The organism is Pigmentiphaga kullae, assembly GCF_004216695.1.
GTDB classification, from domain to species: Bacteria; Pseudomonadota; Gammaproteobacteria; order Burkholderiales; family Burkholderiaceae_B; genus Pigmentiphaga; species Pigmentiphaga kullae.
In genome coordinates this window covers 2,692,526-2,750,196 of record NZ_SGXC01000001.1, presented here as the reverse complement: position 1 = coordinate 2,750,196, position 57,671 = coordinate 2,692,526, and the positions used below count along the sequence as shown (strand labels likewise).

Sequence of the window (57,671 nt, the reverse complement as noted above, 5' to 3'; positions counted from 1 at the left end):
CCTCGTAGCGCACCGTCGTCGCGGCAATTGATTCGACGAAGTCTAGAGAACCGGGTGATGCTCTTGAAGAACTAAGTGGAGAACTTCACACATGGGCAAGAAACTGGAGTTTGTTTGCGGAATTTCACATGTGTGCAAGCATCTCCACACCACGCTCGAGTACCTCGACGGTGGATGTTGAAATAGGCAAGAGGCCGCCTTATCAATGACGCTGGGACCGTAGTTGATCCATATGAGGAGTGAGCTTGAGACGCTTGCTCGGCGGCCTACTCAACAGTAGAGCGAACTTAATGATGGGTGCTGCCCCAACGGCAGCATACTTAACACAGGGACGCAACCTACTGACAACCAACATGTGATCCTCACTACTTGGATCCAAGTAGTGAGGATGAAATTGTTTTGGATCGCAGGAGGCTCGCTAGGCTCGTCACGGACGAGTTACAACCATCTTTCGCTTAGGAAAGTAATGAGAATCAAGTCTGTTGAGATCAAACCGCTCCTCGTGCCACGGGTCGAATCATTTGGTGTGCGTACCGGGGCATACGATAGTGTTCCAAACGAATTCAAACAACGCCTACTTTCGCAGGGTGCTGAGTCAATGATGGTCAACGGCTCAGAGGCCAAGAGGTTCATCGATGAAGAGGTGACCCGCTGGGCTGACGTAATCAAGACCACTGGCGTCAAGCTGCAGTAATGCACTGCTCTCGATGAGAGCAACGGACGCGCACTGGTGCCACGCATTCGGCAACTTTGCGCGCGCGATGACTTCCGCTAAGTGGCATCGCTTCCAGCTTAAGGCTTTCCCTCATTTGAATTGCATGATCGAGCCCACGTCAGCGCTGCCATATGGCAGCCTTCCGACAACGTTCTAGTCGAGCTTGACCCCTAAGCGCTGGATCAACTCGCCATAGAGCACCGTATCGCTGTCAATCCGTTGGGCCAACTCCTGTGGCTTCGCGCTGCCGACTTGCCAACCGAACTCGGATAATTTCTGCATCACGACCTCCGTGCCCAAAACTTTCGCAAGCGCCGCCGCCAACTGCTCTTGATGAGCGGGTGGCAGAGTTGCGGGAGCCATAATCGCGTTCCATACCTCGACGTTTACGAGAGGCGCACCCAGCTCTCGCATCGACAGGAGTTCCGGCGCCGATGGCGAGCGTTCAGCCGACGTCACGCCTATCGCGTACAACTTCCCCTGCCTGATGAGGGGAAGCACACTTGACCCCGGCAATAGCGCCATGTCCACCTGGGAACCGAGCAGCGCATTGACTACCGGGGGTCCGCCGTTATAAGGAATGTGTCTTGCCTTTAGACCGAGCGCGTCGTTGACGACTTCCATTCCGAGATGGCTGCCCGATCCTGAGCCAATGGAGCCGTATGTAGTACGATCTTGTCTTTCGCGAGCCCACTGGATAAATTCCCGAGGCGAAGCGCTTTGGGCAGAGGCCACCCACACAAGAGGAGCCAGACCAATTGTCCCTACCGGCGCGAGATCTCTACGTGGGTTGTACGGCAACCTGTCATACAAGAACTGCGAGCTGGTTAGCGGCCCGTTTCCTATCACGCCAATGGTGTGCCCATCCCGGGCTTTCGCAGTCATATCGGCGCCTATGTTGCCGCTGGCTCCCGGTTTATTCTCGATGACTACGGGTTGGCCAAGAATGCGCGCCAACGGATCTGCAATCAGACGGGCTTGCATGTCGGGCGCAGAGCCGGCGGGAAAGCCAACGATGATGCGCAGTGGCTTGGTGGGCCACACATTCTGTGCCGCACGCACCGAGGGGACCGCTGATAGTGCACAAAGGCCAGCCAAAAGCGCGGCGCGACGTTCTTTGGAGAAATTTGACATGGCAAATTACAGAGAGACAGTTGTTGTGTAAGTCGCGCGGCAGGTCATACGCCGCTACAGCGTTTGCGCCGGGGTTGATCGTCTATGCTGTCATCTGGCCTTTCACGACATGCGCCATCAGACCCTCAGAATCTGCGGCAACTCCCAAACCGACGAGACGACGCTCTGGATTAAAAGGCGCACTCAATCAACAGCAAGCGCCGCATCATATTCGTACAACCACTCGACGTTGTACGAAGTGGATGACGGGCGAAACGTGCGTCTCAAGCCGAGCCCGATGTCCCGCATCAGCCGCGCAACAGGCGACGTCATGTGATTCTGCTTCGCCCGAGCTCGAGCGCCCAACTGGGTTCTCGTCGTCCTGGGCAATCTGATCTTCTCGTAACGTTGGAGGGCTGGCACGATATCGACCTCGCGAGTGATCAGCTTGGCCAGAACGATGCCGTCCTCCATTGCCATCGCCGCGCCTTGAGCAAGATAAGGCAGCATGGGGTGCGCGGCATCGCCCAGCAGCGTTACGCGCCCCTCACTCCAGCGAGACATAGGATCACGGTCGAAGAGCGCCCATTTGGAACATGCTGTGGCACGCTCGAACATGGCGGCGAGCGCGGGATGCCAGTCCGCGTAACGCCGCGCCAGCTCCTCGCGATCGGCATCGAATGACCAAGACTCTGCGCTCCAATCGTCGGCTTGATGGATCGCGATGAAGTTCATCAGCTTCCCGCCGCGAATATAGTAGTTCACCACGTGACCGCCTGGCCCCACCCAGACGTGGATATCAGAAGAGAACACCCCTTGGGGTACGTCTTCACTCGGCACCGTGCCCCGCCAGCATACGTTGCCTGTGAAGCGAGGTGACTCCAATCCGAACAAGCTCGAGCGAACCGCGGACTTGATCCCGTCAGCGCCGACGAGCATGTCGAACTCCAGCTCCTTGCCATTCTCGAGCACTAAAGCCGCAGCGCTGCTGTCTTGGCGAACGGATGCCGCGCGCGAACTGAGACATACTCGATCGGCCGGAAGTTTGCGAACCAGGATCTCGATGAGGTCTGCCCTATGTACTTGGAGATAACCTGCTCCGAACCTCTCACGGAAGGATTCACCCATAGGTTGATCGAACATGATGCGACCAGTCTTCCAGTTTCGCAGTCTATGCTTGCCGGGCTCGACCGCGATGCGATCAAGTTCGCTACCTAGGTCTAGCGCCCGAAGGACTTTCACCGCATTCGGCCCGACGATGATGCCGGCGCCAATCTCCGACGGCTTCTTTGCCTGCTCGAAAACCGTTACGTCGTGCCCGAATTGGCGCAGGGCTATTGCCGCGGTCAGCCCACCAATTCCCGCACCCACTATTCCCACATTCTTGCTGCGACTCAACATCATCTCCCGACATGCCAACTTGCTACCTACAACCATTGCAATCATGTTCCCGACTGCCGCTCACTCGAGCCTGATATTTGCCCGACGCACGACATCGGCCCAAACGCGTGAGGCAGAGTCAAGTTCAACTCGCATGGCCTGCCGTCCTTCACCTGCGGGCGCCGCATACAGCTTTTCCAGATAGCTGGTGATTGCCGGGTCTCCCAGAACAGCTTTGAGCGCGGTCGCGACTCGTTCAGTGATCGCCTCCGGTGTTTTAGGCGGCGCAACGATACCTATCCAAGAGGTTGTCACGAATCCCGGCAAGGTCTCCGCGATGGTCTGAACGTTGGGGTAAGCGGTGAGTCTGGTCTCGCCGGCCACAGCCAGCATCTTGACCCTTCCGCTCTGGATGGCGGGCATACCGGCGATCAGATCAGAGAACATCAGGTCGACATGCCCTGCCATGAGGTCGCTCAAAGCCGGACCGTTCCCTTTGTAGGGAACATGAACGGCCTGGATCTTCGCATCGTGCTGGAACTTCTCGAACACGACGTGCCCAACGGCCCCATCGCCCTGAGAAGCATACGAAAGTTTGCCCGGGTTCTTTCGGGCGAAGTCGAGCAGTTCGCCGATATCCGACACGCCGAGCGACTGCCGGGCAAGAAGAACAATGGGATACCTGGTCACCACCGTAACGGGTTCGAACTTCAGCGGTTCGAATCTCAGCGACGAATACAAGTGAGGATTCACCGCCAATAGAGGCATCGGCGTGGCAAGGAACGTCGAGCCATCTGGCGGCGCGCGGTAAACGAGCTCCGCGCCAATATTACCGCCCGCCCCCGGTCTGTTCTCCACGATCACCGGTACACCAAGCAATGGCGACAGACGCTCTCCGATCAGACGAGGAATCGTGTCTATACTTCCTCCCGGCGCAAAAGGAACAACGATTCGAATGGGTTTGGTCGGTTCCACGGCAAGCACGCTGCCGCCCCACATATCTACACCTGCGAGCATCACAAATCCGAGTGCAAAAGCCTTGAACGAACCCACCTTGTTTTCCCCCGTTGTCATATCCGTCATTCGCCTATCGAGCTGCTGCTTCCGCCTCCATGCGGATCATCTCGTCAAGCCTGCGTCTCACCCGCACAGCCCCTTCATCGCTTCGCAACAGCGCCGGCTTGAGTGACCAGAACTCCTGCCCCTTCATGCGCGCTTGCTGTGCCTCGATCATGGGTAGATCTTCCAAAGAAAATATCTTTGCCCGGTTGGCCGCGATCTTTGAGTTCACCTCTGCATCGTCGCGAGCGAAATCACGTGTCGCCGCGAAGAAGTAATGCGTCGACGCCTCCGTTTCCGGCGTCATGATATGAGCCACTAGAAAGCTTTTTCCCTCATCGACGGGGGTCCCCGCAGGGACCGCGCCGTTCCGGATCGTCATAATGCTTGGCGCACTCCATTCGATCTCGGTCCACGAGTCGACACGCTCCGCGGTCAACCCATTCATCCGCTGAATCGGCTGGGGCACCTCGTTCCAGCAATGCCAGTGCAGCGACATACCCTTGTCATGCTCGGTGACTGTGGCTCGCGTGCGTGTGTAGGAGCCTCCGCCGAGCGTGTCCGGATGCAGGTAGTCGGTATGCGTCAGGTCGAGAACATTGTCGACAAACAACATGTAATGCGCTTCGCCTCGGAGATATCCATTGCTATATGCAGAGTCAACGATGTCCTCGAAGAAAGGCAGACAGGGAGGCTCGGTACCCTCGGCAAGCACGGGATCTCCCATCCAGATCCAGATACCTCTGTACTTCTCCTTGGTGGGATACGATGGCACGGACAAGTTGTTGCCGATGGGGCCATGTGGGTTGACGATGCACTTACCTGTACTGGCAAAGCCCAGCCCGTGATAGCCGCAATGCACTGCGCCTCCCTCCAGCTTGCCCTTGCTAAGAGGCGCGAAGCGATGGGGACAGCGATCGTGTAGTGCAACGACAGCCCCTGCCTCATCCCTGTAGAACGCGATCGGCTGATCAAGAATTTTCCGAGCCAGGATCGCTGACGCTTGTATTTCATGATCCCAGGCTGCCAGATACCAACAATTCTTCAGAAAGGCCATCATCTTCCTCTTGGACTGGGCGTCGACTTCAGTCGAGACGGACCGTCTCTACCTGGATATGCCCAACGCTATTTTGTTAAAATTTAATAAACCAAATCTAATTCAAGTTTAATAATTATTGACATCATGGTCACTCTATTTCAAAGTCCATACAGGAGAAATGAGGGGTATCCCGAGAGCGCGTCCAACTTGTGGCAAGTAACAGTAAGCGTCTCGGAAAGCTCAACTTCCGAAAAGCGTCCGCGCTCTCCCTGCTGCGACCCCGACAACCGCCTGTAGCACTGCCAACGCCGCGAGGGTCGCCAGCGGAACCGCCCAACCTCCGGTATGGTCGTAAGACACACCGAGCAAAAGCGGACCGACCGCCGCCAGCAAGTACCCCAGCGACTGGGTCATGACCGAGAGCGAAGCAGCTTCTCCATGACTCTCGCTGCGCAGGCCGATGAACGCGAGAGCAAGCACCATGGAGCAACCCACCCCAGCCCCAAATAGGATCATCCACAGAACCGCCATCTTCGGCATCGACATCATGCCGAGCAGCGCACTGACCATGGCTGCAGATGCGAGACATGCAATGCTCGACTGGTTCGCGAGACGCTTAAGTATCTGCGGAGCACCCACGCTGGAGACAAGCCCCGCAACCTGGAGAAGGGTGACCAGCGCCCCAGCCTCGATCGGCGCGTATCCTTCATGCAGTAAAAAGCTGGGAAACCATGCGATTGCGGCGTAGAAGCTCAGTGATTGCAGCCCCATAAACGCGGCCACGAACCAGGCCACGGGTGAATGCCAGACGGGTAGCCGCTGCGTATCTGATCCTGATCGAGCGTTGGCAGTTGCCACGTCCGGACCGGGAATCTGAAGGCCCCAAAAGTACGCGGCCACCAATGCTGGCGCACACCAGATCGCTAGCGCAGTCTGCCAACCTCCCGGCAGCGCGTGCGCAATCGGAGCAGACAATCCAGACGCGACGGCGGCGCTGACGCCAAGCGTAAAAGCGTAGACCGTCGTCATGCTTTGAATGCGGCTCGGGAAGTCCCGTTTGATCAAAGCAGGAACCACCACATTGCACACGGCAATGCCGGCAGCAAACACAATGGTTCCCGCGAACAGCCCTAACGCGGAGCCAAACGACCGCACGAGCAGTCCCACAATGAGCAGCAATAGCGCCGCGACGACTAGCCGTTCAGCGCCAATGCGCTTTTGTAGATGCGCCAATGGCGCAAAGACTCCAAAAACGACAAGAGGCAGGCTGCTGATCACGCCCGCCTCCGACACCGAGATTCCCGTAGAGGCTCGGATGTCTTCAATCAAAGGGCCGACGCTTGTGAGCGCGGGGCGCAGATTGATTGCCAGCAGAATGATCAGTGCAGGCGTGACGCCCGGCAGCCTGCTCGGCTCCGATTCAGACATACGGTCGGATCGTCACGACGTCGAGTGCTCCATGCCCATGGCAAGACTGCGATAGGCGCCGCTGAAAAAAATCAACGGATCCGCGCGGGAAGCGCCACGGGTCTCAAAGTGTTCTACACGTCCGACGATGATCTCGTGGTCGCCTCCGTCATAGCGCGCATAGACCCCACACTCGAAGCACGCGAGTGCGCCCGCTACCAAAGGCGATCCATTGATACCAGGAACGACTTCGACATCCTGCCATTTATCGCTTCCAGCCCTTGCGAACCGGCTCGATATCTCAGCCTGCTCACTTGACAGCACCATGACGGCGAACTTTTCGGCACGACGCCACATGTCGAAGCTGAGTGCCGATCTCGCCAGGCTGAACAGTACAAGGGGGGGACTCAGGGACACCGAGTTGAACGAGCTGACCGTGGCGGCCAGGCGAACGCCGTCGACCCTGGCAGTAACCAGAGCGACGCCCGTGGCGAAATGCCCCAGCGCATTACGCAAGGTACGGGTATCGAATTCTGTGCTTTCGCTCATTGCAATCACCTCTCGAAAACGTCTGGAACGCAGGAAGTGACCTATCGACCGCCCTGCCTGCCCCGGAGTCCAGACGAATAACCGCAGCAGGCAACGGCACACTCCGCCGCCCGCTGCTCCGCTCATGCAAGCTTCTGCTGCATCCAGTCCGCCGCGTAATGCAATGCCGGCCGATGGTTGTCGAACTGCGTGTGAGCGGCTCCTCCATTCTTTCCATCGAAGATCACCAGCTCTTTGTCTTCACTAGCCACGGACTCATACATAGACTGGGCGTCTGAAAGTGGTACCTGGAGGTCCTCTGCACCGTGCATGATCAGGAACGGCTGGGTTATCCGATCTGCAAAGCCGGCGATCTTGAACTGCGACACGTGCTCGATGGCGGCCTCCATGGTGCTCTTTCCCGTGATGAACATGAGCTGGAAAGTCGGAGCGGCTGACGCGCCGTTACCGGCCATGCGCTGTACCCACACACGGTGATAGTCGTAGATCGCACCCCAGGCGATGGTCGCTCTCAGACGGGGCTCGAAAGCCGCTGCTCTGGCCGCGTAATAGCCGCCGAGACTGCTTCCGACCAGTCCGATGCGGGCAGCGTCCACTTCGGGCCGGGTCAGCAGGTAATCGATGGCCGCGCCGACCGGGCGCTCGTAGTCATGCCGGGTGTAGAGCTTCTGCAAACGCAACGCCTCCCCCACCCCTGGGGTATCCAGGAAAAGGCAGTTCACGCCGCGCAGCGCGAACTGCTCACGTGCACGCAAGAACCACAATTCTTTCGTAGTATCCAGTCCACACACGAAGATTGACGTGGGACGGGGTCCCGTCCGACCGATGGCCGGCATGAAGTACGCCGGCAGCGTGGTGCCCTCGAAAGGGACCAGTACACGCTCCATCTTGAACGGTGCAGCGGCCCGCGCCTGCTCAAAGCACCGCAGCACCTCGTGGTAACCCTCGAGTCGCCGCGGATCATTCGGGTTGATGAAGTGCTCGGAGATCGTGTGATAGAGGCTGGCTAGGAACATGTCCTCGGAGCGGGTAATCCCGGTCTTGCCTTGCGCGCGTGCTTCGAGAACATGCGCGAGCGCAAGCCAGCCGTCTCGCCAGGCCTCGTCGTCGCCGACGTTCTTGCTCAGTTCCGGCAGGATGGTCCCGAAATCGCCGATTTCGGCTCCGGCGGAGAATGCCAGCAGCGTGTTGTACGACCAGCGATAGTTGTCTGGAAAAAAGAAATGCATGAGGAATCCTTGCTATGTAGATCAGGCGCCCAGGACCGGCCCTGCCGGACCGTCGTAGGACGACAGGAAGTTGTCAACCAACGTGGTGGCCTGGCCCCAGTCGTAAGCGGAGTAATTGCGGATACGGTTACCGAAGGCCGGTCCCGAATAGAAGATCTCGTACTGAGCATGGCGCGAGGCGAACTCGGAACCAATGGCATCCCAGCCAAGATTGAAGAGCTTGACCCGATCCACGGCGGAACGTTTCGCCGTTCCATGGGTACGTTCGACGTACTCGGCCGTTGCAGAACTGGTGAAATCCGCAACGGATGACGGCAGGCTCAACATCGACCCGCCGGCAAGCTCTCGCATCCGGGCGATGAAGGCTGGATAAAGAGACTGCGAATACACCATCGCGCTGTACTGAATGCTGGAGTTGGGAATGAAGTACTTCCCGTACTGAACGCCGTTCGTTTCCATGGCAGTGATCATGCCTTGAACGACATTCACCTCCGCGGCCATCTGTCCCAGTGTCTCCATAACCGGCGGTAAGGCCAACAAGCCGTTTTCCTGAGCCATCCGATACGCGAGCCCCAGCAAAAAGCGAAGCTTCACACTCAAGCGAATCTGCGCGGGGTAGTTCTGATAAGCCATGACCGGAATGTCGAACCACTGTGCCCTGGCCATCTGTATATCGTTGTGCACAAACACCCGATCCCAGGGAATCTTGACTTCATCGCAATAAACGACCGTGTCGTTCTCGTCGAACCGTGACGAGAGGGGATAGTCGAACGTCGACCCGGCGAGCTGCTCGTAAGACTTACGAGACATCAGCTTCACGCCCTTCGCATTGACAGGCACCATGGCGGTGAAGCTTGCCCGCTCGTCACCCGGCTTGAGCGGCTGGACAGCGCCCAACAGAAGCTCTTGCGCCATGGGCAGGCCCGTGGCCAACTGACGAGCCCCCTTGATCGTGATGCCCTCGCTATCTTCATCGCAGACAGAGGCATTAATAAAGTCGCCCTGCCTGGCCGGTGGCTGACGATCGGTCTGTGGAGGAACGATCGCATAGCCCGCCCAGATGTCGTTGTCACGCGCCCACGTGAAGTACTCTTGCAGAGCACTGGCCCGCTTCACGCCATGACGCTCAAACAGGTCAATACCCATCACCATCGCCGACAGCGTGGACGCCACGTGATCAGGCGTTCTACCCACCCATCCAGAGGTGTTGCAGGCGATCTGTTCAAGCGCTTGGCGACGCTCCACCAGTTCCTGGTAGGTGGTGGGAAGTTGCCAAGCCCTGCTCACTGCCCGTCCCGACGTCGGCGATCGAAACGTCATTTTCTCGAGGTTGGGCGACGCAGAACTGAAGTCATACAGGTCTGCGGCCGTCTTAACTGCCGCCCGGAACGCCGGGTGCTCGATATGATTGGAGACCACTTCACCGTTGATCGAGATCCAACGTCCATCTTGCAGCGCCTTCAAGTGATCGCTGCCTGTCTTTGCCGCCTGCGTCATTGTCTGAGTCCAAAATTTCTTGATTCATTACGGGCAAAAATCCCTCCCGTCCGCCTACTTCATCGAGCATTCTTTAACGAACGTATCCTCGTTGTTCTTCACGATTGTCCCGACCAGCTTGTTCCCGATTTGCCCGGCTTCGTCTTTCACCACTACCCGGGTGTAGATGTCTTGAATCGGAAACTGGTTCCGGTTGAAGCGGAAGCTGCCTCTGACCGACTTGAAGTCAGCCTTGTTCAACGCCGCCCGCAACGCAGCGCGATCCTCGATCTTCCCCCCCACTGCCCGCACAGCGCTGTCGATGAGACGAGCAGCGTCATATCCTTGCGAGGCGTACATGGTTGGAGCCCGGCCGTAGGTCTTGGTAAAGTCGGCAACGAATCGCTTGTTAGCCTCGTTGTCGAGGTCCGCTGCCCACTGCGATGCGTTGTGCAGTCCGACCATGCTGTCGCCAACGGCGCGAATGGTATCCATGTCTGCAGAAAATCCCGGAGCAAGCAGCGCGACCTCCTTGCTGAGGCCAGACGCATGGAATTGCTTGATGAAGTTGACTCCCATGCCACCAGGCAGGAAGAAGAACACGGCATCGGGCTTAAGCGAACGCAGTGTGGTCAATTCGGAGGCGAAGTCGAGCTGGTTGAGCTTGGTGTATATCTCTTCGACGATCTTGCCGCCGTATCCGTTCTTGAAGCCTGTCAGCGACTCGCGCCCGCCGGGATAGTTGGGGGCAATGATCGCAACGCGCTCGATTTTCTTGGACGTTGCATAGACACCCATCGCTCGCGGGATATCTTCGTTCTGCCAGGCCACGGCGAAGAAGTTCTTGTTGCACTTCGCGCCGGCATAGTCTGCGGGCCCGGTGTTCGTACTCAGATAAATGGTGTCGCTGGCGAGAATGCCTGGAAGTATCGGCAACAGGACGCTGGCAGCTACCACTCCGGTCATCACATCCACGCGATCCCGCTTGATGAAGCGCTCGGCGGCCTGACGACCGCTTTCCGGGTTCAACTGATCGTCCAAGATGCTCAAGTCGACAGGAAGATTTCCCAGCCGGTCGCCACTGTGCTTGATACCAAGGTTGAATCCATCTCGGACGTCTACGCCCAGCACGGCGTTGGATCCGGAGAGCGTCGTCAGCAGACCGACTTTGATCTTGTCCGCCGCTTGCACGGCAGAGCCACCGATCAGAAGAGCAGAACAGAGAACCGTCAGCGTGAGTTTCTTGATTTTCATTTCGGCCTACCTTATGTTTGATTGGTTTGACGTACCGACCTTGCGTAACTCAGAGCGCCAAATAGCGGGTCCAGAGGTCTCGATCGGCGGAGAGCTCTGTTGAGTTCCCTTGCCAGACAATTCTTCCCCGCTCCAAGATCAGGTGACGATCCGCGACGGTGAGAAGTCGATCTACGTACTTGTCCACAACGAGCGTGGTTTGCCCCTCCTTGCGGAGCAAATGAAGGCAATCCCATATCTGTTCTCGGATGAGCGGTGCCAGGCCCTCGGTGGCCTCGTCGAGAATCAAGAGCTTGGGGTGCGTGGACAACGCGCGACCGATCGCCAGCATCTGTTGTTCTCCACCGGAGAGCTGCCCGCCCAGATTTTTTTTGCGCTCTGCCAGACGGGGGAACAGGGCGTACAACCTGTCGGGAGACCAGACCGAACGCCTGCCCTTTTCCGCTCCAGCAGAGTGACGTGCAAACGCGATCAAATGTTCATGAACGGTAAGATTTGGGAAACACTGTCTTCCCTCCGGAACGATGGCGATGCCAAGACGGGCTATGACGTCCATGCTCAAGGTGTCGACGCGCTGGCCATCGAAGTAGATTTGTCCGTCGATGGTCCGCAGCAAGCCTAGAATGCTCTTGATCGCCGTGCTCTTGCCCATGCCATTGCGACCGAGCAACGCGACCACTTCGCCACGGCGAACGTTGAAATCGATTCCAAACAGTACTTGACTGGCCCCGTACCGTGCCTCCAATCGCTCGCACCGGAGAAGATCGTCGTGGCTCATGCTTCCTCCTCTGTCCCGAGATAGACCGCACGCACCTCGGCGTTATTGCGGATGGCATCCGTCTTCCCGCTGGCCAGGACGCGTCCGTTGACCAGGACCGTGATTCGATCGGCAAGGCGAAAGACCGCGGTCATGTCATGCTCGATCAAGAGAATTCCCATCTCGCCCCTGAGCCGATCGATCAGGTTCCCCATGCGTTCGGATTCATCCGGTCCCATGCCTGCCATTGGCTCATCAAGCAGTAAGACCTTCGGACGAGAGGCTAGCGCTAGCGCAACATCCAGTTGCCGCTGAGCGCCATGCGGCAGCGTGCCGGCGATCATATCCAGGCTGCCCTCAAGGCCGGTTTGTGCCGCGAGCTCTACAACCCGATCGGTGAGCTCAAGATAGCGGGTGTGCCGCGCGCCCCAGGGTCTCAATGGCATTGACGAGACAGCCTGCACCGCGGTCATCAAGTTCTCCCGCACCGTCGAGTTGCGGAAGACGCTGCTTACTTGGAAACACCGAGACAACCCTGCATGAACTCGGTGATGGGGCGCCATGCTATCGATGCGCACACCTTGCAGCTCGATTGTTCCGGAATCAGGCTTCAGCCCGCCGGCCAGGAGGTTCACCAATGTGCTCTTACCGGCGCCATTGGGACCGATCAATGCATGAATCTCACCGGGCATCACATCCAAAGAGACGTCGTCGGTTGCAAGTAGGGCCTGGAAGCGCTTATGCAGATGGGCGGCTTTGAGCAAGGGGTCAGCCATGCTGCTTCTCCACAAATGCCTTGGGCAACAAAGAGCACAGACCCCGAGGCGCGATCAGAACGATCCCGATCAGGATCAGCCCAAGCGGCCAATGCCAATGTGTCGTCATTTGCCGCAGCACTTCTTCGAGAACCAGCCACACCGTTGCGCCCACCACGCCCCCCCAGCGGTAGCCTATGCCACCGAGAACAAGCATCACTACCAGGTTTGCGGATTGGCTCCAGTTCAACAGAGAAGGCGTCACAAAGCCGTTGTGACCGATCAGGAGGGCACCCGCCAGACCTGCAAGGGTTCCTGCCACGATGAATGCCCAGAGCTGAATGGTTCTGACCGGGAAGCCCAGCGCAACCATCCGTTGTTCGTTCTCTCTCACAGCGCGCAGAGCGATGCCGAATCGGGAGTTCAGCAAATGCGACAGCCCTGCAAAGCTCACGGCCGCAATGCCCAGCACGATGAGGTAGTAGATGCTTTCATCGGCGGTCGTCCATCCGAAGCCGAACTGCAACGGCTCTGGCAAGGTATATCCGTCCTCGCTTCCATACACGCGCAACGCGATTGCAAGGTAATACAGCAACTGCGCGCAAGCCATGCTGACCATGATGAAGTAAACGCCTCGAGTACGTAGCGAGACCAGGCCGATCACTGCTGATAACACGGCGCTGACCACAACCACGATGGCGAGTATCAACCACCCCGACAGATGTCCGGCATGGGTCAGCGCCGCCACCGTATAGGCACCTGCCCCCATGAATCCTGCGTGCCCCAATGCCACCAGACCACCGTAGCCGATAAGCAGATTCAAGCTGACGACCGCCAGAGAAATAATCAGAACTCGCCTGGCGAACCCCAGGTAATAGTCGGCGTCCAGCGCCTGCAGTACCCACGGCAGTACAGCCAACACCACCAGCGCTACGACTGCGCCATAGGCACCGAGACTTTGCTCGCGCCGTTTCACAGCGATGCCCCGCCCTGTCCGAGCGGCTCTGCTTTCAAAACTGAGGTCCATCTTGCGATTGCTCCGCTTATCCACGGGCGGGGAACAACCCCCGAGGCTTGAACATGAGTACGCCTATCATCAACAGGAACATCAACATGCTCGTCAACGAAGGTAGAACGTCGGCCACGACCGCTGGCGACAACCAAAGCTTGAGCGTTGGAGGCCCCAAGATTTTTCCGAGCGCCTCCACAACGCCCACAAGAAGCGCAGCAATCAAGGCACCCCGCATCGACCCGATGCCGCCGATCACAATCACCGCAAATGCCGGGATCATGATTCCCTCTCCCATGCCCACCTGAACGGCACTGATGGGCGCCATCAAGGATCCAGCAAGGCCGGCCAGCGCTGCGCCCAACACGAACACGACCATGAACACCCGCTTGACACGTAGTCCCATGAGTTCCGCCATCTGACGGTTGGATGCGCCCGCCCTGACCAGCATTCCCAGTCTGGTATGGTTCACCAGTACATACAGCAGGCCGGCTACGCCGAGGCCAGCCGCCAGCACAACGAAGCGATATGACGGATACGGCCAATCTTCGGTGAGATAAAGCGGGCCGGACAAGGCATGGGGAGTCGATGCCATCAACGGCGCTTCACCCCAAATCATCATGACGAGGCTATCCGCCACGAATATCACTCCGACGGTTGCCACGACTTGCACCAGATGGTCGGCGGCATAGAGGCGACGGAACAATATCCGCTCGAGCACGGCGGCCAGCAGCATCGTTCCGATCACGGCAACTGCCACGGCGAGGACGAACGAGTGCATGTACTGGTGCACGGTTGATGAGATGTAGGCACCAACCATGAACAGCGAGCCGTGCGAAAGATTCAACGTGTCCATGATGCCGAACACCAGCGTGAGACCAGCCGCCATCAAAAACAGCATCAGCCCGTAGCCGACACCGTGCATCAACTGCTCGATGATGAATTGGGCAGACATCAGCAACTCCGCAAGACAGGGCCCGGGCTGGCCGGACGGTCCATCACGAAGACATTGCCGCATGTGCCGTAGTCGAGGTAACCCAACCGAGCAAGGGGCATGACGCCGAGCGTGTCTACCAACCCGTCCCTGATCAGGCTCTTATGGAGATGAACCCCCACCACTCGCCCGATAGTCATGGTATTGGGTAGCCCTGCTTCGCTTGTACGCGGAAGATCCACGATCTTTGCGACCTTGCACTCCAGCGACACCGGCGACTCGAGAATTCGTGGGGCACTGACATACCGGCACTCGGCTTCCGTCAAACCCGCATGCTCGAACTCGTTCACATGACGGCTGAGCGTCGCAGAACTCTCGTTCATCTGCTCTCGCAAGTCGAAGGTGGCAAGGTTATAGACAAACTCCCCCGTCTCCCGCGCGTTCTTCAGCGAATCCTTATCCCCGCCCTCCTCATGCACCGCGTTGGCACAGAACATGACCATCGGAGGATTCTGGGAAACCATGTTCGAGAACGAGAACGGAGCGATGTTGGGAACGCCATCAACACTGCGCGTGCTTATCCAGCCAATCGGTCGGGGCACGACAAGCGCAGTCATCGGGTTGTGGGCTAGCCCTAGCGCTTGAAGTCCCTCTCTCGTTGTGACGAGGCCAGGCTCGAAAAACAGTTGATCCATTGGAGACCCCATTGAAGTCAATTAAGGGACGTCAAGACGTCACGATCCGCACATCGCGATCAAGACGCCCCTCGCCCACTCACCTCACTCGTCGAACGGCTGGTCCAACGTCACAGGTGGCACCAACGGCTTGCCATCTTTGATGCGCATACGCTCGCGCGCGCGCTCTGGCTCGGTCGGGCACAAACGCACAAGTGGCTTTTTGGAGTAGATCGTGATCTCGATATTCGGTCCGTGTCCGACATTCTGGTGAGCGACACCGCGCGGGATGACCGTCATTTCACCTTCATTGATCGTCACGGGCCCAGTCTCCGAGCGGATCGTTCTGGACCCCTTGTACTGAAACGCCCATTCATCGGCACCCATATTCCGATGCCAGCCGCCTTGCTCGCAGTCGCAGTTCGCGACCTCGATGATGAGGTCTTCGTTGGCAAAGAGAACCAGCGGCAAAAATCCGTTCTGCATGTCAACGCCCGTCACCACATCTTCGGTGAAGATGTCATTCAACGAGATCTTCTCCATCTTGCGGCCGCCGTCGGTGCCGTTCTTCAGCAACTCCTCGTCACGCTCGATGACGAAGCGCTTATCGGGGCCGTTGCCCCAATCAGCGATGGACGGCCCCCAGTAGGTCACGAACTCTTTAGTTGTCTTTGCCATTGAAATCCCCAAGCTCGGCTGAGGTGCTAACAAGCCCACAACCCGTTAAGTCAAAAATTATTTGATCATCTATTTATTAAGATGAATTAATTTGAACAATTGGCGCAACTTTATTCGAGAGCTCCAGTGCTTTGTATAGGTGCTATCCCTAGGGCCAAGAGTGGCGCGAGATAAGCGTCCACAACTCGCTCGATCGCAGAAGACGCAGCCGCGACGCCTCACCGCCGGGATCAACTGAAGAAACGCTTTTCGACCGAACATTGGCTCGCGGTCGCGTACCGAAGCCGGTTTGGACTCGCCCGACACTCAGAGGCACCCGTATAATTCGGGCCACGCACCATTGCGTCAGTACCAGGTCCGCGGGAGAATGAATTGGAGTTACGGCAACTGGAAGCGTTACGCCTGATTGCGCGGGTTGGAAGCTTTCAAACCGCAGCTAAGCAGCTCAACCTCACCAAGTCCGCATTGAGTCATCAGATCGGAACTCTTGAAGATGAGCTTGGCGAGCCATTGTTGGTACGTGCAAGACCGAAGACCTATGCAACCCCAGCGGGTCTTCGACTGCTGACCTCAATCGAAAAAATCTTTGCCGAAATCGGCGAGATCAAAGATGAGTTCAACAAGTCGCCGGAAGCCAAGCTGACCGGCACATTGCGCATTGCCGGATCCAACATTTCCATTGCCTACGTCTACGGCGACCTCATTGAAGAGTTCGTGACAGAGCACCGGGGCGTGAACCTGATTTTTCACGCCACGGAGCAGACGGACGACTCGGTCACTCGAGTCCTTCAACGATCCGTCGATGTCGGCTTCGCCGTATTTCCCCAGACCAATCCCAATCTGATCTCGACCCCGATGGTCAGCGTCGAACAGGTTTTTGTCGTTGGCAGGGCGCATCCGCTTGCGCGCAGACGCATCGTAAGCATCGACCAGTTGCGTGAGTGGCCATTCATCCGCTTCGAGGAGAAAACGGGTCAGCGGCTGATGTCCGATCAGGTCTTCGGCAGCAACAATGACTATCCGCAGATCATGGCTGAATTGAATGACGTCGAGTATGCCAAGCGGCTACTGAGAATGAGTCTGGGTGCCGTCGCGCTGATGCCGATTTTCGCAGTCCGCCGCGAAATCGACGCTGGCATCCTCCATGGACTGCGGCTGAACAGCGGGCGTATTGTTCAAGAAGGAGGTCTGGTCCATCGTGCGGACGCGAACCTTCGTTCTCTCGATGTCTTTATCGATGAATGCGTCAAGATGCGGGGCAAAAAGATCAGGATGCTTGGACTCGAACACTACGACGAACCGATCTTCGGCGAGGACCTCACGCACGCTGGCTTGTAGTAGGCGATCACCACACAAGTTTCATTCCTTCATGTGTCGCCTCGAATCCCAATGACTCGTAGAAGCGCTTGGCGTCGGGGCGCCGTTTGTCCGTAGTCAGCTGCACCAAGCCGCAGCCGTGCTCTCTCGATATGGCCAGCGCGAATTGCATGAGAGATTTGCCGACAGATTGCCCTCGAGCCGACGTCTTCACCCTGACCCCCTCGATCTGGGCTCGTTTCGTCCCGCTGCGTGACAACCCTGGGATCAGCGTGAGTTGAAGTACCCCGATGACTTCGTCGCCCACGACCGTGACAAGGATCCAGTTCCACTGTTGGGATACCATCTCGTCCCACGCGTCCAACTTCCTGTCCAACCTGAGCCTGGTCGAGCAAGGCGGCCTGATCACGGCATCGCCGACGTCCGCCGCGCATCGCTACAAACAACTGCGCAGCATCAGCATCCTGCCGATTCAACTCGGAACGCCGCTGCCGCCCATTTCGCTCATAGTGTCCCGCAGCCGGGCCATCGAGGGCCCGTTGCAGGCGCTGCGAATCGAACTGACCCGGGAGGCCAGGCAACTGCGGCAGACGCTTGGCACCGCGTAAAGCGCGAGCAAGCAGTCTCAGAGCATGCACCAGGCAAATGCCTGGCAATTCTGGACGTCCGTCTGCTCGATCACATCATCGTCGGCTACGGAGAGTCGATATCCATGGTCGAAAGTAGATACCTATGGCCACCGAGCCTCCGCAGGTCACTTTCATCGACCATCTCCAGCACAGTCGTAACTCGCGGTGGGAACAAGACCAGATCCCGCAACGCCTAGACCAGAGCAGGTGCGCGCAAGTGTTCATAGAGAATCGTCGCACCGACACCAATGAGAACCACCCCACCCATCATCTCAGCGCGCTTCCCGACCAAGGCACTCAACGCCCGCCCCGCCAGGATCCCGATCGTCACCATCACACAGGTGCATAACCCGATCACCGCAGCGACAACGAAGATGTTGACGTCCACGAAGGCCAGTCCCACTCCGACCTCCATGGCATCGATGCTGGTGGCAAGCCCCGTAATCGCCAAGGAAACCAGCCCGCCCTTTCGCGCGCTCTCGGTATCGCCCTGGGCATCGCCCCGAGCCGCTTCGTAGATAATGTGCCCGCCCAGGCCGGCCAGCAATACGAACGAACAGGCCACATGCCCGACCGGGCCTTAGCAGTTACGAAAGAACGACCATCATGTTTTCCAGAGATCAGATGACATAAATGTAATGTTCCCGACAGTGGGCGGTTACGGTCGCTTTTCTATCATGGATCCGCGGTCAGACAAGGGGTACTCCTTTGCAAGAATCAAGAAGTCCACCATGAAGCTGAAGATTGACCACCGCTCTGAGTGGGTAACGCCTCTCTCCCAGAACGCGTGCCCGTCAGCCCATCGACCACAACTCGAACGTTGTGCGTATCAACCAACAAGTTCTCAAATGAAGCTACTCGTTGTCGAAGACGAATCCAAGCTAGCCGCCTATCTGGCCCGGGGCCTTCAGGAAGAGGGGTACCAGGTGGACGTTGCCAGCACCGGGCTCGACGGGCTCCACTTGGCCGTCGAGTTCGACTACGACTTGATCATTCTCGACTGGATGCTGCCGGGTCTGGACGGCTTTTCAATCCTTCAGGTTCTGCGCAAGACCCGAAAAACGCCGGTTCTGATGCTGACGGCCAAGAGCGATGTCGACGATCGCGTCAAGGGACTGCGGGCAGGCGCCGATGACTACCTGACCAAGCCTTTCTCGTTCTCCGAACTCATCGCCCGCGTCGAGGCATTATTGCGCCGTGGACAGGCAAGCTCGGCCACGGCATCGGAAACCATCCTGAAGCTGGCTGACCTCGAAGTTGACTTGGTGAAGCATCGGGCCCGTCGAAGTGCCGAGATCCTTGACCTGAGCCCGAAAGAATTCGCGCTCCTGAAGCTGTTCCTGGAACATCGCGGCCGAGCTCTCACCAGGACTTTCATCTCCGAACAGGTCTGGAACATCAACTTCGACACCGAAACGAATGTGGTCGAAGTCGCGATACGCCGCCTGAGACTCAAGCTGGATGCCCCCTTCTCCAAGCCCTTGCTGCATACCGTGCGCGGCGTCGGCTACATTCTCGAAGATCGACATGCCACGCCTGAGTAAGGGTCACTCGCTGGGGAAGCGACTTTCCTATCGCCTAGCTCTGTTGACATTTTGTGGCTTGGCAATAGTCAGCATCGTTGTCTACGTTGCAACAGCGATCCAACTTGACGATCGTCAGAAGAGTCAGCTTTTTCAGTATGAACGACTCGTCAGACACCTGTCCTCAGAACATAGCCAGCCAGAGCAAGCCCCGCTTTTTAATCACAAGTTGGATGACCTTTTTGGCGACCGAACAGACATCTCGCTAGCGCTCACGGACACTCGCGGCAACATGATCTACGCGAGTCGCTCGGCAGTGGCAGGGGCCAAACGTTCCCATCGCTTCTCGCTGAATACTGCTGCTTCCGAGAATGTCCTAACTACGGCCGTTCTCTCAGTCGCCACCCAACGAGACGATCAACTGCTGCAGCAGCTTGCCGCCACACTTCTTGTCGTTGCCTTGGGCAGCGCCTCAGTCGTATCTGCGTTCAGTTTCTTCCTGGTCAAACGCGGCTTGGCACCGGTCAGCCACCTTGTCTCGCAAATGCAGTCGATTCCCGGTCGGCGACTTCATTCGCAATTAGATGGCTCTTCGCAACCGGTTGAACTTCAGCCATTGATCGAACAGTTCAATGCACTGCTATTGCGTCTTGATCAAGCTTACGAGCAGCAAAAAGGATTCAGCGCGGACGTCGCTCACGAATTGCGCACCCCCCTTGCCAACATGACAGCGAGCAGTGAACTCGCCCTCCTTGGTGGCGCTACGGATCCGTCTTTGCGCGATACGTTGGAGTCCAATCTCGAAGAATTGGATCGAATGACAACCATAGTGGGAGATATGCTCTTCCTCGCTCAGGCAGACCGGGGAGAGGAAGCCCGGCGAGTCCACTCCGACAGCTTGTTGAATGAGCTGCGTGATGTGCTGGTCTATTACGAGGCGACACTGGAAGAGGCAGGCCTCACAGTCTCCGCGGTAGGCGACGTCGCCGGCGAGTATGACGTGTCGCTGCTGAAACGCGCGATCTCCAATCTGATCGAGAACGCGATGCGGCATGCCGCCGCGGGAACTGTCGTGCTGCTCAGGCTGTCGGGGAACGACACTTCCTCGACTATCGAAGTCGAGAACACCGGCAACGCAATCAGTGCCGCCAAGCTGGAGCGCATTTTTCAGCGTTTTTACCGTGGCGATGCCCCGAATGGTGCGACAGGACAACGCAACCACGGCCTCGGCCTGTCCATCGTTGCCGCCATTGCACGCATGCACGGCGGCACCCCCATTGCTCGATCCTCCGGCACGGTTACCGCTATTGGGCTGCGCGTTCCAAACCAGCGACACGATGCCGAGAACTCAGAAAATTCGTCGCGTCCGGGCCACGCTTCTACTCGTTGAAGCTGACGCCCTCCACCGGGATAACTGGCTCCACCCACTTATAGGTGGTTGAGAGAACGCTCCGGGAGTACTCCTTGCCGGCCCAACTCAGGTGCAACAGGTCCGCGACAGTCCATCCTGTCCAATCTGCGCGAAAGGGACGCAGCGCCGTCTCCGTAGCCGGCGCACTCGCCAAAGCATTGCGCCAGACGATTGCCGGAATACGATAGCCTGCCGGCGTACCGGGGCTATGCCCAACCAGGTTCCCGCCGTGTCCGACCTCCTGACCGTGATCAGACAGATACATCCACGCCAGGTACTCGTTGGACCGGTCCTCACCCGCTGCCCGTGTCTGGTCCAACAACCGTGAAACGATCGTATCGTGATACAGCAGTGCGGCATCGTACGCATGCCTGGAACGCCGTACCCAGCTCGCCCGCTTCTGTTGCATCATGCCCGCCTCCACGGCGTCCACCTCGTCGTCGAACGGGTTGTCTCCCAGGGGGAATCGCTTCTCGTAATGCGGATGCGCACCGAGAAGATGCACGACGATGAATTTGGTGTCGGCGGGATCGTCGAGCGCCTCCTGGACGCAGTCCAGTATCTCCTCATCCAGCGATCGGGTGATTCGGCCAGGCTCACGATTGACGAAATCAACCACATCAGCCAGTCGACCATGCTGATGCTCGATCGCAACATCGTCGTGATTACTGATCCACCAGGTCTTGTAGCCGGCCTGTCGGGCCAGTGCCAGCAAGTGCTGCGACTCGTCGCCGGCGGCGCGTCCAAACGAAAACATGTTAGTCAGCGACGGTAATGTACTGGCGTCGACCGACCAAGCGTGGCGCATCACTACCATGCTGTCGCCCAACTCACGTTGCTGAACCATCAGTCGCGGTGTGGTGGCCCGTGCATAGCCGTAAAGCGAAAGATTGTCGCGATTGACGCTATCAGAGATCACCAGAACAACCGTAGCCGGGCCAGGCCGAGAAACAACGGGCTGAACCGCCTTAGCACGGGCCAAGGCTGCATCGCGATCGTCTTGCATGTCGGCCCAGTCCGCGCGCAGTTGTTGGACGGACAGGTTCCAGTTAACCCAAAATGCCACGGGCTGGAGACGCCGCCATGGCTTGCTGGCATGCGCGGCCGTTCCGACCAGTAATAGGGACACCAGCACAACACGCGCCCAACGGGAACGGCCCGCCGAACGCCGGCCAAGCGCCACCAAACCCGCCACTACCAGGGCTGCGACAAGCACGACCAGTGCAGCCGGCAGCAGCGTTGGCCAATACGACGACAGGTACTCCCCCCCCTCACGCACATTGGTGTTTGCGATGGCCCCCAACACCAAACTGCTATCGGGAGCCGCCTGATAGGTGGCAGTCAGGTAGGACCTTGCAACCGCATCAAGCATGAAGCCGACCGTGGCCAACCAGACAATGCCGGCGCGCAGCCAGTGCAGCCAGGCACTGCGGACCGGCCAAGCCAGCCAGACCACAAAGGGCAGCAACAGCACCATCACCTGGCCCACTCGCTTGCCGTCATACCCTTGCACGATGAACAGAAGAGATAGCGCGCCAAGAAGGAGCGAGGGAAGCCATGCAGCAACACTGTGTGTCGCGAGCTTCTGGCGCGTAAAAGCGGGCGAAATCATGGGAGACTCGGACTCAGAACCTGATCGACTGCGTAGCTGATTCAAGCCATCAAAGCGATACGGGAAGTACGTTGACGATGCTTTCGGCGAAGACCAGTTGTATTGCCGTTCCTTCCGGCCTTCTTCTAGACACGCGAATGGGCCACCCGAGTCTTTCGGCAAGAATGCTGACCACGATAAGCCCTAGACCCGAAGACTGGCGTTTGTTCCAGAGATCGTCGGCGCCAGACCCTGCCAAGAGATCGAGCCGACTGCCATCGAGGCCCTTCCCCTGATCGCGGACCTCCAAGAAACTCGATGTCACCACCACTTCGACGGCGCCCGCGGTATGCCTTAGAGCGTTCTGCAGAATATTCAGCAGCAGCATTTTGACCAGTGTTCTATCCGCCAATGCGGTGACTGCATTCTTCTCGATCAAGGAGATTCTCGCGACACTCGAGTCAACACTCGTCAGGTCCAGGAGCGCCTCGTTCAGTAACTCGCTCACGGAGAAGCGCTCTTCTCTTGTCGGAATCTCTTCTCTACGCCCAGCCTTCAGGACAACTTCGAGATTGCCCGCCATTTCCTGGGCTGCTCGCTGCGCGCGTGTCAAAGTCCTCAAGTCAGCTTCCCCCAACGCGCCGCGATCACGCATGACATTGAGCGCCCCCGTCACCACTGCGATTGGCGTCCGCAATTCGTGGCTGGCCAAGCGTAGTAGCGTTCGCTCTCGGTCGATATAAGCCTCCAACTCGCGTAGGAACAAGTTGAAGTTCTCAGCTATCGAATTGAGTGCCGAGTCATGGAATTCGGTCGGGACTCTGTCTATCGACGCACTGGGCTTGGTCCGGTCGATCAATGTGGCGAGTACACGAATTGGTCTGACCAGACGAACCACGCCGATTCGCGTCAAAACCAGCGCGACAATCAGGATAAGAACGCTGACTCCCCACACCGCCCGTTCCATCAACCTCATTTCATTCTCAAAGAGGGTAATGTCTCTAGCGATGTAGAACATACCCCCGTCCACCTGTGAAATGGCAGCGAGATAGGTTTTCCCATCCACGGACACGTCGTCCGAGAAAGGTGCAGTCAGCCCCCTGAACAGTTCGGGAACCGCGACCTGATCGACAGTCCCCGTCGGCACATAAAGCGCCAGCATCCCCGGCGCCGACCACTGCATCGGCACGTTTCTCGATGCCGCGCTCACGAGCGCCTCCTGGGTCTGCATGAGGTCAGTACCAAGCATGGCGCGCTCGACGCCATCGTGAGCGAGCAGCGACACCAAGACCACCGTAGTCAGACAGAAGGCCGAGACCAAGGCGACCAGCCATTGAATCCGTGTTGATATGGAGCGGTTCATTTCACTCTTCTCCAGGCTGCACCAGTCGGTAGCCTCTTCCTCTTACGGTTCGAATCAAATCCGCTCCCGTTGTGAGTTTCAGCAAACGCCGCAAGTTGTAAACGTGGGTTCGCAACGTGTTCGAATCGACTTCTCGAGACTTTCCGGACAATTCAGCCATCAAATCCTCATAGCTCACGAAGTTTGGATAGCACTTGATCAAGGTCTCGAAAATCATTGCACCGCTGGACCCCAACTCGACGCTCGGACCGCTGTCCAGGGACAAGATCAACGTTCCCTGGTCGAAGGCCAGCACCCCGGCACGGACTACTTTCTTTCGTCCAGAGGAACGTCGATGTAAGGCTTCAATGCGAGCCTTGAGTTCACGCAGGTCGAAAGGCTTGACAAGGTAGTCGTCAGCCCCGCTGTCGAAGCCTTCCATTTTGTCCTCCATCTCCGATCTAGCCGTCACCAAGATGATTGGAGTGAAAGAGCCGAGCTCCGAACGTACTCGCCGGCATAGCTCGAGTCCGGACAAAGCGGGCAGCATCACATCAAGAACGATGACGTCATACTGGTTCACGCTGAGCAAATGAAGCGCTGTCAACCCATCATAGGCAAAGTCCAGGGCATAGCGCTCCTCCCCCAGGTACTCCATGATGTTCTCGGCCAGCGGCAATTGGTCTTCGACGATAAGCAGGCGTGTCAAGCGTTCCATATCACGGGGCAAGAACGTGAATCGGGGCAAACTTGCTGGACGATCGGCCCGCGTCAGGGGGCGTAAATACGACCAGGAAATACCGCTTGTTCTCGTAGACAACTCTCCATCCATCGGGGACCAGTCGAGAGAACTCGGCAAAAGCCGATCGCGGAACGGCGAGATTGACAGGCAGGCGCGAGCGGGCCAATTCGGCGGCGAGATCACTTAGCTCGACCCTTTCCGCCCTACCCGCCGAATAGAAACGCGCAGAAAAGGGCCGATCATTCACGTAGACCAGGCGCGCATACGCCCCGGCGCCACGGCTCTGTGCATATCCGATCAGTTCGCGCTCTGTCTTCACGCGGTTGGTCGAATCATGCACAACCAGGCTCAGCACCAAACAAACACTCGGAACGAGTGCACCGGCCGCGACGATGCCTTTGCTTGAGAGGGACCATCCTTTCGCCCGGACATACATGGCACAAAGCATCGCAAACGCAGGCAGCCCAGGCAGCACGTAAGTCCACAGAATATTGTGCGCGAATGTGAAGAAGAGCATGGGAAACAGCGCCCACGCCGCAAGGTACTTCACCTCATCTGTCATACGAGTCCGCACTTGGTCAAGTGCTTGGCGCTCACGCACCAGACCTATCACTCCCACTAGCGGCAACAAACTCCATGGGAATGCGGCCATCGCCCAGTTCCACCAGATCGCGCCGAAAGGCTTTAGATGGGCAGAACCATAAAGATCACCCTTCCATCCTGGCTCGATGAATCTCAGTAGGTGCTCACCGACGACAAAGTACTGAACGAAGCCCGGCGTGCGGATCTCCGCCATGACATACCAAGGCAGCACCAGCACCGCCGTCAACAGCAAGCCGCTCACCCATGGCAGCTTGGCCAGCGACCGCCAGTGTCCGCGGGAGACACAAAGCCAGGCCAGCAGGGGTCCTCCGGTCAGAGCCAGGACAAGCGGCCCTTTGGCCAGCAAGCCAACGGCGATGCCCAGAAAGAATCCGTACCCCCAGCACCGGCCACGCCCCTGCAAAGCCAGCCTGAAAGACACCATGCTCAGCGTAGTACCAAGCGCCAGAAAGGGGTCCGTCAGAACGGCGCCAGCAGCAACAAATGAAAGAAGTGACGTAGCCAGAATCCAGGCTGCCAACATGGCGCCGGCCAAACCAGTGGTGATGCGCAAATAGGCGAACGTCAGTGCCCCGGTCAATACGGCGGCGATTAGCGAGGGCAATCTTCCTGCGATCTCGGTGATGCCGAACGCGCTAAAACTGGCTGCCTGGGCCCAAAATGACAGCGGTGGTTTTCCCCAGAACGGAACGTCAGGCGAGAACCAGGGCGTTACCCAATTTCCTGTCTCCACCATCAGGCGGGCAATCTCCGCATACCGTGGCTCCGATGTATCAATGAAAGGCAAGAGATACATTGCAAGAAGTCGGACGCCGACAGCCGCACCGAGTAGGACAACAAACAGTCGAGTAGTGGATGACATGGCTTCAATTCGGACGTGGCGACGGCTGCGTATCTGTTTGTCTCTCGACGATGTCCTGCACCAGATAGACGGGGCGCTGCTTGATTTCGGTATGGATTCTGCCCACGTATGCACCGAGCACCCCGATCGTGGAGAGCTGAAGTCCAGCCAGGAAAGTCACCAGCGCAACGAGTGCAAGAGGCACTGACATCGATTCGTCGTATAGGAGAATACGGGCGACAACCAGCAGCCCAAGTGCACAGCCGATTGCCAGAATGATGGTGCCGGTGATCGAAGCAATGCGAAGCGGACTGAGCGAGAACGACGTGATGCCGTCGAAGCCAAGCTTGGCAAGATTGTGCAGGCCCCACTTGCTGCGGCCGGCGACCCGTGGCGCGCGGTCGTACAGAATGGTGGTTGTCGGCATGCCTATCCATGCAAACAGTCCCTTCATGTAGCGACCCCGCTCCGGGATTTTTCGCATCGCGACGACAGCACGTCGGCTCAGCAACCGGAAGTCACCAGTATCGGGAGGTATTTCAACCTCGCTCAACCGGTTCAGGATTCGGTAGTAGATATGCGCCGACACCCGCTTGAGCCATGTATCTCCCATTCGCGTCCGACGACGCATAACCACGACATCTGCCCCCTCCTTCCAGGCTTTGACCATGTCGGGGATCAGTTCCGGAGGATCTTGCAGATCAGCGTCCAGAATGATTACCGCCTCGCCATGAGCATGGTCGAGCCCAGCGGTCATCGCGGCCTCTTTGCCGAAGTTGCGCGATAGATGGATGACTCGCATAGCCCCCAGCGCCATGGCTGTTCGGTCCAGATAGGCGGCGGTTCCGTCCTTGCTGCCATCGTCGACAAACAGAAGCTCATACGAGACCGCGAGCACCTCGAGTACGCTCCGGAGTCGAGCAAGGCAGACCGGCAGCACGGCGAGTTCGTTAAATACCGGAATGATGATCGTCAGCACAGGCGGCGTCGGCACAGCGGCAGGCGAAGACACACTGCTCATGACCGTAGAATCCATCTCGTCATCAAGAAGTTGAAAACGGCTACGAGCGCGGTAGTTAGGAGTTGCGCCGAGGCAACATTCGTCGGCAAATTGTCGAGTACCCATTTGAAAATCGTTGAATTAAACGACCAGCTGGCACACACTAATAAGGCGTAATGCAGTGCATGCGTTGAAGCGGCGCCAGTGCTGGCAAAAGTTACCGTGCGCTGCCATACGAAGTTGACGAAGGCTCCCGCCACAGCGCCAATGGAAGTGGCGACGACGGGGTTGACCGAACAAACAACTAATAAAAACATCGTCAGCCAATGCACACCTGTGGCGCCAGCCGCGCCTACCAGGTAGCTGCTCGTCAAACGCGAGTGCGCGCAGATCCAAGTTCTCAGCAGAGAACCTCCTGTTCGATATATTCGGATCCGGGGAGTGTAGCGAGAGCTACACCAAATCAAGATCAACGAATTATCAAGAATTCGTCAAAGAGATCCCGGCGTCATGTTTCGGCAATCAAGCAATATTCCGCCTCGGAGGCAAGCCGCCGAGGCGTACTACACACATAGCCCTGCCTAGGCCATCACCTCCTGATTAGCCGCATCGGCACGATCCCCATCACGCTCATTTCGATGTACCAGCCGGTACAGCAACGGCAGCACCAACAGCGTCAGCGCAGTTGAAGAAACGATGCCTCCAATCACTACCGTCGCCAACGGGCGCTGGACTTCGGCGCCGGTTCCCGTCGCCAATGCCATCGGCACAAAGCCGAGCGAAGCGACCAGTGCCGTCATCAACACCGGCCTCAGTCTAGTCAAGGCCCCGGTATGAACCGCGTCATCGAGCGTCGCGCCTTCAGCACGCAACGAGCGGATGAAGGACAGCATCACCAGGCCATTGAGCACCGCCACGCCTGACAGCGCGATAAAGCCAACAGCGGCGGAAATCGACAACGGTATTCCTCTCAGCCACAAGGACAGGATGCCTCCGGTGAGCGCGAAAGGGATGCCGGTAAATACGATGAGCCCGTCCTTGACGTTCCTGAACATCGCGAACAGCAGGACAAACACCAACAACAGAGCGACCGGCACCACAATCTGCAATCTAGCCGTCGCGGATTGCAGTTGCTCGAACGTCCCGCCCCACGTCGACCAGTACCCTGCAGGCAAGCGAACAGAAGCCTCGATTCGATCTTGAGCCTCGGTCACGAACGAAGTGAGATCCCGACCTCGGACATTGGCGCTGACCACGATGCGTCGCTTTCCGTCTTCGCGACTGATCTGGTTGGGCCCCGGCGACAGATCAAACAGCGCCAGTTCCGACAACGGAACAAATGCGGTGCGCGCATCGCCGCTCTTGGGCAGCGCGACAGGAAGGCGCTTCAGTGTTTCAATGTCACTGCGCACCTCATCAGGCAGACGTACCAGAACGTCGAATCGACGATCGCCCTGGAAGAAAATGCCTGCTTCGCGCCCGCCTACTGCAGTAGCGATTGTTTCCTGAACTTCCACCATACTGACGCCATACCGGGCCGCCTTCTGCCTGTCGACCGAAATCGTCAACATCGGAAGACCTGTCGTTTGCTCTGCCTTTACCGATTCGGAGCCAGCGACCTTGGACAGCACACCAACGACCTCCGCCGCCGAACGCTCGAGCTGCGCCATGTCATCCCCGAATATCTTGACCGCTACGTCCGATCGTACCCCCGAGATCAACTCATTGAACCGCATCTGGATTGGCTGCGTGAACTCATAGTTGTTGCCAGGCACCTGCGCAACAATTTCCTGAATAGCTGCGAGCACTTGGTCATGAGATCGCTTCGGCTTTGGCCAGTCCGCGAGCGGCTTCATGATGATGTAGGTATCCGCCGCGTTCGGAGGCATCGGGTCGGCGGCGACCTCGGCTGTCCCCACGCGTGCAAAAACCCGGTCAACCTCGGGAACCTTCTTGATATTCTTCTCGAGCAGTTGCTGCATAGCCACTGACTGGGTCAGACTGGTACCCGGCACACGCAACGCTTGAACAGCGATGTCCCCTTCGTTCAGGTTCGGGATGAACTCCGCGCCTAGCTTCGTGGTCAAGGCCATGGAAAGCACGATGGCAACGCCGGCGAATACAAGCACGATCAACGGGTTGGCTTGCGTCCACGACAGCATCGGCTCGTAGCCACGACGAGCCCACGACATCAGGCGGTTTTCCTTCTCTTCCACCTTCTTGTTCAAAACCAGAGCGACCGCGGCGGGGACGAAGGTGATCGACAGAATCATCGCTCCCAGCAGCGCCAACACCACGGTGATCGCCATCGGATGGAACATCTTCCCTTCCACGCCGCTGAGCGCGAAGATGGGCAGGTACACGATCATGATGATCAACTGGCCGAATATTAGCGGTCGACGCGCTTCGCGCGCGGCCTCGAACACCTCGCGGAAGCGCTCCGACCTCGTCAGCAACCGCCCCTGACTCGCTTGCGCGTGGGCCAGCCGACGAACGCAGTTCTCGACAATCACGACCGCACCGTCCACGATAATCCCGAAATCGAGCGCCCCGAGACTCATCAAGTTGGCGCTGACCTTGTAAGTTACCATCCCTGTAAAGGTGAACAGCATCGACAGGGGAATCACCATCGCGGTGATTAGCGCCGCGCGTATGTTGCCGAGGAACAGAAACAGCACAACAATAACGAGCGCGGCTCCCTCGACCAGGTTCTTCTTGACGGTGGCAATCGCCTTGTCGACAAGCGTGGTGCGATCGTAAACGGTAATCGCCTTAACGCCGGGCGGAAGTGTTTTGTTGATGCTGGCCAGGCGCACGTTGACAGCCTGAGCGACCGAGCGACTGTTCTCGCCGATCAGCATGAACACAGTACCCAGAACGACTTCACGACCGTTCTCGGTGGCGGCGCCGGTACGCAGTTCCTTGCCGATGCCCACCTCCCCCAGGTCTCGGACACGAATGGGCTGCCCGCCCACGCTACTGACGATAATGTCGCGAATATCCTCGATCGAGGCGACCTGGCCAGGTGCGCGGACGAGGTATTGCTCCCCTCCTCGCTCGATATAGCCTGCGCCCACGTTGACGTTGTTGGTCTCGAGGGCGGCGACCACATTGGCGAGGGTCAGCCCGTAAGCCGCGAGCCTTTCGAGATTGGGTGACACGACATACTCTTTGTCGTAGCCACCGATCGTGTTGATCTCGGTTACTCCAGGCACGGTTCGCAACTGCGGACGGATGATCCAGTCCTGGACCTCTCGCAGATCCGTCAGTGTGTACTCGGATCCGTCAGCCTTCTTAGCACCGGGCTCAGCCTCCACCGTCCACATGTAGATCTCGCCCAGGCCGGTGGAAATCGGCCCCATCGTCGGAGTGACACCGGCTGGCAAAGACGCCGCAGCCTCCTGGATACGTTGGTTGACCAGTTGACGGGCGAAGTAGATGTCAGTTCCGTCTTTAAAGATCACCGTGACCTGAGACAGACCGTAGCGAGACAAGGAGCGTGTCTGCTCGAGATTCGGCAACCCCGCCATGGCAGTTTCGACCGGGAAGGTGATGCGCTGTTCGGTCTCCAGCGGCGAGTATCCCGAAGCGGCCGTGTTGATCTGCACCTGAACGTTGGTAATGTCAGGCACGGCATCGATGGACAGACGCGTGTAGTTGTAGGCACCAACACCGATCAGCCCGATGACGGCGAGCATGACCAGCCATCGCTGTTCGATGGCAAAACGAATAATTTTCTCAAACATGATTCTTCCTGAAAGAGCCTGGAGGTACGTTCAACGCCTTACAATCTTGGCGACGTTCAGTGGGCGTGTTCCGCCTCGCTCTTTCCGAGCTCAGCCTTGAGCGTGAAAGTATTCGTGGCCGCATATCGCTGCCCCGGCTCCAATCCTCCCGTCACCTCGACAGAGGTACCGTCCGTGCGTCCGGTCTGCACCTTTTGAGCCTTGAAGCCTTCAGGAACGGCGAGGAAAATCGTGCTTGAGTTATCGACAGTTTGAATCGCGGTCGCTGGCACAGCGATAGCCACGGGTTGCGGCTTCGCCATGACTTCGGCCGTAATAAACAGCCCGGGACGCCACAGCGACCCCGGATTCTCCAGCGTTACCCTGGCGGTAGCGGTCCTGGTCTGATCCCCTATCAAAGGCCCGACGTAACCTACGGTTCCTTCAGTCGTCTGCGAGAAGGCGCTGGTCGAAATGCGGACTTTCTCGCCTACCGCGACTACCGGCAGATCCTTGGGCGCAACGATAAACTCAGCCCAGACAGTTCGCAGATCGGCAATGGTGAACGCTTGGTCTGTTTCGTTGACCGCTTCGCCCAAGGTCATGTGCTTGGCGATGACGACACCCTCGAAAGGCGCTCTCAGCGCGTATTGATTCAGGCCGGAAGCCGCAGCGCCGGCGCCGACAGCCGCCAGCTTCTGACGGGCGTTCTGGACTGCGATGCTGGCCTCTTCACGGGCAGTCTTTGCCTGAAGAAACTCTTGCTCGGCCGAGACCTTTTCATTCCACAGACGCTCCTCGCGCTTGTAGGTTTGATCGGCGAGCTCTGCGCGCCGCTGGGCAGTAGTCAGCGCACTCCGCAAATCAGACAGATTCGCGCTTACGATCGTGGCCAGGACTTGCCCACCTTTGACCGTCTGCCCCAGATCGGCGGAGACAGCTTCGACAATGCCTGCCACGCGCGGCACGACATGCGCCAGCCGATCGGCATTGAATCGGATCTCTCCAGGAAAGCGCGTGGAAGACGCCACCGTGCCCGGCGCGGCGATCGCGACCTGAATATCGCTCTGAGTGATTTGCTCTGCCGTGAGTTTGATGACGCCTTCATCGTCATGGCCCTCCTCTTTAGACTCGGCACTCTTCTCGCCCTCTTGCCCGTGGCCGTGGCCATCGCCAGCGTCATGGGAGCCCCACGGATAGAAAATTCCGAACATGGCGAGTCCGCCTGCAGCCACGATGGCTGCCGCGACGATGGTCTGTTTCTTGGTGATCGACATATACGTTCCTTAGCGACCGAGCACTCGGTCGATAACGATGGCAGCCTGATAGGAATCGGCCAGTGTGGTCAGATAGCGAATTCGAGACTGGAACAAGGTGCGCTGAGCGTCGAGCACATCGATAAAGCTGAACTTGCCTGCTTCGAATCCCTTCGTCGCGACGTCGTAGGCCTGCTGAGCCCCTGGAAGCAAGGTATTCCGCAACATCTGCGCTCCGGCTCTTGCCTGCGACAGACGAATTGCCGCCTGGGAAAGCTCGTTGCGCATCGCTATCTCGACAGAGCGGTACTGGTCCTGCGCTTGGTCAGCCCGCACCTTGGCCTCGTAGAGATTGCCTTGGTTCCGGTTGAAGAACGGCAACGGGATCGACACGCCGATCAGCGTCTGATTCCTGCCAAGATCGTTGCTCCGCTGACTACCGGCCGATATCGTCACGTCGGGATATTGCTTGGAACGCTCCACATCGACTACCGCCTTTCGACGCTCGATCTCCAGCCTTCCAGCAACAAGCTCGGGCGCGCTACCCAGGTCTCTCAACAGCACATCAACGGGTCCACGATCCGGCAATTGCTCGAGATCGCCAACCGCACGGATAAATGCCGGCTCGCTGCCACCCCAGAGCGCGACCAGGAATCGACGCGCCCCCTCGAGACGAGCCCGCGCGTCAGTCAATGCAAGTTCGGCGTTGCCCTGTTCGACAGTGGCGCGGGTCTCTTCCAACGGCGGCACCTTGCCGGACGCCACGCGGCGCTTGGCAATGTCGGTCGCCTTCTGCGCAACACCATAGGAAGCTTGCGCCAACTCCACACCTTCCTGCGCAATCAGCACCTCGAAAAAGGCGCCGACTGTCGCCGCACGAACGTTGGCGCGGGCCAACGTCAGATTCGCGACGGCAACGTTCTGAGCCCGCTGAGCAGCCACCACTCGGGCCGTCCGCTTACCACCCAGCTCGATCGGAATGCCGATCTGTGCAGCGGTAGTCCGCGTCTCCCTGCGCGTATCCTCCATACTGAGGGATAGCTCGGGGTTGGGTAACAGCCCTGCCTGCGTAATGCTGCCGTCGAGCGCATCGACTTCTTTCGCCGCGGCCTGCAAGGCTGCGTTCTGACTGGCGCTCAGTGCGAGCGCGACATCGAGCGTCAGCGGAGCTGCGGGCTCGGCAGCAACGGCAGGAGGCGCACTGGAGAATGGTTGTGCCAAGGCAGGCACGATGGGGTTGGCGACCAGCGCCAACCACAGTACTAAGGATCGCATCGAATTTCACCTGAAACAATGTCGGGAAATTCGGCGAGACAGGAAAAAGGAGGAACGTCTCGCCGAGTAACTAGACGAGAGGCGGCCACTGTGGCCGTTCAGGTTGAGACACTGGACCCGATAGAGGCAACCAGTTGGCAGGAGCGGTCAATGCGACCGTGACAGATCCAGCCGGGGCAAGAGACAAGACGGGGAAAACCGCGTGGCTGGCAACCAGGTGGCACACCATGCAATCCGCGTGCGACCAGCCACCGTCAGCCTGCTCGACATCCTCGCCCATATGAACATGCTTGTGATGTCCGAAGTGGGAAGACACCACCTGCTCGGCCTCGTGCTCGCAATATCGTGCCGATACCGCCCAGGTAGCCTGGAAGGGCACTAGCAGAATAAGAAGGAGGACGAATAGTCGGCGCATGGCTGCAAGTTTACTGGAGACCGGCAACGCAACTGACAAACAGTTTGATGACATTTCTGTCATTTTCCGCGCTGCATCAACGAATTTCAACGAGCGGACTAACTCGCTGAAAGCCATTTAAAACCCTGAAGCAGCTACAGGGTCAACAACTGTTTGGGGACACTGCCGTGTCCCTGCTGCAACGGTCACGGACCAGAGCGGTGGATCTCTATGGCAGGAGGGTTCCCCGCCTCGGCAGCGCCATGCCAACGGCGCAATGCCCGCTGGAAAAACAGACTGTTGGGTAGCTGAAGCGTTGTGCCGTTGGTCTGGTCTCCGCTTTCCAGCAAAGTGGTGTACACCAAGTTGATATCTACCACTCGTCCACGCAAACCCGGCTTGTCCCCCGACTCGAGCAATTCCACCAGGTCTCCCGCCCGAAACGTACGAGTTGTAAAAATCAGCAGCGCACAAAACAAGTTCGAAAGAACGCTCCAGGCGGCGAAGAACGCCACGGCGGCCACCGTGGCGAAGCCCGTAAAAGCGGCCCACAACGCCATTCCGGACACGCCTAGGCGCTCCAACGACCATAAGAGTGCACCGCCGTAGACGATGAATGCCAACACGCGGCGCGACAGAAGCGCCACCTTTGCGGGCAAAGCATAGGTAGCGGTCAGTCTCGCAACCAGGTGGCGTGCGAGTCGCGCGACCACCCAGGCCGCGAAAACGATGGCACCGATCTGAAACGCGACGACCAGCGCATCTAACCAGTTATCCGCCCATCGAGGCAAGCGGGCGTGAAGCGAGAGCAGAAAATCTTTCATGCTGGAGGACAGTGCGAACGCGGACAGGTTTCGATTTTGCCTCATTATCGGCGACGAATATCAAACCCTCATCAAACCGCTCTCACCTCCCTATACTGGCGTCATCTCACTACCGAGGCGCCAAGACATGACGGACAAGCTCAGCCTTGATATTCCCCTGGTTCTGCCGAACATTCTTAGCGAGGCTGACGCTTGCGTACAGCGCCTCATCAATGAGCTTCAGGCTCGTGCCGGGGTGGAAAAAGCACACGTCAAGTCAGCGCAGGGATCCGCACCCGCTCAGTTGTGCATTCACTACGATGCCGCTGTCTTGCCGCTATCCAGGATCCGGGAACTCGTACGCGCTGCCGGTGCCGGCATCAGCGCTCGATTTGGACACGTCCAATGGCAGGTCGACGGCATCAGCCACCAGCGACGGGCAGACACGCTGTCAGAGCGCCTTCGCACTGTACCGGGCGTCATCGAAGCGTCAGCCAGTGCGAGCGGAGAAGTGCTGGTCGAGTTCGACCGTGAAGCGACCTCCGAACAACACCTCCTCGACACCATGTCGCAGATGGGAATCACGCGAAAGGAGAATCCGTCTGCCCGCCCTGCAGGACACGGGTCCCCAGGACATCAGCACGGTACCGACGAGGAAGGCGGCGACCACAAGCACGAACACGGCGGCCTGCTCGGTCCAAACACGGAGATGATCTTTGCATTGAGCTGCGGTGCGATGATGGGGCTCGGTGTCGCCATTGAGAAGTTCTCTACGAACACTCCTTCGTGGCTTCCTTTAGCCTGCTACATCCTCGCATATCTACTCGGCGGGTTTTACACACTGCGCGAGGCCATCGACAACCTTCGGCTGAAGCGATTCGAGATCGATACGCTGATGCTGGTCGCTGCCGCGGGTGCGGCAGCCCTGGGGTCGTGGGCGGAAGGTGCCCTCCTGCTATTTCTGTTCAGCCTCGGGCATGCGCTGGAGCACTACGCCATGGGCCGAGCAAAGCGTGCGATCGAGGCGCTGGCCGAACTGGCTCCCGATACCGCCACCGTTCGACGCCTTGGACGCACCGAGGAAATCCGGGTGGAAGACCTCGTCATCGGAGACAATGTACTGGTTCGACCGAACGAACGGCTTCCTGCCGACGGCTTCTTGCTAATGGGCTACTCGAGCGTCAATCAGGCACCAGTGACTGGTGAGAGCATTCCCGTCGACAAACGCCCAGTCCCGGACGCGACACTTGCGCGTGCCAAGCCGGACACGGTCGATGCCGCATCCCGCGTTTTCGCAGGAACGATAAACGGGGGAGGCGCCATAGAAATAGAAGTGACGCGCAAGTCTGGCGACTCCGCGCTTGCTCGCGTCGTCAAGATGGTCAGCGAGGCGGAAACTCGAAAATCCCCCACCCAGCGGTTCACGGACAAGTTCGAGCGAGTTTTCGTTCCGGCCGTTCTACTGCTCGCCTTTATCCTGCTATTCGCCTGGGTCGTTGTCGACGAGCCCTTCCGCGATAGCTTCTACCGTGCCATGGCCGTTCTGGTGGCTGCCAGCCCATGCGCGTTGGCGATTGCCACACCCAGCGCGGTCCTTTCTGGCATCGCGCGCGCTGCCCGCGGGGGCATACTCATCAAAGGCGGTGCACCATTGGAGGAGTTGGGTTCGCTCAATGCCATGGCCTTCGACAAAACAGGGACCCTGACCGAGGGACGACCACGAATCACGGATGTGCTTCCGGCCGAGGGAGTCAGCGAAGACGAGTTGCTGTCAGTTGCCGTCGCCGTCGAATCCTTGAGCGACCACCCCCTTGCGGCAGCGATCGCGCGAGATGGCCGGGAGCGCTTGGGTGGCCGCGACCTTCCCGTCGCGAGCAAGCTAGAGAACCTGATCGGACGCGGCGTATCCGCCGAGCTGGATGGAGAACCGGTATGGATCGGCAAAGCGGAAATGTTTGGTGCACTGGACGTACCCGCCCTCGGTGCGTCAACGCGGAATGCCATCGATCAGCTCCGTGAGGCGGGCAGAACGAGCATGGCCGTCCGCAAAGGTTCCCGGGACCTGGGTGCTGTTGGATTGCTCGATACGCCGCGCGAGGGCGCGCGCGAGACATTGCAGCAACTGCGCGAACTCGGCATTACCCGCATGATCATGATCTCCGGCGACCACACGAACGTGGCCCAGGCGGTAGCGAAAGACGTCGGGCTGGACGAAGCCTGGGGCAACCTGATGCCCGAGGACAAAGTCGAAGCAATACGCAAGATCCGCGAGCAGACCAAGGTTGCCATGGTAGGCGACGGCGTCAACGATGCACCGGCCATGGCAAATGCCACGGTAGGCATCGCCATGGGCGCAGCGGGCTCGGATGTTGCCTTGGAAACGGCGGACGTGGCGCTCATGTCTGACAATCTGAGAACCCTTCCGTTCGCCGTGGGCCTCAGCCGCCACACCAAGTCAGTCATTCGCCAGAATGTATTCGTGAGCCTGGGTATCGTCGCAATCCTTGTGCCGGCAACGATCATGGGCTTGGGAATCGGCGCGGCAGTGGCGGTCCACGAAGGGTCCACGCTGTTGGTTGTCGTCAATGCCTTGCGTCTTCTTGCTTATCGACAAGCCTGAGCGCTTTTGTCAGCGCTTCGAACATCCTCCGAGGAAATCAAGGCTTGGCTCGTAGCGCTCAGTCTTGATGTTCATCATGCCTAGCAGGAGATGCGACAGACTGTCGTGTGAAGTCGGCTGTCTGCTGATCCCGTCCAGGCACGCCATATCCACATTCAGGCTTTTCTTCAAGGCTGGAGACAGCCACAGCACTTGCGGCACCTTTTTCTGAAACGCCGGCGCAATCAGGTGGGGCAGCCCGTGAAGATAGACATTGTTCTCGCCGAGCGACTCTCCGTGATCAGAGACAAATAGCAATCCGGCATCGTGACTGTCCAGGTTTACCAACATGTCGATCGCTCTCGCCACGACATGGTCGGCGTAGGCCACACCGTTGTCATAGGCGTTGACGATGGATTCCCTCGAGCACTGCGCCAGATTGGCTGTAGTACACACGGGCGCCCAGCGCTGAAATGCCGGTGGATATCGCAAATAGTAGCGAGGGCCGTGATTACCCATCATATGCAGCACCACGACGAAGTCGCGCTGCGACGAGCCAATGCGATCAACAAGCCCATCCAGCAGGCTCTCGTCGTAACACAAGCCCGCAGGACATGCGCCAAGACTGGCCATGGATTCGAAAGGGAGTCCTCTGCACACACCTTTGCAGCCTGACTGGTTGTCTCGCCAAAGCGTATCGACACCTGTCCGCTGCAGGACATGGAGCACGGATTCGCTTCGACGGATGACAGCCTCGTCGTGCTGGCGTCTACCGGAAAGCGAGAACATGCATGGCAGAGAAACCGCGGTGCTCGTGCCACAACTCTCGACATCCGGAAAATTATAAACATCCCGCCTCTGCAACTGAGGCGTGGTCTGACGCCGATAGCCGTTCAATCCCCAATTCGCCGCTCGAACCGTCTCGCCCACGATCACGACAAACACGCGCGGACGGCGATTGCTTGCCGCTTCCCCACGGATGGCGTCGCTGGCAATCGGCTCCAATACCTCGGGCTCGTAGGTTTGCTCGCCCAGCACTCTCGCAACCGAGACGAGATAGTTTGCCGGCGTCACCAGGTAGCGCAACTCCCTCTTGTCGCGAAAGACCGGGACCGCAATGGCGGAGATCGACCACATCGCCAACCCGACGATCACAACACACGCTACGGCCCAACCCGCACGGTGAAAGAGGGCCAATGCAGTACCCCGCGCCGGCGACTGTGGCCACAAAGCGAAGACCGCTGCGGGGACAACGCCGTACAGACACACCTGAAGCCAGAGGATGATATTTCCCAGTAGTTCGCGGGCCTCCCTGGTGTCGGTTTCTACGACGTTCCGGAGCATCGACTTGTCGAAGTACACGCCGAATTCACGCATGAAATAAACCGCGAAGGGCGTAACGATCAACAATGAGATTCCCACTGGCTTAGCAAGAATCCGAGGGACAAAGCACAGCATAAGTAGCCAGTGCACCCCCACCAACACCACGAAAAGGCCTACGGTGACTCGCGGCGCTGCCGTCAGGCTCAAACCTGCGGCTTCGAGGAACTTCTCCCAGAAAACCTGATTCGCCCACAACGCGAAGTACACACTCAAAAGAAGGTAGAGCAGTTCGGTAGACACCGGAGGCAATATCGCCCCATCCCGACGGCGCGCCATGCTCCGCGCGGCACGAAGCTGCCATGAATTGACCATTTGATCGAGCCCAAGCAGGCCGTGTAGTCAAGGTCTCGCATCGCTGACGATCCGCGCAAACGCACGCTCCAGGTCAGAGGCCGGGAGAGGTCGAACGTTGCTGGAACGAGGAGAACGCCCACACGGCGTTAAAGAAGGCGAGCAGAGCTCACCGCCGAAACGCAAGCAGGCTCAACGCCACTTGGGGCGTTCCGGCGCTGGAAGATCAACGGAACGGTAGCTGGGGAACAGCAGAGGATATGGGATGAAAACGAGTGGCAGACTGGCAACCGGAGCAATTGGACCGATCAAGGCAGCAGCTGACACCGCATGGCACAAGCTGCATTCGTGCCCGACCGACGAAGGCGATGCCTCGGTAACCGTGTGGTTGTCGACGTGATGACCAAGATGGTGACGCTGATGGGTCGCCTCGCGGATATCGTGCTCGCAAAGCCCAGCGACAGAGCCCAAGACACCTCGCGCCAGCAGTAGGAGAATGACGACGACCGCAGTCACGCGAGCCATCAGCGACTTGCTCGGAAGACAAGGAGTCACGCCACCCTCAGATTGCAAAATTGTCATCATTCGGCCAGCGGCGCGTCGGCGCATCACGCCTAAAGTGACTCCTACAGACCACCACAACAGGAGTTTCACCATGAACCGCTCGATCACCGCACTCATCGCTACGCTCGTCATCGCCGCCCCCGGCATTGCACTCGCCAACTCGGCCTATCACGATGATGTCTATAACGAACGCTTCTTCTTCGCGGCGAATCACGATGCTCAACCGCAGCGCTCGGCGCTGAGCGGCACCCCTCAGGCTGCTAGCTTGAGCCAGAAGCCAACGCAAGGCAAGACCCGTGAACAGGTTCGGGAAGAGCTGCGTAACATCAGCGCAGACGAAAAGCGGCGTATGCAAGAGCTGTATGCCAACTAGGCAAGGCAATCCAGGCGGCGCGGTCAGTTTCGACTCGCCGCCTGGAATCGGATGACAACGTTGCTGCCGCGCTGATTACAAAATTGTCATTCGATCGCAAGCCAGCCGTTATCGTCGAACAGGTAATGTCTGTCGCCTGATAAAGCACGATGGCAAGTATGCAAGCGACGGGTCGTAATGCTCCCTGCCCATGCGGTAGTGGGAGAAAGAGCAAGCAGTGCTGTCTCGCCACGGGCGCGAACCCTCACAGTACGGTTGTTGCAGAGGCATATTTCCGTCGCGCAACTATTCTTCACAGCAGTGGCCGCTTCGATGACGCCATCGCCATCTACGAAGCAGCACTGGCAGCAGCACCTCGTCTTCCCCACGTTCACGCCAATCTCGGCAGCGCGTACAGCTCTGTGGGCCGCCTGGACGACGCGATACGCAGCTACTCCGAGGCCCTCGACCTGGCTCCTGACTCTGCCCACAACTGGAGCAATCTCGGTCTCGCGCAGCACGAGAGCGGCCAGTATTCGGACGCCGAGCACAGTCTGCGCACCGCGCTATCGCTAGACCCCGGGCTTGCCATGGCCCACCACAATCTGGCTTGGCTGTTGCAGCGCCAACACCGTGTCGATGAAGCCATTGCTTCGTATCGAAGCGCTGCCCGCCATATGCCGGGTAGCGCTCAGTCGCACTACAACCTCGGCACGCTTCTGGAGCAAAAAGACAACGTCGACGAAGCACGATCCCACTATCGCGCCGCGCTGGACGCGTCTCCGACGTTCATCCCCGCCCATCGGGCGCTAGCCGATCTGGCACTACGCACCGTTCCGCTGTGGCACGTCCCAATGATGAACGATGTCGCCCGCAACCGCGCTTACCAAAACGCCTTGAACCGAGCAGTGAGGCCGGGCTCCGTGGTCTTCGAGATCGGTACCGGATCCGGCCTGCTTGCCATGATGGCCGCCAGGTACGGTGCCGAAACGGTGGTGACCTGCGAAGCGGACCAGATCGTCGCGCAGGCGGCGACCGAGGTCATACGAAGCAACGGATACAGCGCAACCGTGCAAGTGGTCCCCAAGCACTCCCAGGAAATGGTAGTTGGAGAACACCTTCCTCGCTCCCCCGACGTCTTTGTCTCCGAGATTTTTTCCAGTGAACTACTAGGCGAACACGTTCTGAGCAGCATCGAGGATGCGAAGCGCCGGCTGCTGTCGCCACAGACGCAGGTCATCCCACAATCGGCGAACATCATGATCGCGCTAGTAGGAGGAGACGCGCTGTGCGACAACCTGTTTGTGGCCGACGTCTGCGAATTCGATCTTCGCGCCTTCAATGCCATCGTTCCAAAACGTCAACCTCTGGTTCGCGAAGACTTGCCCGTCCAGCTGCTTAGCGACCCCCTCGCCGCATTCTCTTTCGATTTCCAAAGCCAGGCCTCCTGGCCGGGCGAGACCAAGATATTCGACATACCGGTCACCGGAGATGGCAAATGCGTCGGCATTCTGCAATGGATCCGCCTTCAATTGGATGACGAGGTTGCATTCGAGAACGCTCCAACTAGCCGCGCCGGTTCATCGAGCTGGACGCGATCCATCTATCTGTTCCCGGAGCCGACGAGTCTGTACCGACGGGACGTTGTCAGAGTACTGGCCGCCCACAATCGCAATTGTCCCTGGTTCATCGTTGAAGACCTCACTCGCCTCTCGGATCAGTGAGTGCCGCCCTGCCCCAAAATTTTCTAATCTTTCTTTGTGACATCCACCTCTGACAAGCTCAAGCGGCAGCCTGAAGGCGAAACGGCAAATTGCAAGCTCAAGGAGCGCATACGCCTTCGCGGACCCGACCTCACTCCCAGTATGCAGCGAGTGTGCGATTTCATGGCCGACCACCCGGGCGCGCTGCTGAACGCTTCCGCTGAGGAGATTGCACGTCTTGCGGGTGTCTCGGATGCTACCGTCATACGTACCATTCAAAAACTCGGCTACGAAGGACTTCCCTATCTGAAATTGGAGCTTCAAGCCTCAGCCATCGGGCACAACAACCCTGACCAAACGGTAGACACAGGACTGCTCACCACGCGCGCGGATGTCGACCGCGTAGTGGACTATGTGTTGGATGAGTCCCAGCAATCGTTGCGCCGACTTGCACAGCCTTCGACCCGGCTGGCACTCGCGCGCTCTACCGCCCTACTCACAAACGCCAAGCGAATCGGCATCATGGGGCGTGGCGCTTCAGCCATCATGGCGCAATACGGCGCCTGGCTCTTCGTCCGACACGGAATACCCGCTTATCCGATCATCGGGACAGGGCCGGCACTGGAGGACGAGCTCATCATGCTGGCTGCTGGCGACGCCCTGATACTTGCCATTCGAGATAGCAGCCATCGAGAGTTGGCTGCCGCCATGAACGAAGCAATCAGACTGGGCATTCCAACGATCATCATGACGGAGCAGCCGCGCCACGTGCTGACGCGGGCCTGCGCAGAAACAATCGTTCTGCCCGACGCACGCGCCAACGGCAGCCCCCTGTGCAGCTCGACCCTGACCTGCCTGGAAATGCTGGCGCTGGGCGCGGCCGCATTGCGGCCGCGGTAAACCTCCTCCTCATTCGACTGGCTAATCGAGGAGATCCGAGTAGTCGCCTTGTTCATAGCCCTCGATCGCTTTCCAGGGCAGGACCTTGGGTGCGGGGACCGAGACCGCCGTCATACGACTGACGGTCAATCCATGCGGCCCACGGCTCTCGATCTGACGCGCGTACTGCGCGGCTACGTCCCAGTCGACGGTGATCGATGACTCTCCTTGCCTCAAGCGGTAACGTTGTACGCCACCGCTCACCGGTCCCGCCTTCTCCATACGGGCCAGGCTACCCGGATCGACCAGCCAGTACGCCACATTCCACGACCCGCCGTAGCCGACATTGCCATAGTGTGCCTCGTCGATAGCCAGAACCTTGCGCTGTTGGCGCCACACCATCCGGACCTCGATTTTTCCATCCGCCGCTTGCTGCACCCATACCGGCGAACCAACGGTGCTCGAGTGCGCATGACCGGCATGCTCGCCCTGCTGACGCGCTTCATGGCCATGGGTGTCAGATGCCCCGAGCGCCGCCGGGAAATCGCGTTCAGTCCAAACCATGCCTGAGCGGCGGTATACCCGATCTGTGTATCGGCTCTCCCTTTGCACACCATCGCGCCCGATAGTCGTACTCTGACGCTGAACCTTCAGGTTCAGATCGGGCGCTGGGGTATCCTGTGCGGACGCCCCCATCGGTGCAAGGACGAGCAGGACCCACGCCAACCACTTCATCGGTGACTCCTGCCCAACCATCACAGACCCGCCGCCTCTCGGACTTTGCCGAAAACTTTCGTGTTATCGATCGTGCCCTTGAATATCTTCGCACCCGCGCCTCCGGCAAACAGCATCACGTCGCCGCCGCCGTGTGTCTCTGCCCCAGGTGTGCCCAACACGATTCCCACTTCCTGCAGGTAGTTGTCGTCCTGTGTGTTGACACCCGTCAAATCCTCGCGCGATGCACCACGCGCGGGAGCAATCCAGCGCTTGTTGCCGTCCTCGGCATTGACTTGGCTCGATGCACTGCTGTTCGGTCGGCCGCCATTTCCGAAGACGAGAGTCGTATAAGGCTTCCCGTCCGCTGCAAGCGCGGTGCTACCGTCGCCATAGCCCTTGACGGTTCCCAGGATCGGGTTCCCGATCTTAGGATAGCCGTTGAATGCCATCGCATGATCATGGTCCGCCGTCACAACCACCAATGTGTTGGCCAGCCCTGGGTCTTTCTGATTCATGAAGTCCAACGCCGTTTGGATAGCCTGATCGAACGCCAGCGTGTCTTCGAGCGCGCGCTTGGCATTGGTACCGTGCAAAGCGTGATCGATGCGTCCACCCTCTACCATCAAGAAGAATCCCTTGCTGTTCTTGCTCAATACCTCCAGCGCCTTTTGCGTCATCTCGCCCAGGCTAGGCTGGTCGTATCCCAAGGCCGGCTTCACTCGGTCCAGCTCGTATGCCATTTCGCTTTGCGAGAACAGCCCCAGCAGCTTTGTCGTTCCCGCCGTGTTCAACGAACGCAGACTGGTGCCACTGTCTACGTACGCGTAACCCTTCGCCTGGAACATCGAGACCAGATTGACGTCGTCCGTTCGACGGCTGCTCGGGTTGACCGAGCGTGGAAGGTAATTGCGTTGCCCCCCGCCCATGAGTACATCGATCCCATCGAGCAGTTTGGTGTTGTAGCGGGCATGCCCAGGCGTCGATTGCTCGGCAATGGTGTTGTAGGCATTCCGGTTGCAAACATGCGCATAGGTGGTGGCCGGTGTGGCATGACCCACTCGTGTGGTGGACACCGCGCCAACAGATCGGCCGTTAGCCTTCGCCAGTTCAAGCAGAGTCTCTGCCGGGGTGCCGTTGCTCGCAGGGCATCGCGAGTCTTCCCCCGTGACGTACTGCGCGCCGGAAGCGTCGACAGCAGTGGTCTCGGCCGACATGGAGATGACCTCGTTCCGCATTTTGACGCCGGTCATGTACGCCGCCATCGACGGCGCGCTGTCTGTGGTCTGCCCGTCCAGCGAGTACGTCTTGATCCGTGCAGCCTGGGAAAGCGACTGCATGGCCAACTCCGCCCGCTCCGAGGTGATCAAGGATCCGGGTTTGGCCGCGAGCTGCTTCTCACCCTTGTAGATGCGCGCCGCGGTCACCGTTACCGGCCCCATCCCGTCGCCTAGAAAGAAGATGATGTTCTTGGCCTCACCCGCCGCCTGGGCCGAGCCCGTCGTGAGGGCCGTTACCACGAGTGCAGCCAGGCGCGCACGCTTCAATTTGATAGTCATGTGATATTTCCTTTGTGTTCGTCAATGATCAAGCTTGGCGGCCGCCCTACAGATCGATCGCCTTGCGAATGAGACCGAACACGTCGGTATTCAGGAGTGCGCCAGAGAATTGTTCGGCTCCTGCTCCTTGCGCGCCGAGGAACACATCAGCTCCGCCGTGCGTCTCGGAATCGCTGCCCGGATCCATCGGAATCACGGCTTCCTGGCGGAAGTTCTTGTCCTCCAGTTCCGTCGCATCGATCGGCCCGCGTGTGTCGAGACGCCGGGGGCCATTGCCGAATCCAATGATGGTGTAAGGGTTGCCATCGACATCCGTGCTAGGCACGGCGGCTCCAACATAATTCTTCACCAGGCCCAGCACGCCCGGACTGCCCGGCTCGGTCTTTCCTGTCCGCGCGGCATAGCCGTTCATCTGCAACGTATGGTCGTGATCTGCCGTCACCACCAACAAGGTGTTCTTCAAGCCAGGATCCACCTGCTGCATTTTGTCCAACGCAACCTTGATCGCATCGTCGAACGCGACCGTATCCTGCAGCGCACGCCGGGCATTGGTGGCGTGCAACGCATGGTCGATCCGACCGCCTTCCACCATCAGAAAGAACCCCTTCTTTTTCGCGGAAAGGACATCGATCGCTTTGGCTGTCATGTCGCCCAAGCTGGGCTCTTTGGCTGCGTCGCGATCGAGGTCATACGCCATATGGCTCTTGGTAAAAAGGCCGGCGATTCTGCTGCCGTCGACAGGAAGTTTGTCGAACTCGGTACGGTTGCCCGCGAACGAATACTTCGACTTGAGTTCGTTGACCAGATTCCGCTTGTCGTTGCGCTTCCCGCCGTCTTCCTTGGGGATGAAGTAGTCAGTACCGCCACCGAAGATAACGTCGATACCGTCGCCAAGCTTGGCGTTATACCCGACGCCCCCCGGCACCAACGCAGCCGCGATCGTGTTCTCTGCGTCGCGATGACAGACGTGCGCATACGTCGTCGCGGGTGTCGCATGGGTAACACGCGTGCTCGTGACGACGCCGGTTCCATATCCCTTGCCCTTCATCATCTCGAGCAGGGTTTCCACCGGCGTGCCATTGCCGCTCGGACACGTCGCATCGAAGTTGGTGTGATACGGCTTTCCGCTGGCGTCCGTCGCCTTCGTATCCGCGCTCATGGAGATGACTTCATTGTTCATCTTCACGCCGGTCATATAGGCCGCCATCGACGGTGCGCTGTCGGTGACCTGAGCATCGTTCGAGTACGTGTGCACGAACGCGGTTTCAGGTAGTTGGTCGATTGTCAGGTTGCCGTCCTCACCGACTTTGTAGATGCGTGCCGCGGTGAGAGTGGTGATCCCCATTCCATCCCCGAGGAAGAAGAGAACATTCTTCGTCGGAGCTTCGGACGGAGGTGGCGTTGTACTGGTCTTGTCACTGTCGCTGGAGCAACCCGCTACCAGACAAGTCGTAATCAGAGCGCCAAGCGCTTTCGTGTTCAACATAGTGGTGATTCTCCCCAAAAACTTTGCGGCGAGTTTGGGGACACCACGTTGCACAAATGTTAATGAAAGCCGCTCAGGACGCTCGGACAGGCGCCCTTCCCGGCGTACCGCACGCGCGCTTGATACCCACTGACAGCGCGGCCGCTACACGTAGACCGACCGCCTTGTAGTCGTCATGAAAGCCTGCAACGCTGACGACAACCGTCGCATCCATTTACCTCGCGAACAGTGCGTCTACTATCGGCAGATAAGCTTGCTCTTTCCTACTCGTGAGCATCACGCTACGTGACCGATCGGATCGCTACATCAATGCTCACGCACCGGCCGATACGCTGTCCCGACTTCGCCTTTTTGATGAATTTTCTGTGACGCGGCGCAGATTCCAGCGGCAGGCCTTCAATAGATCATGGCCTTTTCTTTGATCGTCCCTTGCGCCGCCGACCGAGACGTTCAGAACGCCGCCGCGCATTGCTTCGTCTACGCTTCCATTCCAGATACGCCACACACAGCCCCCCTACGAGCATGCCGCCGACTATCCACAACAAATAGGTCGTGGTGCCTGGATGAGGGGTGAATCCGATGGGTAGCATGAGGGACCGAAAGGAAGAAGATATCTCGGCAATCGACGCCTGCCGGCTCGTTCGCCCGCGACGAACGGTATGGTCGACGATTCAAGCAGACGAGGAGCGAGATGGCAATTACATTCTTGTCATGTCGACGGCACGCGCAGGCCGGATCAGCCCGCGAGATCAAAATTGAATTCAGCGCGTTAAAAAGGGGTGAAATTCTCTGGGGGCTTACCATGCGACATCCGAGTGAAGGCTTGGTCTAAACTTTCAACCACTTTAGGTAGGCCCAGCTTGAGATCCACCTTGTCGCGCATCCCAATCTGAAGATAGCGCTCTGATGCGTATGAAGACGCACTCTTCCACTCGTCTGAATAGGCTTGCTGTATCTTCATCGTATCCTTCCCCAAGCACTTTCCCGGAAAAATGGAACGATAAGCACGATCGTTTTTGACCCCATGAGATTTTGCGTCCAGCATTCGCAACCAACCTAGCCAAGTCTTCGCTTCACCCCGACCACGCGACTGGACAACTCCTGCGGGTTCATCTCTCATGGCCGGCGCAGAGCCCTCCGACACGTGATGGCTTATCAGAACGCTCATTTGCCTCTTTGCCTCTGCAAGTTGCGCATTCAGGGCTCGCACGCTGTATCGCATCTGCCTAATGTCAAACAGGACCAAGAACTGATCTGGCTGCAACGTCACCGAAATCTTTGTGGGCTTAGTTAGCATCTTGGAAGAGTAGCCGCGGACACGCACGAACATCGGAGAACGCGGATCATGGTTAACGTAGTCATGACGAAAGTGCATGTACCGCCGGATGAAGAACTGGCGTGCCACCTCTGCGCGCAGTACGTTTCTATCTCGACGGCTCGCTGACCTCACGCGGTTGCAGGCGTCTTGAAAAGCAGGATTCCGTCGCAAGAATTCCCATGCCCAATGGCTGTTAGACCAGCTTTCGAATCCGGCATATGCCGCGTCATCAAGTCCATCGGAAAAAACTTCCTTTGGATCAATTGCCTTTCTCTTGCGCCCCACGTCATGTCCTTGTCGCCTGGAAACTGGAGAGCGTAACCCAGTCAGACAGCCGCGGTCACCATACACCTGACTGACTGCGGTATTACCAGTGCAGGCGACTTCCTACAGCAGGTCATCGCAGAAGAAGAATTCCGGGCGTTAATTTTTGACCAATTCCCGGAGCCACTTCAAAGGCCGAATAGATAACTCCCGCAGTAAATTATCGGGGCAAAAGTCATCATTCAGTCCTTGCCGGCGCATTCCGTGCCAGCACTTACAGGGACACCGATGACGCACCATCTTCCCCCCGGAGCAAGCGGCATTACCAACGCTGCCCCGCAGCACAACCAACTTGTTCTTCTGCGTCGCAGCGCGGTCGAGACGATGACGGGACTCAGCCGCTCTTCTATCTACGAACTCGGGTCGCAGGGCGCCTTCCCCAAGCCCGTGCCGCTGGGACCCAAATGCGTGCGCTGGCTGCAGCATGAAGTTCAGGAATGGATCTGCCAAAAAATCCAACAACGTAAATAAAGCCTGTGCGCTGGGCGGCCAGCCACCTGCGTTCGCCGCTTGCAATACACGAAGCAAATTTTGCCCGCAGGGGGTCAGATCTTCGCCGGTTCAAAACGTCAGCACGCCGCCGCACAGAACCTCGGACGTGCAGAACCGGCGGCTTTCTGCCCCCGCAGTGAGGCACCGTAACTACATGCAATGTGATGCATAAATGTATGTATGCATCCTGATATTAATAAGGGAACACCATGGCTTTCATCATTCCGAAGAACCACCTGCAAATCGACACGATCCGTTTTGGCGTCGCCTACGATGGCCGTATCGATGGGCTCAAGTACCGCGCCGCCAGCGGAACCAATAACGAAAGCGAAGCCCGTGGCAGCGACTTCCTGCGCTTTCGCGGCGAACACGCATCCAGCATGCAGATCGAACACGACAAGAACGGGCAACTGATCATCGAAGGAAGCCCCCACGCCTACTTCTACGGCCAGAACGCTTACACTGGCGAGGATCTCAAGGTGTGCCTTCGCGCAATGATCAATATCGTGGGCAAGAAGCTGGGGTTCGACAACACGAAAATCAAGCAGCTGCGGTCGGCACCGAAAACCCTCTTGCGCGTGGACATCGCGGCAAACTTCCGTTTAGACAGCGTCGATGAAGTGCAAGACGTCCTTAAGCAGATGGCACGCCAGCTTGTCGAACGCGACCCCATGCTCACCGTCTACCATGGCTCGGTCTATTACAAGCCGCAGGGCGGTCGCCAGTTCACGGTGGCCAGCTATGCGAAGGGCCCGCAGCTCGTGAACCGCCATCGCAAGATTCGCACGACCGATCCGGTGCTGCTTCAGCTGGCGAAAGACTCGATGAACATCCTGCGTGTCGAGGTGCGCCTGATGGCAGAACGGCTGCGGCACCTTCACCTCTCGGACGCCGATGACTGGACCCGCCAGACCGTGCGCGAGGTGTACGCACAGCACTTCGAACACATGGAATTGCTGGACGTGTTGTCCGGTCCGTTGGATCTGGAACATTGGAAAGACCTGAACGGGTCGGAACTCCGCTTCCTGGTTGCCCACCACTCCACAATCCCGATGAAGAGCATGTACTCGGCGTCGAGCACAAAGAAGAAACTCGCGAGCTTCCGCAAGCGCGGCATTGATCTACGTGTTCCGCATTCCGACGAACACCGCATCCCGCTCCTGGAAAAGCTTTGCCCGGCGAAGATTGCCCCGACTCCAGCGTGGGTTGTCGTGGCCAAACGCGCGTACTCGCCGAAGACGAAGACCAAGGCTAAACCCACTGCGAAGGGCCGGTTGATCGACTTGGAAGACGTCAAGGTCACCGCCGAGGATCGGGAGAACGAACACGCCCTTATCGCGGACCAGATGGCGATGAAGGCGCAACGGCTTGCGAAACGCGCGGCTCGCGGCGAGGAAACGGATGCTGGCGAGACCAAGCCGGGTAATCGCGGCGCCACCAAAAGCAAGGTGCGCGCATCTTCAAATGCACGCGCGAATAAGACCTTGAGTTCGCCTAGCATCCCTCGCCGCAAGAAGAAGCCCTACCCCGTGGATGCACACCTGGCTGACGCGCCGCCTGTCGAGAAGCAGCTCATGCAGGTCGGTCGTAAGATGGTTCGCCCCCTGTTCTAGCCCTCAACAAACTCGGCCCGTAGGGGTTCGTTGGAACCCCTACGGGCAGTTCGCTGACAAGGCTCACCGCGTCATCGCTCAGGGCAGAGCCAGTGCCCACATTGGTAATCTGCATACTTCCAGTCTTCACGGCGAGCGCAGCGTCCGGGGGGGTAGCGCAATTTAACCAGAGGCGTCAGCCAAACGCAGTGAGGGACCGATGGGAGCCTGACAGCACGAGACGCCGAAGGTGGTCAGACGCAACGCACGATGGCGCGACTGGGCGTTACCCATATGGCCGGAGCCCTTCTAATCCATTACTGTCTGGGAACGTTCAACAAGAAATACAGAGCTTAGTATGAACTCCCCCTCGAACACCGTCGAAACCCGCGTAGCCGTTTTGGTCGATTGCGACAACGTTTCGCCCGACATCCTTGAGCACGCCCTGCGCATGGTGGCCCAATTCGGTCGGGTGGTCCTGCGCCGTGGCTATGGCAACCAGAGCACGCTGGCCCACAAATGGCAGGAAGCCTTAGTACACCTGGCCTTCACACCATGCCTGCAGTATCAATATGCGGCCGGCAAGAACACGGCGGACATCGCCCTGGCGTTGGACGCGCTGGAGGCCCTGTTCGATGGCCGTGCCGACACTTTCTGCCTAGTCACCAGCGACTCGGATTTCGCCTACCTGTGTCGGAAACTGCGTGAACGCGGAGCCACGGTCTGCATCGTGGGCGAGCCCAAGACACCCGACGCGTTGCGCCATGCCAGCGATCAGTTCTTCGAATGGACCCAGCCCGAGGCGCCCGCGAAACCCGCTGCCGAATTCGCCCCGAAGAGCATCGACCTCGCAAAGCCTGACTCAGCCAAACCCGAGCAGGCGAAGCCAGCGGTAAAGCGAAGGCCGCGCTTCTTGGTCGAAGCTGTGTCGCTGTTGGCCAGCGACACGTCAGAAGGCAAGGTGGGCTTGGGCGCGCTGGGTCAGTACCTCAAACGCACCGACCCATCGTTCTCGCCGCAAACCTACGGTCACTCGGGGCTGCTGAACATGGTTAAGACGTACGACCTGCTCATCCCGCACCAGGAGGACGGCGGTCATTGGTCAGTGCACCTTACACCGAAGTCCGATGCACCAATGGAAGATGGCGCGCCGCCGAGTGCATGATCCGTGTCGACATTTGGGATCGAACGCGACGCCTGACCTCAATTGGAGACAAATCTGAGCCTGTATGCGTGGCCGCCTCGGTCAGACAAGAACCGGTTACTGCTATTCCTCGCCTTCCCAGGGTGGCCAGACACTTGCGGAGCGCGGCAGGTTCGGCAGCGTTAAAACAACGCCATATTGCTCTGCATGGATCTTCATCTCGCGCAGCGGTACATCGGCGCTGGCATGCGGAAACCAAATCGAAGCTGGTATCTGAGCGCCCATCCGGTCACCCTTGATCTCGGCGGCGGCTGCTAGCGAGTCATCCGGCACGGGAATGACGTTGTTGCGCGTGCGGAAGAACGCCCCGACTTTGGCCATAGGTTCGCTCGGCCAAACCTCTCTCCTACGCCAGCTCTAGCGGGCCGTTTTACTGAGTAGGCCTGCACCTTCGATTGAGAAGTGCGGTAAGCCACTCCACTCTATTCGTGATTTGTAGGCCCCCTCCCGTCTGACCGCTTCCGGCCAGGAGTAGCCGTTCAACTGCGACAAGCCAATGCCAGCAAACGCCAGTACAGACTTACATGCCTTGGTCGGCCGCACCGCCAAGGACTTAAGTTTGGCCGATAGCTGATGGATCTCACAACGGGCTACTGAATCGCTGCAAACTCACCGTCCGAGAACCAATCGCTCCCGGTGATTCTGTTTAGCGCAGCCGCGGGGTCAGAGGACCAAAGCACGAGGGCCAGCGATTCCTGAGCTCGGCTGCAGGTGACATACAGGAGGCGCAAGGTCCGGTCGATGGTGGTCTCCTTACCTTTCCCCACATTCTCCCAGTCTGATTTACTGAGCTGGACGCCCCCAAAAATTTTGTCGTATGAAATCTGATTGCCGCCGGCCAGCTTATCGTCCATCACGACCATGACGTGAAGGAACTCTGAGCCTTTGACGACCTGGTGAGTGGCGAGCACCGAATTTCCCGCAAGGTAAATGCGGTACTTCTGCAGTTGACTCCATGGGGTGGCGAACAGCCCACACCAGCCCCGACGCATGCGGTCCTTCTTGGACTCCTCCTCACCTTTGGCTGGAGCTGGTGGCGCAGGAGACTTATCGGCAAAGGCCTCTGAAAGACGATGGTCGACCTCGAACAAGTTTGCGCCCAAGACCGGCGCGAGAACTTGTTCAACAGTGGCTCCAGGATTTGCGCTGGCGGCAGCGAAGGCGGATATGGCCTGAAGTATCTCATCAGAACGCCTCGCGCGCTCAGCCGCGTTCTCTGGCATGCTCTCCAGACGACCGAAGCTGCGAAAGACTTCGGTGGCCTTGAACTCGTCTATGGCACCATCGGCGCCAACGCAGGCCTCCAATTGCGCGAGCTCATTCAAAAGCATCTGCACAGCCGTGGGCCCCTTGTTCTCGCCGCTCCCCGTAGGCGCGGCCGAATTTGGGTCGATCAAGACCATGGCACGGTACGCGTCAAGGAACGAACCACGAGTTGCGACGAGCTTGTGCTCCAGAGCAAGCAGCTGATACTGGCCTTGGCTCCAGGCATCAGACCCGCTCGCTTGCCGCATCTGATCTGCGCACCAGCGTTCGCCGGCGACCTTGTCCTCCGGCGAACGCGATGTGTCGCCGATGAAGAGTCGAACCACCCCGCCTGCCTTCTCCGTTCGCGGATGCTGTTCGACGCCGTTCACGGGCTGCGTTCGGCCCTCAAGCTCTGCTTCCCAGATTCTGTTGATGAGCGTGACGATTCGACGCTGACTGCGATGGTTCATTTGCAGCTCTGGCGTCGCCCAGCTCGGCGGAACTAGGCTTGGAAGGTCCGAGTGACCATCGGTATAGATGCGCTGCCGATGGTCGCCAAGCAGTCCGAGAGTGAGGCCGCTACCCCTCGGCTCCGCGAAGCTCATCAAGGCATCCAGCATACCCTTCATCGTGTCTTGCGACTCATCGATAAGAATGATGGGGTGGCGGTCTTTCAGAATGGTCTGCAGCGTAGTCCTGTGCCGCAGCAACCAAGCTGTTGCGTCCAGCACGTGCTTGTGGGCGAGCGCGCCAGCACCATGCGTCTCGCGGTCCGGGTGGTAGATGAACACATCTGTCAGCTCGAATGCCTCGATGTCTGCCTTGATTTCATCTAAGTCTCGCTGCTTCGCTGGAGTAATTCCCTTCGGTTTGGCCGCCGCTTCTGCCGTTTCCTTTTCGAGTTGAGCTTGCTTGACCGCGACGAGCGCTGCGCGGATGTCATCGTTGAATCCGCGGATGAGCTCCCAGCAGAACGCGTGGATTGTGGAGACGCCCACCAAGTCGTTGTCCCCGAGGCGCCCTTTGATGACCGCGACAGCGTTCTTCGTATATGTGACAACGCGTATCGAGCGACCATACATTCGCAGTCGTCGGGCGAGCTGTCCGCCCTTTTCGTGCTGCACAACACCTGTCATTCGACGCAGCACCTCGACCAAGGTACGCGTCTTTCCAGACCCGGCACCGGCAAAGAGGAAGTAGTTGCGCGGCGGCTCCTCAGTGAGATAGCCGCAGATTTCCTCGACAACCCCTGCATCGCGCTCGTTGTCGGCAGAGATGGGAACCGCGCTCATGCCGCCAGTTCCTTGCTGGGCTCAAGCTGCGCCTGTAGCCAGGCCAAGGCATCTGCGATGTACTTCGGGCAGGCAACTGGTTCATCAGAGGACAGCTTCTCGAAGATGCTTGCGGCAAACTCGCCTTTGTTGAGCGAGCTGTGCATTACCGTATGGAGCGCCGCGACCATCTCAGCAAAGCTTCCGGCATCGGCCGCTGCTTTGGCCACAGAGCCAAGCGCACCGGTTGGCGGCTCGATCTCCACGCCATCATCATCGACCTTCTCTTCCATAAGGCCCTTGAACCAAGGCATGTTCGTAAGAACGAGAGAGTCTTCAAAAGAGCTGGGCCAACTGCCGTCCGCTTCAGCAACCGGCAGCTGCCAGGCGAATCGCACGAGGCATTCTGCAGTCTCGCTCCATACCAGTTGAGCGTCGGTCGGATTCTTGAAGTCATCAAGCTTCTGGAGCTTCGGGTGCCACGCACGGAGCGTCGGGTTGCCGCAATGGAGGCCGGCTTGACCAGTGTTTGCAACCGCAACCAGCTTCTTGGTTGGCTCCCCGTTCTTCTTGGGTTTGCCGTCCTGTTCCTCGCAAGGGTCGACGTCGGTGATGATGACGGTGGGAATCCGGAGCTTCTCGACGAGTGGCTTGAGTCGGTGGGCATGGCTCCCTCCGATATCAAGGAAGGACACATACCGACTGTTCAGCTCCTTGAAATCCCGCTCTATGAAGAGAGGGACGAGCATGCGCTCTGCAACGCCTTCCACGAAGATGGCTGCATTGGCAAACAGCAAGTCGGTGTGTTGGACGCGGAAGTACCGCTCTGCGAACTGACGTGTCTTCTTGTCGTCACCAAAGACCTGCCCAAGATTGACCACTTCGGTCGTCGGCATTGGGCTCGCGGCGCTCTTAGCAATGCGCCGGACATACCGGAGGCGATCGAAGTCCTCGGCGTGTGCGAGATGGCTCGAGTGGGTGCTGATGAGTAGCTGGCTCTTGAGGGCGGATGCGTCTGCCCCCGACGGGCTGATGAGCTTGTGCGCCTTGTCGGGAAAGATGCGCTGTACTTGGACATGAAGGTGCGCCTCAGGCTCTTCAATCATCACAAGGTGAACGGGCACAGGAGAACCCTTTTCCGGTTTGAGCCTGGCGGCCTTGAATGACACCAACTGGTAGCTGAGGGACTGAAGGTTCTGGTAGCCGAGTCCGATGGAGTATTCAGGGAGGAGTTCTTCGAGCGACTCCTTCTGCATGCTGTACTGGACTGCAGTTCCATGGTCTAGCAGGTCAGCCGTCTGGATGCGCGTGCGAAAGCGAATCTCTTGGGGGTCGTGCAGACCTGGATAGCCAAGCGCCTTCACTTCCTCAACCGAATCGGCAATGGCTTCGTGGATCTTCTTGTCAAGGTCTCTCTGCGCCTCCGCCACGGCTTTGATGAGATCCGCTCGGTGGCCATGCCCTGTGCTGGCGACGTTCAAGTGCTGGCGGGCGAACTTGAGGAGTTGGTTGGAGAACATCCCAACTCGATGAGGACCGGATGCGGACCGCAACTCAGCTTCTTCGCTGCCCAGCCCACGCTGAGCGGCAACAAAGTCCACCCGAATTACCTTGGACAAATGCTTCCGTTCAATAGTATTAGCGTCTGCCGCAAGCGCCTGGGGGACGTAGGTCTCGAAGCCCGTTATCGGGTTGTTTTCTGCATCGAGCTTGTATGCGCGAACCTGGCCGAGTTTCGAAGGCTCACGGAGCCAAAAGTCCAAAAGGTCTATGGGCCAGGCCAACGAGTCCGCGCCCATATCCTTCACGGGTTCGCGCGCCATGTGATATGTCCAAGCGAGTTGCTTGAGCTCTTCAACAGTCGACGCCGGCTCCAAGCGCAGCCGGATACCGACGGCACCGCCTTTCCAACTTAGCTTGGAAAGAAATGGTGCGACGTAGTGGTACATGCCCGCCTCCGCATCAAACCAGAGGTCCAACGTCGGCATGGCCGACAGGAGGGTCTGAAGCTGCTGCTTCCACTGCTCCTCGTCTCCTGACATGGTTAAGGGGTCTTCCGCCAGCGCCTCCCATGCCTTGCCAAGAGCTCGCAACGTTGGCCATCGCGAGAGGCTGAGGTCGAAGGCCCCAAATGGGGAACCATCCGCGAGGAAGTGACGTAGAGCGGCGAGTACTGAGGTTTTCCCGCTGTTGTTCGCGCCGACCAAAATGGTGGTCTTCTTATCGACGTCCAGCTGAATCTTGCCAAGGCGCCGGAACTGGCACAACTCTATAAATCGAAGTGTGATGTCCCCGGAGACTGGAATGACGGGACCCGCGTCTGGCATTGAGGCACCTTTCAACTAGAACGTCGCAGGGCGCCAGTACTAAGCAGATGCTTCATGCGCCCAGGGAAAAGGCATTTATATTACCAATAGTGACAACAACGATTTTGACTGGTTATCGTTGACAGCGGATTTTCTGTCGGCTGTTCCCCTTGAAACCCTGTCGGAAAACTGCTGCCAGGTAGGTGGAAGAGCGACGTTGGCCACCTACGTCCTCTGCGAAGCAGCCGTCGGGTGTTCCACATCGAACTTGCGCTTTGGGTCGATAGCGGCCGTTGGCTAACCAGCGACAATGTGTAGTTATCGCTGGTTACGTCGGCTTTCGTTCAGTAGCGGAGGGCGGGGCAGAAGCAAGCAGGCAGAAGTGGATCTGACCATACCTGTTGAGCATTGCATGTTTGTTATGGGCTAATCGCGTCACGTTGCCCGTCCCCAGAGCGGCAGGCTTGGCTGCCAATTCCCAAATTGGGACCATTTACATTACCACTTTCTTTCGCTAAAATGTTCCCAAATAGAGAACAAAACATATGAAGCTAATTGGTCGGGACAAGCTGAAACATGGGACTGAAGACGTCGATCGCTGGCTCTGCGGCTGGTGCTCGGAGGTGGCCCACGCACACTGGCGGCGGCCAGAGGATGTTACTGAACAGTTTCCGAACGTGAGGACGAGGCCGGGTGGCTACTTTCTCTTCCCGATCGGAGCCAGTGGGTACTGGTTGCGGCTTCAGGTCGCTTTCGCACAGGGCACAGTTTTGATCCTTGAAATGAACAATATTGACAATCACTATGGACGCTAAGGTTATCCGCACCGAGGAGCAGCACCTCGCCTACCTGCGGGAGGTACAGGAGCTTATGGCGCGCCAGCCCGCAGTGGGTTCCGTGGATAGCGACCGGCTTGAACTTCTTACCGTCCTGATCGAGGCATACGAAAACAGCAAGTTTCCAATTGAAGCGCCCGACCCCGTTGACGCCATCCTTTTCCGCATGCAGGAAAAGGGGCTTAAACAAGCCGATCTCGTCCAGTATTTTGGGACTCGCAGCCGTGTGTCCGAGGTGCTGGGGCGAAAGCGTCCGCTTACGGTCCAGATGATTCGGGCACTATCCATCGGGCTCGGCATCTCGGCTGAGACGCTGGTTGGGCTGTCCGTTCCAGAAGATCACGCCGCGCCGGGCAAGGCGGATGTGGATTGGTCGAAGTTTCCCTTCAAGGAGATGGCTCGTCGCGGGTGGCTGTCGGACTTGTCCGTAAGAGCGAAAACTGGTGTCGAGGAGGTGGTGAAGGGGTTCATCGAGGACGCCGGGCTCGAGTTTGGAGCGGCTGCGTTCCGCCGTAGCATCGCCGGAGAAGCCGCTTCTCCGACGACTAGATATGCGCTCTACGCATGGCTAGCTCGCGTGATTCAGCAGGCGCGCGCCAAGAAGCCGAGACTGGGACCCTTTGAGCCCGAGAAGCTGAATGCAGGCTTCCTGCGTGAGCTCGCCCAACTGAGTTGGTCGGAACGAGGCCCACTTTTGGCGGTCGAGTTCTTGGAGCGTCACGGGATCGCCGTGGTGATCGAACCTCATCTCAAGGGCACTCAACTCGATGGCGCTGCGTTGAGAGACGTAGATTCCACTCCCATCGTTGGGTTGACTTTGCGATATGACAGATTGGACAACTTCTGGTTCACGTTGGTACATGAGGTTGCGCACGTGTGGAAACACGTCGGTAACGACGAGGCTTTTTTAGACGACTTGGATTCGTCGTCCGAAGATCGGCGAGAAGCTGAGGCGAACCGGTTAGCACGCGAAGCTTTCATTCCGAGGGTCAAGTGGCGGCGGAGCGAGGCGTATCTTTCCCCCAGTAGGGACACGATCGAAAAGCTAGCTCGGGAGCTTCGGATACACC

49 protein-coding genes (1 of these 49 cut by a window edge) are annotated in these 57,671 nt (G+C 58.5%); 14 read left to right on the top strand and 35 right to left on the bottom strand.

Annotated elements, in window-relative coordinates; all coding sequences use genetic code 11:
* The first annotated feature begins 466 nt into the window (after positions 1 to 466).
* Positions 467 to 694: a hypothetical protein gene (locus EV675_RS13285; RefSeq protein WP_130357681.1), complete on the top strand. Its 228-nt coding sequence runs from the start codon at positions 467 to 469 to the stop codon at positions 692 to 694.
* 174 nt (positions 695 to 868) lie between these two features.
* Here the strand turns inward: EV675_RS13285 and EV675_RS13280 are convergent, their stop codons facing one another.
* From EV675_RS13280 to EV675_RS13210, 15 genes are all read right to left on the bottom strand, one after another.
* Positions 869 to 1,849: a Bug family tripartite tricarboxylate transporter substrate binding protein gene (locus EV675_RS13280; protein WP_130357680.1), complete on the bottom strand. Its 981-nt coding sequence runs from the start codon at positions 1,847 to 1,849 to the stop codon at positions 869 to 871.
* Positions 1,850 to 2,032: 183 nt separating this feature from the next.
* Entirely contained in the window at positions 2,033 to 3,226 is a 1,194-nt protein-coding gene (locus EV675_RS13275; RefSeq protein WP_165404576.1) for an FAD-dependent monooxygenase, read from the bottom strand.
* Positions 3,227 to 3,289: 63 nt separating this feature from the next.
* Positions 3,290 to 4,291, bottom strand: a complete 1,002-nt coding sequence (locus tag EV675_RS13270) for a Bug family tripartite tricarboxylate transporter substrate binding protein (protein WP_130357678.1) — start codon at positions 4,289 to 4,291, stop codon at positions 3,290 to 3,292.
* A 4-nt stretch (positions 4,292 to 4,295) separates the two neighbouring features.
* Entirely contained in the window at positions 4,296 to 5,327 is a 1,032-nt protein-coding gene (locus EV675_RS13265) for an aromatic ring-hydroxylating oxygenase subunit alpha (protein ID WP_130357677.1), read from the bottom strand.
* A gap of 219 nt (positions 5,328 to 5,546) precedes the next feature.
* Positions 5,547 to 6,734, bottom strand: coding sequence for a CynX/NimT family MFS transporter (locus tag EV675_RS13260; protein ID WP_130357676.1), 1,188 nt, complete (start codon positions 6,732 to 6,734; stop codon positions 5,547 to 5,549).
* Positions 6,735 to 6,746: 12 nt separating this feature from the next.
* Positions 6,747 to 7,262, bottom strand: coding sequence for a flavin reductase family protein (locus tag EV675_RS13255; protein WP_130357675.1), 516 nt, complete (start codon positions 7,260 to 7,262; stop codon positions 6,747 to 6,749).
* 122 nt (positions 7,263 to 7,384) lie between these two features.
* Positions 7,385 to 8,491, bottom strand: coding sequence for an alpha/beta hydrolase family protein (locus EV675_RS13250; RefSeq protein WP_130357674.1), 1,107 nt, complete (start codon positions 8,489 to 8,491; stop codon positions 7,385 to 7,387).
* A gap of 21 nt (positions 8,492 to 8,512) precedes the next feature.
* Positions 8,513 to 9,988, bottom strand: a complete 1,476-nt coding sequence (locus tag EV675_RS13245; protein ID WP_130357673.1) for a 4-hydroxyphenylacetate 3-hydroxylase family protein — start codon at positions 9,986 to 9,988, stop codon at positions 8,513 to 8,515.
* A 54-nt stretch (positions 9,989 to 10,042) separates the two neighbouring features.
* Entirely contained in the window at positions 10,043 to 11,221 is a 1,179-nt protein-coding gene (locus EV675_RS13240) for an ABC transporter substrate-binding protein (RefSeq protein WP_130357672.1), read from the bottom strand.
* A gap of 49 nt (positions 11,222 to 11,270) precedes the next feature.
* Complete coding sequence (locus EV675_RS13235) at positions 11,271 to 11,999, bottom strand: ABC transporter ATP-binding protein (protein WP_130357671.1); 729 nt, start codon at positions 11,997 to 11,999, stop codon at positions 11,271 to 11,273.
* Positions 11,996 to 12,754: an ABC transporter ATP-binding protein gene (locus EV675_RS13230; protein WP_130357670.1), complete on the bottom strand. Its 759-nt coding sequence runs from the start codon at positions 12,752 to 12,754 to the stop codon at positions 11,996 to 11,998. The genes EV675_RS13235 and EV675_RS13230 overlap by 4 nt, the downstream gene beginning before the upstream one ends.
* The gene (locus tag EV675_RS13225) at positions 12,747 to 13,760 is read right to left on the bottom strand and encodes a branched-chain amino acid ABC transporter permease (RefSeq protein WP_130357669.1); all 1,014 of its coding nucleotides are present in this window, start codon (positions 13,758 to 13,760) and stop codon (positions 12,747 to 12,749) included. Before EV675_RS13225 ends, EV675_RS13230 begins: the two co-directional genes overlap by 8 nt.
* 16 nt (positions 13,761 to 13,776) lie before the next feature.
* A complete protein-coding gene (locus EV675_RS13220) occupies positions 13,777 to 14,697 on the bottom strand; it encodes a branched-chain amino acid ABC transporter permease (protein WP_130357668.1) in 921 nt (306 codons plus the stop codon).
* On the bottom strand, positions 14,697 to 15,371 hold the full coding sequence (locus EV675_RS13215; RefSeq protein WP_130357667.1) for a flavin reductase family protein: 675 nt from the start codon (positions 15,369 to 15,371) through the stop codon (positions 14,697 to 14,699). The genes EV675_RS13220 and EV675_RS13215 overlap by 1 nt, the downstream gene beginning before the upstream one ends.
* Before the next feature lie 84 nt (positions 15,372 to 15,455).
* Complete coding sequence (locus EV675_RS13210) at positions 15,456 to 16,028, bottom strand: cupin domain-containing protein (RefSeq protein ID WP_130357666.1); 573 nt, start codon at positions 16,026 to 16,028, stop codon at positions 15,456 to 15,458.
* 372 nt (positions 16,029 to 16,400) lie between these two features.
* On the opposite strand from EV675_RS13210, the gene EV675_RS13205 reads away from it, so the two are divergent.
* On the top strand, positions 16,401 to 17,366 hold the full coding sequence (locus tag EV675_RS13205; protein WP_130357665.1) for a LysR family transcriptional regulator: 966 nt from the start codon (positions 16,401 to 16,403) through the stop codon (positions 17,364 to 17,366).
* A gap of 7 nt (positions 17,367 to 17,373) precedes the next feature.
* Here EV675_RS13205 and EV675_RS13200 read toward each other — a convergent pair whose 3' ends face one another.
* Positions 17,374 to 17,691 (bottom strand): GNAT family N-acetyltransferase, encoded by a 318-nt coding sequence (locus EV675_RS13200; protein WP_130357664.1) that lies wholly within the window; start codon positions 17,689 to 17,691, stop codon positions 17,374 to 17,376.
* Between EV675_RS13200 and EV675_RS13195 the strand changes: the two genes are divergently transcribed.
* Complete coding sequence (locus tag EV675_RS13195) at positions 17,636 to 17,953, top strand: type 2 periplasmic-binding domain-containing protein (RefSeq protein ID WP_165404337.1); 318 nt, start codon at positions 17,636 to 17,638, stop codon at positions 17,951 to 17,953. The two genes, EV675_RS13200 and EV675_RS13195, sit on opposite strands and share 56 nt — an antisense overlap.
* A gap of 214 nt (positions 17,954 to 18,167) precedes the next feature.
* Here the strand turns inward: EV675_RS13195 and EV675_RS13190 are convergent, their stop codons facing one another.
* Entirely contained in the window at positions 18,168 to 18,539 is a 372-nt protein-coding gene (locus EV675_RS13190; RefSeq protein WP_130357662.1) for a manganese efflux pump, read from the bottom strand.
* A 283-nt stretch (positions 18,540 to 18,822) separates the two neighbouring features.
* Between EV675_RS13190 and EV675_RS13185 the strand changes: the two genes are divergently transcribed.
* Positions 18,823 to 19,518 (top strand): heavy metal response regulator transcription factor, encoded by a 696-nt coding sequence (locus EV675_RS13185; RefSeq protein ID WP_130358014.1) that lies wholly within the window; start codon positions 18,823 to 18,825, stop codon positions 19,516 to 19,518.
* A complete protein-coding gene (locus EV675_RS13180) occupies positions 19,502 to 20,887 on the top strand; it encodes a heavy metal sensor histidine kinase (RefSeq protein WP_165404575.1) in 1,386 nt (461 codons plus the stop codon). Before EV675_RS13185 ends, EV675_RS13180 begins: the two co-directional genes overlap by 17 nt.
* On the opposite strand, the gene EV675_RS13175 is transcribed toward EV675_RS13180, so the two are convergent.
* From EV675_RS13175 to EV675_RS13130, 10 genes are all read right to left on the bottom strand, one after another.
* On the bottom strand, positions 20,877 to 22,520 hold the full coding sequence (locus EV675_RS13175) for a sulfatase-like hydrolase/transferase (protein WP_130357660.1): 1,644 nt from the start codon (positions 22,518 to 22,520) through the stop codon (positions 20,877 to 20,879). The genes EV675_RS13180 and EV675_RS13175 overlap by 11 nt on opposite strands.
* Before the next feature lie 49 nt (positions 22,521 to 22,569).
* Entirely contained in the window at positions 22,570 to 23,862 is a 1,293-nt protein-coding gene (locus EV675_RS13170) for a sensor histidine kinase (protein WP_130357659.1), read from the bottom strand.
* Between the two features lies 1 nt (position 23,863).
* Complete coding sequence (locus EV675_RS13165; protein WP_130357658.1) at positions 23,864 to 24,559, bottom strand: response regulator transcription factor; 696 nt, start codon at positions 24,557 to 24,559, stop codon at positions 23,864 to 23,866.
* Between the two features lies 1 nt (position 24,560).
* Positions 24,561 to 26,048: an ArnT family glycosyltransferase gene (locus EV675_RS13160; protein WP_130357657.1), complete on the bottom strand. Its 1,488-nt coding sequence runs from the start codon at positions 26,046 to 26,048 to the stop codon at positions 24,561 to 24,563.
* 4 nt (positions 26,049 to 26,052) lie between these two features.
* Entirely contained in the window at positions 26,053 to 27,153 is a 1,101-nt protein-coding gene (locus EV675_RS13155) for a glycosyltransferase family 2 protein (RefSeq protein ID WP_242621401.1), read from the bottom strand.
* A complete protein-coding gene (locus tag EV675_RS30280) occupies positions 27,045 to 27,344 on the bottom strand; it encodes a GtrA family protein (protein ID WP_423213227.1) in 300 nt (99 codons plus the stop codon). The genes EV675_RS13155 and EV675_RS30280 overlap by 109 nt, the downstream gene beginning before the upstream one ends.
* A gap of 264 nt (positions 27,345 to 27,608) precedes the next feature.
* Positions 27,609 to 30,773 carry an efflux RND transporter permease subunit gene (locus EV675_RS13145; protein WP_130357654.1) on the bottom strand — a complete coding sequence of 1,055 codons (3,165 nt, stop codon included), beginning with the start codon at positions 30,771 to 30,773 and terminating at the stop codon, positions 27,609 to 27,611.
* A gap of 56 nt (positions 30,774 to 30,829) precedes the next feature.
* Positions 30,830 to 32,029: an efflux RND transporter periplasmic adaptor subunit gene (locus EV675_RS13140; protein WP_130357653.1), complete on the bottom strand. Its 1,200-nt coding sequence runs from the start codon at positions 32,027 to 32,029 to the stop codon at positions 30,830 to 30,832.
* 9 nt (positions 32,030 to 32,038) lie between these two features.
* On the bottom strand, positions 32,039 to 33,283 hold the full coding sequence (locus EV675_RS13135) for a TolC family protein (protein WP_130357652.1): 1,245 nt from the start codon (positions 33,281 to 33,283) through the stop codon (positions 32,039 to 32,041).
* A 600-nt stretch (positions 33,284 to 33,883) separates the two neighbouring features.
* Positions 33,884 to 34,501: a mechanosensitive ion channel family protein gene (locus EV675_RS13130; protein ID WP_207221949.1), complete on the bottom strand. Its 618-nt coding sequence runs from the start codon at positions 34,499 to 34,501 to the stop codon at positions 33,884 to 33,886.
* 127 nt (positions 34,502 to 34,628) lie between these two features.
* Here EV675_RS13130 and EV675_RS13125 point away from each other — a divergent pair, with 127 nt between their 5' ends.
* A complete protein-coding gene (locus tag EV675_RS13125; RefSeq protein ID WP_130357651.1) occupies positions 34,629 to 37,100 on the top strand; it encodes a heavy metal translocating P-type ATPase in 2,472 nt (823 codons plus the stop codon).
* 9 nt (positions 37,101 to 37,109) lie between these two features.
* On the opposite strand, the gene EV675_RS13120 is transcribed toward EV675_RS13125, so the two are convergent.
* Entirely contained in the window at positions 37,110 to 38,702 is a 1,593-nt protein-coding gene (locus EV675_RS13120; protein WP_165404574.1) for a phosphoethanolamine transferase, read from the bottom strand.
* A gap of 706 nt (positions 38,703 to 39,408) precedes the next feature.
* Between EV675_RS13120 and EV675_RS29710 the strand changes: the two genes are divergently transcribed.
* The 3 genes from EV675_RS29710 (at position 39,409) to EV675_RS13105 (ending at position 42,272) form a co-directional block, all read left to right on the top strand.
* Entirely contained in the window at positions 39,409 to 39,690 is a 282-nt protein-coding gene (locus EV675_RS29710; protein ID WP_165404573.1) for a DUF4148 domain-containing protein, read from the top strand.
* A 158-nt stretch (positions 39,691 to 39,848) separates the two neighbouring features.
* A complete protein-coding gene (locus EV675_RS13110) occupies positions 39,849 to 41,393 on the top strand; it encodes a tetratricopeptide repeat protein (RefSeq protein ID WP_165404572.1) in 1,545 nt (514 codons plus the stop codon).
* A 36-nt stretch (positions 41,394 to 41,429) separates the two neighbouring features.
* Entirely contained in the window at positions 41,430 to 42,272 is an 843-nt protein-coding gene (locus tag EV675_RS13105) for a MurR/RpiR family transcriptional regulator (RefSeq protein ID WP_130357647.1), read from the top strand.
* A 21-nt stretch (positions 42,273 to 42,293) separates the two neighbouring features.
* Here EV675_RS13105 and EV675_RS13100 read toward each other — a convergent pair whose 3' ends face one another.
* The 4 genes from EV675_RS13100 to EV675_RS13085 all read right to left on the bottom strand — a co-directional run bounded on the left by EV675_RS13100 (position 42,294) and on the right by EV675_RS13085 (position 47,613).
* Positions 42,294 to 42,986 (bottom strand): hypothetical protein, encoded by a 693-nt coding sequence (locus EV675_RS13100; protein WP_130357646.1) that lies wholly within the window; start codon positions 42,984 to 42,986, stop codon positions 42,294 to 42,296.
* A gap of 20 nt (positions 42,987 to 43,006) precedes the next feature.
* On the bottom strand, positions 43,007 to 44,524 hold the full coding sequence (locus EV675_RS13095) for an alkaline phosphatase (RefSeq protein WP_130357645.1): 1,518 nt from the start codon (positions 44,522 to 44,524) through the stop codon (positions 43,007 to 43,009).
* A gap of 46 nt (positions 44,525 to 44,570) precedes the next feature.
* On the bottom strand, positions 44,571 to 46,010 hold the full coding sequence (locus tag EV675_RS13090; RefSeq protein WP_130357644.1) for an alkaline phosphatase: 1,440 nt from the start codon (positions 46,008 to 46,010) through the stop codon (positions 44,571 to 44,573).
* A gap of 769 nt (positions 46,011 to 46,779) precedes the next feature.
* The gene (locus tag EV675_RS13085; protein ID WP_130357643.1) at positions 46,780 to 47,613 is read right to left on the bottom strand and encodes a transcriptional regulator domain-containing protein; all 834 of its coding nucleotides are present in this window, start codon (positions 47,611 to 47,613) and stop codon (positions 46,780 to 46,782) included.
* A 267-nt stretch (positions 47,614 to 47,880) separates the two neighbouring features.
* Here EV675_RS13085 and EV675_RS13080 point away from each other — a divergent pair, with 267 nt between their 5' ends.
* The 3 genes from EV675_RS13080 to EV675_RS13070 all read left to right on the top strand — a co-directional run bounded on the left by EV675_RS13080 (position 47,881) and on the right by EV675_RS13070 (position 50,901).
* Positions 47,881 to 48,123 carry a helix-turn-helix transcriptional regulator gene (locus EV675_RS13080; protein ID WP_130357642.1) on the top strand — a complete coding sequence of 81 codons (243 nt, stop codon included), beginning with the start codon at positions 47,881 to 47,883 and terminating at the stop codon, positions 48,121 to 48,123.
* A 230-nt stretch (positions 48,124 to 48,353) separates the two neighbouring features.
* Complete coding sequence (locus EV675_RS13075) at positions 48,354 to 49,757, top strand: phage/plasmid replication protein, II/X family (protein ID WP_130357641.1); 1,404 nt, start codon at positions 48,354 to 48,356, stop codon at positions 49,755 to 49,757.
* A 337-nt stretch (positions 49,758 to 50,094) separates the two neighbouring features.
* A complete protein-coding gene (locus tag EV675_RS13070; protein WP_130357640.1) occupies positions 50,095 to 50,901 on the top strand; it encodes an NYN domain-containing protein in 807 nt (268 codons plus the stop codon).
* Positions 50,902 to 51,003: 102 nt separating this feature from the next.
* On the opposite strand, the gene EV675_RS13065 is transcribed toward EV675_RS13070, so the two are convergent.
* The 3 genes from EV675_RS13065 to EV675_RS13055 form a co-directional block, all read right to left on the bottom strand.
* A complete protein-coding gene (locus tag EV675_RS13065; protein ID WP_207221948.1) occupies positions 51,004 to 51,261 on the bottom strand; it encodes a hypothetical protein in 258 nt (85 codons plus the stop codon).
* A gap of 269 nt (positions 51,262 to 51,530) precedes the next feature.
* Positions 51,531 to 53,480 (bottom strand): UvrD-helicase domain-containing protein, encoded by a 1,950-nt coding sequence (locus EV675_RS13060; protein WP_130357639.1) that lies wholly within the window; start codon positions 53,478 to 53,480, stop codon positions 51,531 to 51,533.
* Complete coding sequence (locus EV675_RS13055; protein ID WP_130357638.1) at positions 53,477 to 55,786, bottom strand: AAA family ATPase; 2,310 nt, start codon at positions 55,784 to 55,786, stop codon at positions 53,477 to 53,479. Before EV675_RS13055 ends, EV675_RS13060 begins: the two co-directional genes overlap by 4 nt.
* 524 nt (positions 55,787 to 56,310) lie before the next feature.
* Here EV675_RS13055 and EV675_RS30335 point away from each other — a divergent pair.
* Complete coding sequence (locus tag EV675_RS30335) at positions 56,311 to 56,580, top strand: type II toxin-antitoxin system HigB family toxin (protein ID WP_130357637.1); 270 nt, start codon at positions 56,311 to 56,313, stop codon at positions 56,578 to 56,580.
* Positions 56,570 to 57,671 carry the 5' portion of an ImmA/IrrE family metallo-endopeptidase gene (locus EV675_RS13045; RefSeq protein ID WP_130357636.1) on the top strand. It continues 113 nt past the right edge of the window, so only the first 1,102 of its 1,215 coding nucleotides appear in the window; it begins with the start codon at positions 56,570 to 56,572; its stop codon lies off the right edge, out of view. The genes EV675_RS30335 and EV675_RS13045 overlap by 11 nt, the downstream gene beginning before the upstream one ends.

Excerpts from the sequence above, each read along its gene's own strand:
- EV675_RS13180 (WP_165404575.1), top strand. The coding sequence starts at position 19,502 with ATGCCACGCCTGAGTAAGGGTCACTCGCTGGGGAAGCGACTTTCCTAT.
- EV675_RS13125 (WP_130357651.1), top strand. The coding sequence starts at position 34,629 with ATGACGGACAAGCTCAGCCTTGATATTCCCCTGGTTCTGCCGAACATT.
- EV675_RS13130 (WP_207221949.1), bottom strand. The coding sequence starts at position 34,501 with ATGAAAGATTTTCTGCTCTCGCTTCACGCCCGCTTGCCTCGATGGGCG.
- EV675_RS13260 (WP_130357676.1), bottom strand. The coding sequence starts at position 6,734 with ATGTCTGAATCGGAGCCGAGCAGGCTGCCGGGCGTCACGCCTGCACTG.
- EV675_RS13220 (WP_130357668.1), bottom strand. The coding sequence starts at position 14,697 with ATGTCTGCCCAATTCATCATCGAGCAGTTGATGCACGGTGTCGGCTAC.
- EV675_RS13210 (WP_130357666.1), bottom strand. The coding sequence starts at position 16,028 with ATGGCAAAGACAACTAAAGAGTTCGTGACCTACTGGGGGCCGTCCATC.
- EV675_RS30335 (WP_130357637.1), top strand. The coding sequence starts at position 56,311 with ATGAAGCTAATTGGTCGGGACAAGCTGAAACATGGGACTGAAGACGTC.
- EV675_RS13070 (WP_130357640.1), top strand. The coding sequence starts at position 50,095 with ATGAACTCCCCCTCGAACACCGTCGAAACCCGCGTAGCCGTTTTGGTC.
- EV675_RS13270 (WP_130357678.1), bottom strand. The coding sequence starts at position 4,291 with ATGACGGATATGACAACGGGGGAAAACAAGGTGGGTTCGTTCAAGGCT.
- EV675_RS13080 (WP_130357642.1), top strand. The coding sequence starts at position 47,881 with ATGACGCACCATCTTCCCCCCGGAGCAAGCGGCATTACCAACGCTGCC.
- EV675_RS13230 (WP_130357670.1), bottom strand. The coding sequence starts at position 12,754 with ATGGCTGACCCCTTGCTCAAAGCCGCCCATCTGCATAAGCGCTTCCAG.
- EV675_RS13060 (WP_130357639.1), bottom strand. The coding sequence starts at position 53,480 with ATGAGCGCGGTTCCCATCTCTGCCGACAACGAGCGCGATGCAGGGGTT.
- EV675_RS13240 (WP_130357672.1), bottom strand. The coding sequence starts at position 11,221 with ATGAAAATCAAGAAACTCACGCTGACGGTTCTCTGTTCTGCTCTTCTG.
- EV675_RS13160 (WP_130357657.1), bottom strand. The coding sequence starts at position 26,048 with ATGTCATCCACTACTCGACTGTTTGTTGTCCTACTCGGTGCGGCTGTC.
- EV675_RS13285 (WP_130357681.1), top strand. The coding sequence starts at position 467 with ATGAGAATCAAGTCTGTTGAGATCAAACCGCTCCTCGTGCCACGGGTC.
- EV675_RS13250 (WP_130357674.1), bottom strand. The coding sequence starts at position 8,491 with ATGCATTTCTTTTTTCCAGACAACTATCGCTGGTCGTACAACACGCTG.
- EV675_RS13185 (WP_130358014.1), top strand. The coding sequence starts at position 18,823 with ATGAAGCTACTCGTTGTCGAAGACGAATCCAAGCTAGCCGCCTATCTG.
- EV675_RS13235 (WP_130357671.1), bottom strand. The coding sequence starts at position 11,999 with ATGAGCCACGACGATCTTCTCCGGTGCGAGCGATTGGAGGCACGGTAC.
- EV675_RS13140 (WP_130357653.1), bottom strand. The coding sequence starts at position 32,029 with ATGTCGATCACCAAGAAACAGACCATCGTCGCGGCAGCCATCGTGGCT.
- EV675_RS13090 (WP_130357644.1), bottom strand. The coding sequence starts at position 46,010 with ATGTTGAACACGAAAGCGCTTGGCGCTCTGATTACGACTTGTCTGGTA.
- EV675_RS13075 (WP_130357641.1), top strand. The coding sequence starts at position 48,354 with ATGGCTTTCATCATTCCGAAGAACCACCTGCAAATCGACACGATCCGT.
- EV675_RS13055 (WP_130357638.1), bottom strand. The coding sequence starts at position 55,786 with ATGCCAGACGCGGGTCCCGTCATTCCAGTCTCCGGGGACATCACACTT.
- EV675_RS13145 (WP_130357654.1), bottom strand. The coding sequence starts at position 30,773 with ATGTTTGAGAAAATTATTCGTTTTGCCATCGAACAGCGATGGCTGGTC.
- EV675_RS13255 (WP_130357675.1), bottom strand. The coding sequence starts at position 7,262 with ATGAGCGAAAGCACAGAATTCGATACCCGTACCTTGCGTAATGCGCTG.
- EV675_RS13200 (WP_130357664.1), bottom strand. The coding sequence starts at position 17,691 with ATGGTATCCCAACAGTGGAACTGGATCCTTGTCACGGTCGTGGGCGAC.
- EV675_RS13100 (WP_130357646.1), bottom strand. The coding sequence starts at position 42,986 with ATGAAGTGGTTGGCGTGGGTCCTGCTCGTCCTTGCACCGATGGGGGCG.
- EV675_RS29710 (WP_165404573.1), top strand. The coding sequence starts at position 39,409 with ATGAACCGCTCGATCACCGCACTCATCGCTACGCTCGTCATCGCCGCC.
- EV675_RS30280 (WP_423213227.1), bottom strand. The coding sequence starts at position 27,344 with ATGTTTTTATTAGTTGTTTGTTCGGTCAACCCCGTCGTCGCCACTTCC.
- EV675_RS13225 (WP_130357669.1), bottom strand. The coding sequence starts at position 13,760 with ATGGACCTCAGTTTTGAAAGCAGAGCCGCTCGGACAGGGCGGGGCATC.
- EV675_RS13170 (WP_130357659.1), bottom strand. The coding sequence starts at position 23,862 with ATGAACCGCTCCATATCAACACGGATTCAATGGCTGGTCGCCTTGGTC.
- EV675_RS13095 (WP_130357645.1), bottom strand. The coding sequence starts at position 44,524 with ATGACTATCAAATTGAAGCGTGCGCGCCTGGCTGCACTCGTGGTAACG.
- EV675_RS13175 (WP_130357660.1), bottom strand. The coding sequence starts at position 22,520 with ATGATTTCGCCCGCTTTTACGCGCCAGAAGCTCGCGACACACAGTGTT.
- EV675_RS13280 (WP_130357680.1), bottom strand. The coding sequence starts at position 1,849 with ATGTCAAATTTCTCCAAAGAACGTCGCGCCGCGCTTTTGGCTGGCCTT.
- EV675_RS13065 (WP_207221948.1), bottom strand. The coding sequence starts at position 51,261 with ATGGCCAAAGTCGGGGCGTTCTTCCGCACGCGCAACAACGTCATTCCC.
- EV675_RS13165 (WP_130357658.1), bottom strand. The coding sequence starts at position 24,559 with ATGGAACGCTTGACACGCCTGCTTATCGTCGAAGACCAATTGCCGCTG.
- EV675_RS13195 (WP_165404337.1), top strand. The coding sequence starts at position 17,636 with ATGACTTCGTCGCCCACGACCGTGACAAGGATCCAGTTCCACTGTTGG.
- EV675_RS13245 (WP_130357673.1), bottom strand. The coding sequence starts at position 9,988 with ATGACGCAGGCGGCAAAGACAGGCAGCGATCACTTGAAGGCGCTGCAA.
- EV675_RS13155 (WP_242621401.1), bottom strand. The coding sequence starts at position 27,153 with ATGGGTACTCGACAATTTGCCGACGAATGTTGCCTCGGCGCAACTCCT.
- EV675_RS13265 (WP_130357677.1), bottom strand. The coding sequence starts at position 5,327 with ATGATGGCCTTTCTGAAGAATTGTTGGTATCTGGCAGCCTGGGATCAT.
- EV675_RS13215 (WP_130357667.1), bottom strand. The coding sequence starts at position 15,371 with ATGGATCAACTGTTTTTCGAGCCTGGCCTCGTCACAACGAGAGAGGGA.
- EV675_RS13135 (WP_130357652.1), bottom strand. The coding sequence starts at position 33,283 with ATGCGATCCTTAGTACTGTGGTTGGCGCTGGTCGCCAACCCCATCGTG.
- EV675_RS13110 (WP_165404572.1), top strand. The coding sequence starts at position 39,849 with ATGCAAGCGACGGGTCGTAATGCTCCCTGCCCATGCGGTAGTGGGAGA.